The organism is Streptomyces sp. NPDC017529, assembly GCF_044329785.1.
GTDB lineage: Bacteria > Actinomycetota > Actinomycetes > Streptomycetales > Streptomycetaceae > Streptomyces.
Genome location: NZ_JBIRJY010000008.1, coordinates 47,406 through 105,076 on the forward strand (window position 1 = coordinate 47,406; position 57,671 = coordinate 105,076).

Consider the following 57,671-nt stretch of genomic DNA (forward strand, 5'->3'; position numbering starts at 1 on the left):
GGGGGGGGGGGGGCGGGCGCCCGGGCGGGGGGGGGCGGGCCCGCCGCTGCTGGGGCACAACCCCCCCCACCCGCCCCCTACCCCGGCGCGCCCGGGGGCCCCCCCCCCCGGCCCCCACGGCCTGTTCACCCCTCGGACACCGCGCCGGCGGCGCCTTTCGGGGCGTACTTCGTGAAACGCGTCACACGGCCGCGGCGGCGGGGCGCGCCCCCGGCGGCCGGGTGGCGCGGGTCACAGCGAGGGGTACAGCGGGTGCTTGCCGGCCAGGGCGGTCACCCGGGCCTTGAGCGCGGCGGCGTCGTAGGACGGCTTCAGCGCCTCGGCGATGATGTCGGCGACCTCGCGGAAGTCCTCCGCCTGGAAGCCGCGGGTGGCCAGCGCCGGGGTGCCGATCCGCAGGCCCGAGGTGACCATCGGGGGCCGCGGGTCGTTCGGGACGGCGTTGCGGTTGACCGTGATGCCGACCTCGTGGAGGCGGTCCTCGGCCTGCTGGCCGTCCAGCTCGCTGTGGCGCAGGTCCACCAGGACCAGGTGCACGTCGGTGCCGCCGGACAGTACGGAGACGCCCGCCTCGGTGACGTCGGGCTGCGTCAGGCGCTCGGCGAGGATGCGCGCGCCGTCCAGGGTGCGCTGCTGGCGCTCCGTGAACTCCTCGCTCGCCGCGACCTTGAAGGACACCGCCTTCGCCGCGATCACGTGCTCCAGCGGGCCGCCCTGCTGACCGGGGAAGACCGCCGAGTTGATCTTCTTGGCGAGCTCCTGGGTGGACAGGATCACACCGCCGCGCGGACCGCCGAGGGTCTTGTGTGTGGTGGTGGTCACGACGTGGGCGTGCGGCACCGGGTTCGGGTGCAGCCCGGCCGCGACCAGGCCGGCGAAGTGCGCCATGTCGACCATCAGGTACGCGCCGACCTCGTCGGCGATCCGGCGGAACGCCGCGAAGTCCAGCTGGCGCGGGTACGCCGACCAGCCGGCGACGATCAGCTGCGGGCGGGTCTCCTTGGCCAGGCGCTCGACCTCACCCATGTCGACCAGGCCGGACTCCTCGTCGACGTGGTAGGGCACCACGTTGTAGAGCTTGCCGGAGAAGTTGATCTTCATGCCGTGGGTCAGGTGCCCGCCGTGCGCGAGGTTCAGGCCCATGATCGTGTCGCCCGGCTTGAGCAGCGCGAACATCGCGGCGGCGTTGGCCTGCGCGCCGGAGTGCGGCTGCACGTTCGCGGCCTCGGCGCCGAAGAGCGCCTTGACGCGGTCGACGGCGATCCGCTCGACCACGTCGACGTGCTCGCAGCCGCCGTAGTAGCGGCGGCCCGGGTAGCCCTCGGCGTACTTGTTGGTGAGGACCGAGCCCTGGGCCTCCATGACGGCGGCGGGGGCGAAGTTCTCCGACGCGATCATTTCGAGGGTGGACTGCTGACGGTGGAGCTCGGCGTCGACGGCGGCGGCGACGTCGGGGTCGAGCTCGTGGAGGGAGCTGTTCAGAAGGGACATGACTCTTCCTGGGGTACGCGGGGCGCGGGCCCCGCCAGGCGGCGGGTGGGCGGGCTCAGCCGGTGAAGGCGGTGTACTCGTCGGCCGAGAGCAGGTCGTCCGGCTCGCCGCTGACCTTCACCTTGAACAGCCAGCCGCCCTCGAACGGGGCGGTGTTCACCAGCGAGGGGTCGTTGACGACCTCCTCGTTGATCTCCGTGACCTCGCCGTCGACGGGGGAGTAGAGATCGCTGACGGACTTGGTCGACTCCAGCTCACCGCAGGTCTCGCCCGCCGTGACCGTGGCTCCGACCTCAGGAAGCTGCACGAAGACGACGTCGCCGAGCGCGTTGGCGGCGTGCTCGGTGATGCCGATCACCGAAACGCCCTCCTCGGCGGCCGACAGCCACTCGTGCTCCTTGCTGTAGCGCAGCTGCTGGGGGTTGTTCATGTCTTGATTCTCCTGGATGCGGTGGCGTGCTCGGTGCAAGGGTCTTGACAGATGAGACGGGAGCGCGGCGGGGACGGAGGTACGCGTCACTTCTGGCGCTTGTAGAACGGCAGCGCCACGACCTCGTACGGCTCACGGGTGCCACGGATGTCCACCGCCACTCCCGCGGTGCCGGGCGCGGCGTGCGCGGCGTCCACGTAGGCCATCGCGACGGGCTTGCCGAGAGTGGGGGAGGGGGCACCCGAGGTGACCTCGCCGACGACCGAGCCGTCGGCGGCGACGACCGCGTACCCGGCGCGGGGTACCCGGCGGCCCTCGGCGATCAGCCCCACCAGCTTGCGGGGCGGGGCGGCCGCGGCGCGGTCCCGGGCCGCCTCCAGGGCGGCGCGGCCCACGAAGTCACCGCCGTTCGTCGTCTTCTCGAACTTCACGACGCGGCCCAGGCCCGCGTCGAACGGGGTGGTGTCCGTGGTCAGCTCGTGCCCGTACAGCGGCATGCCCGCCTCCAGGCGCAGCGTGTCCCGGCAGGACAGGCCGCAGGGCACCAGGCCGGCGCCCTTGCCCGCCTCGGTCAGCGCCTCCCAGAGGGCGGGCGCGTCCGCCGGGCGGACGAACAGCTCGAAGCCGTCCTCGCCGGTGTATCCGGTACGGGCGATCAGCGCCGGCACGCCCGCGACGGTGCCGGGCAGCCCGGCGTAGTACTTCAGGCCGTCCAGGTCGGCGTCGGTCAAGCCCTTCAGGATGCCGGGCGACTCGGGGCCCTGGACGGCGAGCAGCGCGTACGCGTCCCGGTCGTCGCGGACCTCGGCGTCGAAGCCGCTCGCGCGCTCGGTGAGGGCGTCCAGCACGACCTGCGCGTTGGAGGCGTTGGCGACGACCAGGTACTCCGTCTCGCCGAGGCGGTAGACGATCAGGTCGTCCAGGATGCCGCCCCCGGCGTCACAGATCATGGTGTAGCGGGCGCGGCCGGCGGCCACGCCGCCGATGTTGCCGACCAGCGCGTAGTCCAGCAGGTCGGCGGCGCGCGGTCCGGTGACGGTGATCTCGCCCATGTGGGAGAGGTCGAAGAGACCGGCGCGGGTGCGGACGGTGACGTGCTCGTCACGCTCGCTGCCGTACCGCAGCGGCATGTCCCAGCCGGCGAAGTCGGTCATGGTCGCGCCGAGGGCGCGGTGGATCGTGTCCAGCGCGGTCCGGCGGGGGGCTTCGGTCATGGTTCTGGCTCCCGGGCATGGGTGACAAGACGGTCTCCCCATCTGTCATCGGAACCTGAGAGGTTCACCGGAAAGCCGTCACCGGTCCGGTTTGCACCTTGGGTGGAGCCACACCACGGCGGCCCGCTTTTCAGATCTGCCTCGCCCGCGCGGTATCGGGGCCTGAGAGATTCAAGGGAGGACTTGCTCCTTCGGCGCCCCGCCGTGACGGCCGGGGACTCTCCCGCGCGGATTCAAGCGGCCGGTATGCAGTTGGCTGAGCGTGGCACCCGTACGGGGACGCACCCGGTGAGGCGCGGCCCGGCACATGGCGCGCACATCATCGCACGGGATCGCCGGATAAAGGAGCCCTGGTCGCACCGGTGTTCGCGGGGAGGTCACGACCATGTCCGGGGTGTGTACGGATCGGGCGGATTCCTTGAACCGTATTACCTTTTCTTGACACTCTGCGGGTAAGGGGACGGATCCATCGGACCGGGAGGGGCGATCACGGTGCACAGGCAAGCCGCATTCGCGACGAGTCCGGGAGGCGCGCCCCCGGGCTGCGTCCCGGAAGCGACCCCGGGCGCCGTCCCCGGGCCCCTGCGGCTGCCGGGCCCCGGCCGCGGGCAGGCCGGACGAACGGTGGACGCGGCCCCGGTGCCGGAAGCGGCCCCGGCGGCCGGCGTCGCCCCGGTGGCCGACGTGGTCGACCTCAGAGACCGGCGCACCGCCCGCGACGTGACCGAGCTGCGCTTCTGCGCGGGCGACCTGGTGGTGGTCTCCGGGCTGCCGGGCAGCGGCAAGAGCACGCTCATGCTCCGGGTGGTGCCCGCCCTCGACGGCCACGGCGCCGTCGTGCACCGCATCGACTCGCAGGACGTACGGGAGCGCTGGGAGCGCGGCCGGCTGCGCCGGCTGCCGTACGCGCTCTACCGGCCGCTGGTCAGGGCGGCCCACTACCTGGGGCTGCGGCGGGCGCTGCGCTCCGGCCGCAGTGTGGTGGTGCACGACTGCGGAACGCTGGCGTGGGTGCGCCGCTGGCTCGCGCGGGAGGCGCGGCGCGGCGGGCGCGGGCTGCATCTGGTGCTGCTGGACGTGCCGCCCGAGGTCGCGCTCTCCGGGCAGCGGTCGCGTGGACGCGGAGTCTCCGGTTACGCCTTCGCCCGGCACCGGCGCGCGGTGCGGCGGCTGATCACCCGGGCGCAGACGGCCCGGCTCCCCGCCGGCTTCAGCTCGGCCGTCCTGCTGGACCGGCGGGCGGCGGGCGCGCTGCGGCGGGTCGGCTTCGGACAGCGGCCGCCGGAAGCCGCGGCCGAGACCGCCGGGCCCGGCGCGGCGTACATCTGACGGGCCGTACGGAACAGCCCCGCACGACCCGTCGGTACCGGTCCTAGCTCTGGGATATCTCCCGCAACTGCGCCTCCTCCGGACGCTCGACGCCGGGCCGATCTAAAGACCCAGGGCCTTGAGGAGCACCGTCGGCAGCGACAGTACCGAGTTGAGCAGCGAGCCTCCGGGCTGCTGGGCCTGGTCGGCGGCGGGCTGCTGCGGCTGTTCGGCAGGCAACTGCTGGTCGGCGGGCCGCGGCTGGTCGGCGGGCTGCTGCCGCGGCGCGTCGGCGGGCGGCTGCGGGTCGCTGGTCGGAGCCTTCGGCTGGGCGGCCGGCTCGTCGTCGGCGTCGGTTTCGGCCGGCTGGGCGGCCGGCTGGGCGACGGGCCGGTTGGCGGGCTGCGCGGCGGGCTGGGCCGCCGGCTGCTGGCGCAGGTCGCCGACCAGCTTGTCGATGCCGAGGCTCTTGAAGACGCTCGTGACCGAGTTGGTGACCGCGTCGGTCAGCTCCCTGGTCGACCGGGCGTTGTCGGTGTTCTCGTCCGGGGCCGGGACCCGGACGCCGGTCAGCTCGTCGAGGTTGATCCGCAGGTTCCGCGACGCCCTGTCCAGCGCGGCGGTGTCGGCGGAGACCGACCGGTCGGAGTCCTTGTTCAGCAGGTCCGCCAGGCGCCGCGCGTCCAGGAGGACGCTGTCCAGGCGGGTGCGGGCCGCTCTGACCTGGACGGAGTGGCCGCGGTCGTCGGCGATCTTCTCGGTCAGTTCGGTGTTGGCGTCGGCCAGCCGGGCGAGGTCGTCGACGATGACGCTGTGGTTCCGGACGGGAGGCTTGGGCTCGTCCGCCGCGGCCGCGGAGCCCGCGACGCCGAGGGCGAGGGCGCCGACGGTGGCCGCGCTGACGAAGGCGGTGGTGGCGGTCCGGTGAGTTGCCATCAGGAGGTGTGCCTTTCTGTAGGAACGGCAGGGCAAGATCACCCTGGGGCTACCTTCGGAGCGGTGTGCACGGTCCGCAACCGCTCGCGTGCGTTCGGTGGTCATCCGGATGCACCCGGGCTCCTTCTCCCTGCTGGCGTTAGGGTCTTCGACCAGGTAAGAGCCTGTACGTGAGCGGGTGGGTGGACATGGACTTTCCGGAGCAGGGCATTCCGCAGCTGGGGTGGCCCGCCAACGAACTGGAGGAGGTGCTCGCCGCTTCGGTGGGGCACCCCGGGGCGGGCGCCCGCATCGTCGAGGTGCTGGGGCGCAGCCGTATATGGGTGCCGCTGCCCAAGGGCGGCGGCCCCGAGAGCGCGGGGATGGGCCGGTCCGGCCTGGACCTGCCCACCGTCGAGATCGACTCGGCCGCGTACGTCCCGGTCTTCAGCTCCGAACAGGAGTTCCAGCGGGTGGCCGGGCCGAACCTGTCCTTCACCATCGCGCCGGCCGCCGAGTTCGCGCGCGGGCTGCCCCCGCTGATCGGCATGGCGGTCAACCCGGACGGCACGGTCGGCGTCCCGCTGCCGCCCGCCGTGGTGGCCGAACTGTGCCGGGCCGGCCGCCCGGACCAGCCGGGGGCGCCGAGCGGCGCCCGGGTCCGGCTGTTCGAACCGGACTGGCAGGAGGAACCGGTGGACTTCCTGGCCGCGGCCGGCCTGGAGTTCTCGGCAGCGGGCTTCGTGGTCACCGCGCGCCGCGCGCTGGCGAGCGTCGAGGGGGACGCGCCCGCGCTGTTCGTCGGCGTGCAGGTGGACGCCGCCGCCGTCGCGCCGCACGACCCGGCCGTACGGGACGCGGTGACCGCGGCCCTCGGGCGGGCCCTCGGCGGGACGCCGCCGGCCTGGCCCGTCCAGCTCGTCATGCTGGACCTCGCCCAGGGCGACCCGGTCGCCGACTGGATGCTGGAGCGGGTCAGGCCCTTCTATACCCGCGACCTCGCGTAGCGGCCCGCGCCCCTCCCGCGCCGCCGGCCTGCCGGGGGCGCCCGCTCCCCGTGACCGCAAGCGACGTGTGCTGATCCGACCGGGGCCCGGACGCAGGCTCTAAGCTGTTGGTGCAACCGGCAGGCGTACCCCACGTGCCTGCCGACAGGAAGGGACGGACCACGTGAGCGCGGGTGCGCATCAGGGAGCGGCTGCCGGGCAGGTCGAGCAGATGCTGCAGCAGGTCTCGCCCGGGCGGTACGACGCCTACGAGGCGTTGCTGCAAGCGCTCGCCGCCGGCCAGGTCTGGATGCTGCTCTGGCACGGCCAGGCCGGTTCGCCCGATGCGCAGTACGGCAACATGGAGGTCGACGGGCTCGGCTACGCACCGTGCGTGACCTCCGCGCCCGAACTCGCCGCCAGTGGCTGGAACCGTGCGCACGAAGTCGTCTACGGCCGGGACATCGCGGCCACCCTCTTCCCCGACCGCTGGGGGCTGTGGCTGAATCCGCACGCCCCCGGCGGCGGTGTGGGCATCCCGTGGCTGGACCTGCGGCGTATCGCGGGCGGCCTGGACCGGCTGCCCGCGGGGCCGCTGCGGATCACCGAACCGGCCATCGAGATCCCCCAGTTCTACGCCCTGCTGGGGCAGAACGCGCACCGCACGCCCGCCGTGCGCTCCCTGCGCCGGGCCTGGGTGCAGCCCGCCCTGGGCGCCCCGTACCTGGCGATCGGCCTGGACCTGTACGACACGGGCCAACCGGCCGTGGACTCGGTGCGGTTGATGATCCAGCAGTCCATCGGCGCGGTGCCGGAGGGGCTGCCCGTCTCGACGGTCGCGATGAACGACGAGTACGACCCGGTCGGTATGTGGATGCGGGCCAACGCGCGCCCCTTCTTCGACCGGGACGCGTACGCCGCCGGCCCGGTGCCCGCGCCCGCCCCCGCGCCGTCGTACGGATACGGCTACCCGCGCCCGTACTGACGTGCCCCCGCGCCCGTACCCCGCCCCGCGGTACCGGCCGGCTGCCTCCGCTCCCTGCCCCACGGCTTCCCGCTGGCTCGAAATGGCCGCTCGTGCCCGTTAGTTGACCCCTGATTCGGGCCGTGTGCCCCGCTCATTCGTGGCTTGTGTCCGCATAACGGAAGCCCGTGGGCCACATCACAGTTGCGCATCCATTCCCGGTCAGGGCTGGTGAGTGATCGCGAATCGGATGAAGACTCCCGCAGCAGAGGGCTCCGGCCCCGTGTACGAGAGTTGCGCCACTCGTCGTCGCGTGATGTTCCGCGACTTCTGCACTACCGGCAACACCTGTAACACCTGCACCTGCAACGCCCGCACTGCATGCACCAGTTGCTCCAGCTGTTCCAGATTTCTTCCAGTTGCTCTAGATGCACCACTCGCACCAGTGATGTGAACCAGGCCGCAGACCGCGGCGCGCATGGGCCGGCCGGCGCCGGCCGAGAGGGGTCAAGGCACCGTGACCGCACCGATCGAGACCACCGGGGCGGCTGCCGAGGCGCAGCCGGAAGCGGTGCTGGCAGGCGTCGAGAGCAAGAAGATCGAGGGGCGTTCGCTCGGCCAGATCGCCTGGCTGCGCTTCCGGCGCGACAAGGTCGCGGTAGCGGGGGCCGTCGTTGTCACCCTGCTCATCGTGATCGCGGCGCTGTCCCGGCCGATCCAGTCCTGGCTGGGCCTGGACCCGAACATCCCGCACCAGGACCTCATCGACACCAACACCACCCTGCCCAAGGGCGACTTCGGCGGCATGAGCTGGGACCACCCGCTCGGCGTCGACCCGAAGTTCGGCCGGGACCTGCTCGCGCGGGTCCTGGAGGGCTCCTGGGTCTCGCTGATCGTCGCGTTCGGCGCGACGCTGCTGTCGGTGGCCATCGGCACCGTGCTCGGCGTGGTGGCCGGGTTCTACAGGGGCCGGGTGGACGCGCTGATCAGCCGGCTGATGGACGTCTTCCTGGCCTTCCCGCTGCTGCTGTTCGCCATCGCCATCTCGGCCTCGCTCCAGGGCGGCGCCTTCGGTCTCGAAGGGCTGCCGCTGCACATCTCGGTCCTGATCTTCGTGATCGGTTTCTTCAACTGGCCGTACATGGGCCGGATCGTGCGGGCCCAGACGCTGTCGCTGCGCGAGCGGGAGTTCGTGGACGCCGCGCGCGGCATGGGCGCCCGCGGCCCGTTCATCCTCTTCCGGGAGCTGCTGCCCAACCTGGTGGGCCCGATCATCGTCTACTCGACGCTGCTGATCCCCTCCAACATCCTCTTCGAGGCGGCGCTGAGCTTCCTGGGCGTCGGCATCCAGCCGCCCCAGGCGTCCTGGGGCGGCATGCTCAACCAGGCGGTCAAGTTCTACGAGGTGGACCCCCAGTACATGCTCGTGCCAGGCCTCGCGATCTTCGTCACCGTGCTCGCGTTCAACCTCCTCGGCGACGGCCTCAGGGACGCGCTCGACCCGCGCAGCCGCTGACGCCCGCCGGCCCGTACGCCCGGCAGGCACCCACCCAAGATTCCGACCAACGAAGGGGAAACCGACCACTATGCGAAGGCCAGTCCCGGTCGCGGCGATCGCGGCCCTCACCAGTGCGGCCCTGTTGCTGTCCGGCTGCAGTGGCAAGAGCAAGGGCGGTGGCTCCGCGGAGGCGAACGCCGCCACCAAGGGCATCGTCAACGCCTCGGACGAGAAGGGCGGCACGCTCACGTACGCGATGAGCGACGCCCCCGAGTCCTTCGACCCGGGCAACACGTACTACGTCTACATCTGGAACTTCAGCCGCCTGTACGCGCGCCCGCTCACCACCTTCAAGCCGGGCCCCGGCGCCAAGGGCAACGTGCTGGCGCCCGACCTAGCGGAGTCGATGGGCAAGTCCAGCGACAACAACACGACCTGGACGTACAAGCTCCGCGCGGGCCTCAAGTACGACGACGGCAAGCCGATCACCTCGAAGGACGTCAAGTACGCCGTCGAGCGCAGCAACTTCTCGCGCGAGGTACTCTCGCTCGGCCCGAACTACTTCCAGACGTACCTCAAGGACAACGAGGGCGGCTACAAGGGCCCGTACAAGGACAAGAACCCGGAGGGCCTGAAGTCCATCGAGACGCCGGACGACCGGACCATCGTCTTCCACCTCAAGCAGCCCTTCGCCGAGTTCGACTACCTGGTCAGCGCCCCGCAGACCGCGCCGGTGCCGCGGGCCAGGGACAAGGGCGCGGACTACACCAAGAACGTCGCCTCGTCCGGCAGTTACAAGTTCGAGTCCTACGAGGAGGGCAAGAAGGTCGTCCTCGTCCGCAACCCCCACTGGTCGGCCGCGACCGACCCGCTGCGCAAGCAGCTGCCGGACAAGATCGTGCTGAACATGAAGGTCGCCCAGTCGACGATCGACAAGGACCTGAAGGCGGGCAACACGCTCGTCGACATGGCCGGGCGCGGCGTGGACTCCCAGACCCAGGCCCAGCTCCTGACGGACAGCAAGGAGAAGGGCAACACCGACAACGCGCTCGGCCAGCGCCTGGCCTACGTGGCGATCAACACCAAGGTCGCGCCGTTCGACAAGCCGGAGTGCCGCAAGGCCGTGCAGTACGCGGTCGACAAGAAGGCCGCGCAGACCGCGCTCGGCGGGCCGGTCCGCGGCGACATCGCCACCACCTTCCTGCCGACCGACCTCGACGGCTACCAGAAGTTCGACCTGTACCCGCAGAAGTACAACGGTGACGCCCTCGACCTGACCGAGGCCAAGAAGCACCGGCAGGCGTGCGGCGCCGGCAACGTGAGCACCACGATCACCGCGCGCAACGACCGGCAGGACGAGGTGGACGCGGCGACCTCGGTGGTCAACTCCCTGAAGAAGATCGGCATCAACGCCAAGATCCAGACGTACCCGAGCGGCAAGTACTTCTCGGACTACGCGGGCGTGCCGGAGTTCACCAAGCGCAACAACGTCGGCCTGATGATGATGCAGTGGGGCTCGGACTACCCGGCCGGCTTCGGCTACCTGAACCAGGTCGTCAACGGCAAGGCGATCCAGAAGTCCGGCAACACCAACCTCTCCGAGCTGGACGACCCCACGATCAACAAGCTGCTGAACGACGCCATCGCCAACAGCGACAAGGCGCAGCGCGAAAAGATCTACGCGGAGATCGACAAGAAGACGATGGAGCAGGCCGTCATCGTCCCGCTGACCTACTTCAAGGTCCTGATGTACCGCTCGCCGAAGGCCACCAACCTGGTCTCCACCTCGGCCTACAGCGGTGAGTACGACTACCTCAACATCGGCGTCAAGAAGTAGCAGCCCCGGAAGGCAGGTGAAGGCATTGGTGTCCGCGGACCGGCCGGGTCCGGTCCGCGGCGCCGACGCCGCAGTCCCGTGTTCTCGTACATCATCCGCAGGTTGATCAGCGCGGTGATTCTGCTGCTGATCGTCAGCGCGGTCACCTTCGGCATCTTCTTCGTGCTGCCGAAACTGGCCGGGCAGACCGCCGACCAGTTGGCCGGGCAGTACATCGGAAAGGCCCCGTCGGCCGCGGACATCGCCGCGGTGAAGAAGAACCTCGGCTTCGACAAGCCGGTCTTCGTACAGTACTGGGACTTCCTCAAGGGCATCTTCGTCGGTGTCGACTACAAGTTCGGCCCCGACGCCGCCACATGCAACGTGCCGTGCTTCGGCTACTCCTTCAAGACCCACATCGAGGTCTGGCCCGAGATCCAGACCAGGCTCCCGGTGACCATCTCGCTGGCCGCGGGCGCGGCCGTGGTGTGGCTGGTCTCCGGCGTCGCCACCGGCGTGCTCTCCGCGCTGCGCCCCGGTTCGGTCTTCGACCGGCTGGCGATGGGCGTCGCCCTGGCCGGCGTCTCGCTGCCCATGTTCTTCACCGGCGCGCTGGCGCTGGCCCTGTTCACCTACCAGTGGCCGATCTTCGAGCGGAGCGACTACGTACCGCTGCTGGAGGACCCGTTCATGTGGGCCCAGACGCTGGTGCTGCCCTGGTTCACCCTGGCCTTCCTCTACTCCGCCCTCTATGCCCGCCTGACCAGAGCGGGCATGCTGGAGACGCTGAGCGAGGACTACATCCGGACCGCGCGCGCCAAGGGCCTGGGCGAGCGCAAGGTCGTGGTGCGCCACGGCCTGCGCGCCGCGCTCACGCCGATCATCACGGTCTTCGGCATGGACGTGGGCCTGCTGCTCGGCGGCGCGCTCATCACCGAACAGGTCTTCTCGCTCAAGGGGGTCGGCGCGTTCGCCGTCGAGGCGATCAACTCCAACGACCTGCCGAACATCCTCGGCGTCACCTTGCTCGCCGCGTTCTTCATCGTCCTGTGCAACCTGGTGGTGGACGTCCTGTACGCCGCCGTCGACCCGCGGGTGAGGCTCTCGTGACCGACTCCCCAGACTCCACCACCGGTCCGGGCGCCCCGGACGCCACCACGGCGGGGCCCGCCCCGGCGGCCGACCCGGCCACGACGGGCGCCGCGGTCGGCGAACCGGCGCCGGCCGGCTCGGGAACACCCACCGCCTTCCTCGAAGTGCGCGACCTGAAGGTGCACTTCCCCACCGACGACGGCATCGTGAAGTCCGTGGACGGCCTCTCCTTCTCCCTGGAGAAGGGCCGCACCCTCGGCATCGTCGGCGAGTCGGGGTCCGGCAAGTCCGTCACCTCGCTCGCCGTGATGGGCCTGCACCGGGCCTCCCGGCAGCAGCGCGGCAAGGTGGACATGTCCGGCGAGATCTGGCTGGACGGCAAGGAGCTGGTCGGCGCCGACCCGGACGACGTGCGCAGGCTGCGCGGCCGCGAGATGGCGATGATCTTCCAGGACCCGCTGTCCGCGCTGCACCCGTACTACACGGTCGGCCAGCAGATCGTGGAGGCGTACCGCGTCCACAACGACGTGGACAAGAAGACCGCGCGCAAGCGGGCGGTCGAGATGCTGGACCGGGTGGGCATCCCGCAGCCCGACAAGCGGGTGGACGACCACCCGCACCAGTTCTCCGGCGGCATGCGCCAGCGCGCGATGATCGCCATGGCGCTGGTCAACAACCCCGAGCTGCTGATCGCGGACGAGCCGACCACCGCGCTGGACGTGACGGTGCAGGCGCAGATCCTCGACCTGATCCGCGACCTTCAGAAGGAGTTCGGTTCCGCGGTCGTCATCATCACCCACGACCTGGGCGTGGTGGCCGAGCTGGCGGACCAGCTGCTGGTGATGTACGGCGGCCGGTGCGTGGAGCGCGGCCCGGCGGAGAAGGTGTTCTACGAGCCGCGGCACCCGTACACCTGGGGCCTTCTGGGGTCGATGCCGCGCATCGACCGGGAGCAGACCGAGCGCCTGATCCCCGTCAAGGGATCGCCGCCCAGCCTGATCAACATCCCCTCCGGCTGTGCCTTCAACCCCCGTTGCCCGTACGCGGACATCCCCAAGGACGACGTCACCCGCACCGTCCGCCCCGAACTGCGCGAGGCCGGCGGCGGCGGACACTTCTCCGCGTGCCACATGGCGCAGGAGGAGCGGGAGCGGATCTGGACCGAAGAGATTGCGCCGAAGCTGTGACCGAGACAGACGAGACCGGCGTCGCCGCCGGCACGACGGACGAGAGCACCGCCGACGCCGCGCCGCTGCTGAAGGTGCGCGGCCTGGTGCGGCACTTCCCGATCACCAAGGGCCTGCTCAAGCGGCAGGTGGGCGCGGTGCAGGCGGTCGACGGCATCGACTTCGACGTACGGCAGGGGGAGACCCTGGGCGTGGTCGGCGAGTCCGGCTGCGGCAAGTCGACGATGGGCCGGCTGATCACGCGGCTGGACGAGCCCACCGGCGGCAGCATCGAGTTCGAGGGGCGGGACATCACCCACCTGTCGGCGGGCAAGCTGCGGCCGATGCGCCGCGACGTCCAGATGATCTTCCAGGACCCGTACGGATCACTGAACCCGCGGCACACCATCGGCGGCATCGTCGGCACCCCCTTCCGCCTCCAGGGCGTCGAGCCCGAGGGCGGGGTGAAGAAGGAGGTGCAGCGGCTGCTGGAGCTGGTGGGGCTGAGCCCGGAGCACTACAACCGCTATCCGCACGAGTTCTCCGGCGGGCAGCGGCAGCGCATCGGCATCGCACGGGCGCTGGCGCTCAGGCCCAAGCTGGTCGTCGCCGACGAGCCGGTCTCCGCGCTGGACGTCTCCATCCAGGCGCAGGTCGTCAACCTCATGGACGACCTCCAGGAGGAGCTGGGCCTGACCTACGTCATCATCGCGCACGACCTGTCCGTCATCCGGCACGTCTCGGACCGGATCGCGGTGATGTACCTCGGCAAGATCGTGGAGCTGGCCGACCGAAAGCCGCTGTACGAGGCGCCGATGCACCCGTACACCAAGGCGCTGCTGTCCGCCGTGCCGGTGCCCGACCCCAAGCGGCGCACCCAGCGCGACCGCATCCTGCTCAAGGGCGACGTGCCCTCGCCGATCGACCCGCCCTCCGGCTGCCGGTTCCGCACCCGCTGCTGGAAGGCGACCGAGGTGTGCGCGACCACCGAACCGCCGCTGGTGTCCCTGCGCACCGGCCACAAGGTGGCCTGCCACCACCCGGAGAACGCGCCGGAGAACGCGCCGGAGAGCGCCACGGCGCGAACGCCGGACGCCAAGGGGAGCGAAGGCTGAACCCGGAGGCCGGCCAGGGGCGGTGAGGTCCGGGGGCCGGTGCGCGGAGGGGAACACCACCCGCGCGCCGGCCCTCCGGCGTCCGCTGCCACCCCTTGACCGGCCGGTGGTGCCGACCAAAGATTCGGGCATGACCACTGATCACGCGCTCACCGCCTACGAGGCGGTCGCGGCGGACTACGACACCATCGTGGAAGACCCGTACCTGCTGCGCTGGGTCACCTTCTACCGCAAACTTGTCGAGCGGTACGGCTCGGGCGGCACCCGGCTGCTGGACGCGGGCTGCGGCACCGGCCGCGGCACCCTCGCCCTGCGGGACCGCCTCGGGTACACGGTGACCGGCTGCGACCTGTCGCCGCCGATGATCGAGGTCGCGCGCGCCAAGCCGGAGGCGGCGGGCGTCCCGTTCGTCGTCGCCGACCTGCGGGACATGCCGGACCTCGGCTCCTTCGACGTCGTCACGTGCATGGGCGAGCCGCTGAGCTACCTGGCCGACGGCACCGAGCTGGCGGCCGCCTTCGCGGGGCTGGGGCGGCAGCTGGCGGACGGCGGCATCGTCGTCTTCGACATGACCACGCTGGGCAGCTTCCGGCGCGACTACGCGGTGACCAGGGTCGTGGACCGGGACGGGCGGTTGGACGTGTGGCGGGGCGGGCCCGTGCCCGTGGAACCCGACACGGTCGTCGACGTCACCCACGACTACTTCGCGCGCACCGGCGACGACACCTGGCGGCGGGTCTCCTCCCGCCACCTCTACCGCCACCACTCCGACGCCACGGTCCGCCGCGAGCTGGCGGCCGCGGGCCTGCGGCTGGTCGCCGCGCACGGCGTCGAGGGCCGCAAGCTGACCGATTCCGCCGACGAGGACGCCTGCCGCAAGATCCTGTACGTGGCCGCGCAGCAGACCGGCGGAGGCGCCAACTGATCGGCAAAGCATGACAAGTTGGCAAAGTGCCGAGTGAAATCCGACAAGAGAGTGCAGAGTCGGCGCGGTTGTGTACCGGACGACATCCGTGTGTTCGAAGGGACGGCTCATGGCACTCTCCCGTTCAGCACGTCGCTCCGCCCGGCTGCTCCCCCTCGCGACGGCGGCGGCCGCCGCCTTCTCCCTCGCCGCCGCCCCCGCCGCCGCACCGGGCGCCCCGGGCGTCGGCGACCCGTACTTCCCCAACCTCGGCAACGGCGGCTTCGACGCCCTGCACTACGACCTCGGCGTCAGCTACGAGCCCGCCACCGGCCGCCTCGACGGCCGTACGGAACTGACCGCGCGTGCCACCCAGGACCTCGGCTCCTTCCACCTCGACCTCCAGAAGCTGGAGGTCACCGCGATCGAGGTGGACGGCAGACGCGCGAAGTTCACCCGCTCCGGCGACGAGATCACCGTCACGCCCAAGCGGCCGCTGGAAGAGGGGGAACGATTCACCGTCGAAGTGGTCTACGGAGGCGTGCCGCTGCCGCTCGGCGGGCCCATCGTCTTCGGCTCGGACTACGGCTGGATGAAGACCGAGGACGGCGTCTTCGTCGCCTGCGAACCCAACGCCGCCTCCACCTGGTTCCCCTCCAGCGACCACCCCGGCGACAAGGCCACGTACGACATCCGCATCGACGCGCCCGAAGGGCTGACCGGCGTCTCCAACGGCCGGCTGGTCCACAGCCACGACGCGGACGGCCGCTCCTCCTTCCACTGGCGCGAGCGCAAGCCCATGGCGACCTACCTCGCCACCGCCACGATCGGGAAGTTCGACGTCCGCACGGGCACCACCCCCGGCGGCGTCCCGATCTACGTCGCCACCGACCCGACGCTGCCCACCGGCACCGTCGACGTCTACGGCATCACCGCCGCCACCACCGACTACTTCTCCCGGATCTTCGGCCCGTACCCCTTCGAGGAGACCGGCGCGATCGTCGACGACATGCCGCAGGCGGGCTTCTCCCTGGAGACCCAGACCAAGCCGGTCTACTCGGCCGTCCGCAACGAGACGACCATCGCCCACGAGGTCGCCCACCAGTGGTTCGGCGACTCCGTCACGCCCCGCGACTGGCGGCACATCTGGCTGAACGAAGGTTTCGCCTCGTACGCGCAGTGGCTGTGGGACGAGCACAAGGGCACCAGGACCGCGGCCCAGGCCTTCCGCGCGGCGTACGCGGCCCGGCCCGCCGAGTCCGGCTTCTGGAAGGTGCGGATCGGCGACCCGCAGCGGGACACGATGTTCGCGCAGGCCGTCTACACGCGGGGCGCGATGACGCTCCAGGTGCTGCGCGAGCGGATCGGCGACCGCGCGTTCTTCGAGCTGCTGCCCGCGTGGACGAAGCGGCACCGCTACGGCAACGCGGACACCCGGCAGTTCGTCGCCCTGGCCGAGAAGATCTCCGGACAGCGGCTCGGCGACCTCTTCCACACCTGGCTCGACACGACCGGCAAGCCGGCGCTGCCCTGACGCGCGGGCGGGCCGCGCCCCCTGCGATGGCTGGGCCGGGTCGTGCTGATCGCGCTGTGCCAGCTCACCGCCATCTGCGTCGTCGCGGTCGCCATCAACAACAGCTACGGCCTCTACGCCTCCTGGGACGACCTGCTCGGTACCGAACAGGACGCGGTCGCGATGCCGGGACCACCGGTCGGGCGCGCCAAGTTCAACGACGGCCCGAACGGCGTCAAGGACACGTATTTCCGCGGCGCGCGGTCCCGGCTCTCCGGCCAGGTGATGGTCTGGACTCCGCCCCAGTACGACGACCCCGCGTACCGCAAGACCCGGTTCCCGGTGGTGATGCTGCTGCACGGCGTCCCCGGCTCGCCGCAGTCCTGGCTCGAACAGGGCGGCATGCCCGGCAGGCTCCAGCAACTCGTCGAGGGCGGCGCGGCGCACCCCTTCATCCTCGCCATGCCCGTCGTCAACCCGGGCAGCGTCGACACGGACTGCACCGACGTTCCGAACCACAAGACCGCCACCTGGCTCGCCAATGACGTCACGGACCTGGTCAGCCACCACTTCCGCACCGCCCCAGGGCCGAAGAACTGGGGCCTGCTGGGCTTCTCCACGGGCGGCTACTGCGCGGCCAAGCTGCCGTTGCAGTACCCGAAGACGTTCGGCGCCGGCGTGGCCTTCGACCCCGACCCGCTGACCGGCGACCCGGACGTGCTCACCGATCCGGCGCTGCGGCAGCGCAACAGCCCGCAGTGGCTGGTCCGGCACGCCAAGGCGGACGTCGGGCTGTTCCTGGCCACCTCGGCACAGGACCGGATCAGCCCGCCCGCCAACATCGAGCGCTTCAAGAAGGCGGCGGAGGGCACCAAGACCCGGGTCAGGACGCTGGTACTGCCGACCGGCGGCCACAACTACGGCACCTGGACGCGGATGTACCCGGCGGCCTTCGGCTGGCTGAGCGGGGAACTGGAGGCGCCGCGGCCGGCGGCGTAGCGCGGGGCCTGGTGTGCCGTCCGGCGCGTCCGGGCGAGCCCCGGGCCGCACCGCTTGCGCGGCCGCGCCGCCGTCAAAGCGGAGGCGTCTGTTCTGGTCCGCCGCGACCGGTGCGGCGTATGCGCACCGTGCCGGCGTCCAGGTCCACCCGCACGGGCGGGTCCTGGGCCGGCCTCACGTTCTTGCGCACGCGTTCCTGCTCCATGGCGCGCTTGACGGCCTGGGCCCCGGGGGAGCCCTCCTGGACCAGGTCGGCACCGATGGACGACAGGCGCTTGGTCCTACGCCAGTAGATCCAGCCCCGGGCCTCCATCGCCAGCAGAACACGGTCCGCCAGGAACACCGCGGGGATCACCGGCAGGACCAGGAACGGTAAGAACGCACTCATGGGCAGGAGACTACTTCGCCGGTCCCGCGCGCGGCGCCTCCGCCGCATGGGGGAGGCGGCTCCTCCTCCGGTCTGATCCCCGCGCGCCGCGGACCCGGAACAGTGGTCCCCATGGCGATCAGCGGGACACGTGCGACTGCGGTGGGGACGGCGGGGGGCCGCCCATGACGGCCTGGCTCATGTCGTTCCCGGCTTTCGCGTGTCTGCTGGCCTTGTTCGCCCTGGTGGAGAGCGTATGGCGGTGGGTCACGGGGCTGGGCCTGGTCCCGTGGCTGCGCAGGCGCACGGGACCTTCGTTGTCGAGCATCGCCTTCGACGAGTTCACGGCGGTGGTGAACGGGAACAAGGCGGCGGAGCTGGAGCAGCGGCGGGTGGAGCTGCTGCGGCGGGACGACGAGAGCGACGGCGCGCCGCCCCGTTCCCGTATCGACCTGACCGGTGGCACGGCGTTCATCGTGGTGCCGGAGGAGGACCCCCGCTAACCCCGCGGTTTGAGCTGCTGCGGACGCGGCAGGTGGAAACCGAAGTAGACCGCCGCCATCCGGAGCGCGAAGACCAGCCCGGCGCTGACCACGGCGGCGATGTCGGCGCGCACATGGAGGTGGTGCAGGCCCAGGTAGGAGGCGGCGCCGGCGAGCGCCGCGATGGCGTAGACGTCCTCGCGCAGCAGCAGCGGCGGGAACTCGCCGCACAGTACGTCGCGGATGACCTCGCCCACCACGCCGCTCATCACCGCGAGGATGATCACCGCCAGCGGTGTGGCGCCCGCGGCGATGGCGGCGCGGGCGGCGATGACGGTGACGACGGCCAGCCCGACCGCGTCGACGACCAGCAGCGACTTGCGGGGCAGCTGCCAGTACCGCAGGTAGACGATGGTGCTCACGCTGACGCAGATGATCAGCGTGAGCAGGACCCAGTCGTGGGTCCAGTAGAGCGGGTGGTCGTCCAGGATCAGGCCGCGCAGGGTGCCGCCGGCGGTGGCCGCGGCGAACGCGAGCACCAGGCCGCCGAACGGGTCCATGTTGGCGCGGTACGCGGCCAGCACGCCGCTCGCGGCGAAGGCGGAGACGCCGACCAGGTAGAGCACGTGAAGCATGGGCCTATGATCTCAGGCCACCGGCCCCCACCAGGCCCGTCGCGGCCCCGGCCGGGCGCGGACGGTGGAAGGAAAAAGGGTCTACCGGTCAGTAACAAATGCATGTAGCGTGCCGCGCATGGCACAGGTGACCATAGGTAACAGCGAATTCGACCGCGATACGGCGGTCGTCCGCCGCGCCGCGGGGCACTACGAGGCGGACCTCTCCGCCGGGTGGACGATCATCAACGCGGTCAACGGCGGCTACCTGCTCGCCCTGGTGGGCCGGGCCCTGGGCGACGCCCTCCCGCACCCGCACCCCTTCTCGGTCACCGCGCACTACGTGACCGCCTCCGTCCCGGGGCCCGCCGTCATCCGCACCGAGGTCGTACGGACCGGCCGCACCATGTCCACCGGCTCCGCCACCCTCGTGCAGTTCGCCGAGGACGGCAGCGAGGTCGAGCGGCTGCGGGTGCTCGCCGCGTACGGCGACCTCGACGCGCTCGGCGACGACGTCCGCACCACCGCCAAGCCGCCGGCCATCCCGCCGTACGAACACTGCCTGGGTACGGACGACGCGCCCGAAGGGCAGCCCACCATCCCCGGCAGCACCGCCATCGCCGGCCGCCTCGCCATCCGGCTGGACCCGGCGACGTGCGGCTGGGCCGTCGGCGCGCCCTCCGGCAACGGCGAGATGCGCGGCTGGTTCGGCCTCGCCGACGGCCGCGACGCCGATCCGCTCTCCTTGCTGCTGACGGTCGACGCCATGCCGCCCACCGCCTTCGAGCTCGGCCTCAGGGGCTGGGTCCCCACCGTCGAGCTGACCACCCACATCCGCTGCCGCCCGGCCCCCGGGCCGCTGCGCGTCGCCGTGACCACCCGCAACCTGGCGGGCGGCTTCCTGGAGGAGGACGCGGAGGTCTGGGACAGCGAGGACCGGCTCGTGGCCCAGTCGCGGCAACTGGCCCGCGCGCCGCGGGCGGCTGACGCGGCGTGAATTGCGGGTGCCAAAAGGGGAGCGGCAGCCCCCGTGACGTGCCAGACTGATCACATGGGGGACATGCCACTGAGCACTGACGAAGGCACCGTCGTCTGGCTGCACTTGGCTCCGGTCGACGCGGACGGGCGGAGCAGCGCAACGCTGCCCGTGGGCGAGCCCGCCGACAAGGACGCCGGCGACGCCGCACTGGAGCTGCCGGACGGCTACGGCCACGCGCGTCCTGTCAGCGTGGACGGCCGGGTCGCGCGGGCGCTGACCCGGGGCGGCGAGACACTGGAGGGCGCGCTGCGGCCGCTGGGCACCGTGCTGGGCGGCATCCACCGCTCGCTCGCCGCCGGCGACCACCGGCCCGACGAGGTCACGGTGGAGTTCGGGGTCACCCTCGGCTCGGACCTGAGCCTGGGGGTCTTCTCCGGCAACGGCGAGGCCAGCTTCAAGGTCTCCGCCACCTGGAACCTCGGCAGCGGCAGTACGACCTGAGGACGGCATGGTGGTGTCCGGCGTGGATCAGCCGCTGTACCGCTCCTTCGTCTCCGTGCGGGACGCCGGACGGGCGGTCGGCGCGGGCGTCCTGATCGCCGACGATGCCATCCTGACCTGCGCGCACGTCGTCAACAGCGCGTTAGGCCGCGCCCGTTACGACCAGACGCCGCCCGGCCCGGCGCGCACGGTCCGCGTCCGGCTGCCGCACGTCGCGCCCGATCGCGACCTGGCCGCGCGGGTGGACCCGGCGCTGTGGAGCCCGCCGCGCGCGACGGCGGCCGAAGGCAGCGGCCCCGTGCCGCCCGGCGCGCTGCCCTACCACGGCGACCTGGCCGTGCTCCGGCTGCCGGCGCCGGCCCCGCCCGGCGCCGAACCGGCCCCCTTCCTCCAGCACGCCTACGGCAACGAGGTCATCGCCCTGTGGGCCAGCGGCCATCCGCTGCCGACCGTGCGCGCGGTGCCCCGGGTCTCGGCGCCGCCCTGGATCGCGCTGGACGTGGTGGGCGGCACCGAGGTCAGGGAGGGGTTCAGCGGCGGGCCGCTGTGGGACCGCGAACGGCAGGCCGTCGTCGGCATCGTCGTCGCCGACCTGCAGACCGCCGCCGGCGCCCGGCCCGCGGGCGCGGCCCCCGCCACCACGATGTACGCGATCAGCGTCCCGGCGGTCGAGGCCGGACTGCCCGGGCTGCCGCCGCCCGTGGTGCCCGCCGCCCGGCGCGGCGTCCAGCAACTGCTGGCCGCCCTGGAGGCCGTTCTGACCGGCCCGGAGGCGGTGCGCGCCTGCGAGGAACTGCTCGCCTCCCGGCTGCGGCGGCGGCCCCTGGGCCCCGGCGCCGACCTCGACCGGCTGGTCGGCCTGGCCGTCGGCGTCCGGCGCGGCGTACCCGAACTGCTCCAGGCCGTACGCGAATACGCTCCCGCGGCCGGCGGGCCCCAGTGGGAACGGCTGCGCAGGGCGGCCCGCGCCGTCAGCCCCGGTGAATGCCTGACCCTCGGCCAGCGGCGCGGCCTGGCCGGGCTGCTGGCGCACTGCGGCCGCACGGACCCGCAGGAACTGCTCACCGTGATCCTGCCGCACGCCATCGAGCTGCCCGCGGTCACCGGCCTGGCCGACGCGGTGGACATCCTGGAGGGCTTCGAGGCGCACGGCTCCCAGCCCATGCCGCCGCTGCTGCAAGGCGTGGTGCGCATCGGCGTCGACGAGGCCGAGGCGGACACGGACCCGGCCGAGGACCTGGCGGCCTGGGCCGAGCGGGCCGCCGGGTGGCTGGGCGTGGACGTGGCCGCCGTACGCCAGTACGCGGCGGACGTGCGGGGCTACCGCGCGGAACGGGCGCGGGCCGCGGCGGCGGAGCGGCGGGCGGCCGCCGGCGGCCACCACACGGCGCACCCGGGCGGCGCGCACGCGGGCGGCTGGGCCGGGGTCCGGGGCGCCGCGGTGACCGTGGCCGCCTCGCCGGACGGCGCCCGGCCGCCGGGCGGCGCGGGCCTGTCCCGGGTGCCGCGCGTCCAGGTGGAGCTGCTGCCCACCGCCACCGGCCAGCACTACACGTACCAGGTCTGGGCCTGGAGCGGCGGCGAAGCGCCGCACCAGCTCGTGCTGGCCCAGGACGCGGAGGTCACCAGCGAACAGGTCGTGGACGACATCCACCGCGTCCTGGTCAACGAGATCCGGGAGGACCCCGAGCCCGCGCTCGTGGAGTTCTTCCTGCCCGCCGCCTGGCTCGGCCTGCCGGTGGACCGCTGGGAGTCCTTCGACAGCGACGAGGACGGGCCCTTCGAACTGGGCTTCACCCGCCGGGTGGTGATCCGCACCGCCCGGCGCTCCCGCGAGAGCTACGCCGGGTGGAAGCGGCGCACCGCCGCGCTGGACGGCGCCCGCAGCCTCGTCCTGGACCACGGCTGCACCGACCGCAAGGTCGCCCGCGCCCGGCTGGAGATGCAGCCCGAGGTGGGCACGGTGATCGTGTGCTGCGAGCCGCGCCACCACGGGGTGCTGCTGCGCCAGTGCGTCCAGGCCGGCGTCCACACGGTCCTGTGGCACCGCGAGGACCACGGCGAGGGCATCGCCGCGGGACTGCTCGAACTGGTCGAGGGCGGGCACCACACACAGCTCCCCGAGACGGTACGGCTGGAACGGGCCAAGGCGGTGGCCGAGGTGTCGTGCACCAGCCACCGGGGGCGGCAGCTCTCCCTGATGTACGACGCGCCCGACCACCGGCCTCCGCAACTGGCCCCCGACGCTTGGGTACTGACCCAGCCATGACGCGGCAAGCGAGCACGCACGAAGGAGAACGACCCGTGGCCCGACAGAGCACACCCGACCACGGCCCGGAAGGCGGGCCGGAGCCCGAGGGCTGGTGGGTGTTCCGCGGCCCCGCGCCCCTGCCCGCGGCACCGCCGTGGCGCTACTTCGCCGCCGCCCGCAGAAGGGCCGAGGCGCCGACGCCGTACCTGATGGACCGCAACGAGGTGTCCGTCGTCAACGCCGCCCTGCACCTGCACCGCCCCCTGCTGGTCACCGGCCGCCCGGGCACCGGCAAGAGCTCGCTGGCCCGCGCCATCGCCGGGGAGCTGGGGCTCGGTGACGTGCTGCGCTGGTCCGTCAACAGCCGCTCCACCCTGGGCGACGCGCTGTACCGGTACGACGCGGTGGGCCGGCTGCGCGAGGCGTCGCTGCGCCGCGAGCGCGAGGGTGCCCGTACGGCGCCGCGCCGCCTGAAGGACCACCGCGGCACCTCCGCCACCGACATCGGCCACTACCTGCGCCTGGGCCCGCTGGGCACGGCGCTGGCCGCCACCGACCGCCCCCGGGTGCTGCTCGTCGACGAGCTGGACAAGTCCGACATCGACCTGCCCAACGACCTGCTGGTGGTCCTGGAGGAGGGCGAGTTCGAGATCCCGGAGCTGGCCCGGCTCTCCGAGCAGCACCAGGACGTGCACGTGCTGACCGACGGGAGCCGGGAGCGGGTGCGGGTGCACCGCGGCGTCGTTTCCTGCGAGCACTTCCCGGTCGTGGTGATGACCAGCAACGGTGAGCGGGAGTTCCCGCCCGCCTTCCTGCGCCGCTGCGTCCGCCTCGACCTGCCCGACCCGACGCCCGAACGGCTGCGCGAGATCGTCGCCCACAACCTGGGGCCGCAGGCGCTCGCCGAGGCCGAGGACCTGATCGACGGCTTCCTCCAGCGCTCCAAGACCGAGACGCTCGCCACCGACCAGCTGCTGGCCGCCGTCCACCTGCGCATCACCGGCGCGGACCTGACCAAGGACGAGCTGCTGTCCGCCGTCATGCACCGCCTCGACGAGCCCATGTCGCCATGATCGACCGGCTGCGGCAGATCCTCGCCGGCCAGGGTTACGACCTCGGCGCGGGTGAACTGCTGGACGTGCTGTGGCTCGCGCGCGCGGTGCGCGAGGGCGAACGGCGCCAGGCGGCGGGCTCCGACGGTACGCCGGGGGAGGGGGACGAGGCGTCCTCCGGCGGGCCGGACGGCGGTCCGGACGCGGCCGCGCGCCCCGCTGCCGGCAGCGGGGACGGCAGCGGCGAGGATTCCGGCGAGGCGGACGGTACGGACGAGCCGGACGGTGCCCGGGAGGCCGGTGGGGCAGCGGGCGCGCCCGGCCCCGCGAGCGCCCTGCCGTCCCAGCGGTCCCTGTACGCGATGGGCAGCGAGGGCGGCAGCGTACGCAGCCGGCGTGCCCGGCCCGCGCGGGCGCCCGGCCGCCGCGCGCTCGCCAGGCCCCAGCACCTGTCCCGCGCGCTGCGCCCGCTGCGCCGGTCCCAGCCGCACCCCCACCGGCGGGTGGCCGACGTGGAGGCCACCGTGCGGCTCGCGGCGGAGACCGCGCTGTTCGACGTGGTCTCCCGGCCGGACCGGGAGCACCGCTGGTCCGCCGTCCTGCTGGTCGACGACGCGCCTTCGATGCAGGTGTGGAGCCAACTGGCCGCCGAAACGCGCGCGTTGCTCGACCGCAGCGGCATCTTCCGCAGTGTGCGGGTGCGCGCCCTCGACCCCCGGGAGATGGCCGTGCTGGGCCGGCTGCCGTGGACCGCCGGGCCCACCCTGACCTTCGTACTGACCGACGGCACCAGCGCGGGCTGGCGGACTCCCGACGCGGCGCGTGCCGTGCGCGGCTGGGGCCGGTACGGGCCGGTGACGGTGCTGCACCCGCTGCCGCGGCGGCTGTGGCGGGGGACCGCGCTGGACGCGCAGCCCCGGCTGCTGACCGCCCCGGCGGAGTTCGCGTGCCCGGGCCGGATCACCGTGCTCGACCCGCTGACCGGCGAGCCGGACCCGGAGGCCGAGGAACCGGGGACGGTCGCGCTGCCCGTCGTCCCGCTCACGGCCGGCGGGCTCGGCCAGTGGACCGCGCTGCTCACCCGGCCCGGTGTGCCGCACCTGGTCGACACGGTGCTGCTGGGCGAGGATCCGGAGCAGGACCCGCCGCGGCCCGCCGGTTCGGCCGAGGAACTGGTCGCGCACTTCCGGGGCGCGTTCTCGCCCGAGTCGTACCGCCTGGCCGTACGCCTCTCCGCCATCAACCCGCTCACGGTGCCCCTGATGCAGCTGGTGCGGGCCGCCACGATGAGCGACGCCGGGCCGACCCAGGTCGCGGAGATCCTCCTCGGCGGGCTGCTGGAACGCGTGAGCGACGTGCGCGGGCCGCGGTCCCTCGGCGCGTTCGGCCGGCCGCTGGGCGCCGGCCCGGGACGGCCCGTCTACGACTTCCGGCCCGGGGTGCGCGAACTGCTCTTCAGCGGCCTCGGCACCCAGCAGTCCCTCGCGGTGGTCGAGGCGGTCGGGCGGGCCCTGGAGCCGTACATGGGGCGGCTGCCCGACTTCCCGGCCCTGGTCGCCGACGAGACGGGCGAGCTGCGGCTCCAGGAGTCGGCGCAGGCGTTCGCGGTGCTGGCCAGCCCGGTGCTGGAACGGCTGGGCGGCAGTGTGGCGGGCGGGACCGGCGAGGCGGGCAGCGGTGCGGGCACGGGAGTCGCGGATCGTCCCGAGGCCACCGTACGGACCCCGGTGGAGGCCCCGGCCGCCGTCCCGCCCCCGCCGGTGCTGCCCGGCGACCACTGGCGCGAACCGCTGCGCTGCACCCTGCTCGGGCCGGTGCGGCTGTGGCGGGGAGACCAGCGCATAGAGATCCCGGCCCGCCTGGACCGGGCGCTGCTCGCCGCCCTGCTGCTGCGCCACGAGGGCGTCGCCTCCGAGGCCGAGCTGCTCGGCGCCCTGTGGGGCGGCAGCCCGCCGCGCGGCGCCCGCTCGTCGCTGGACCACAGCGTCGCACGGCTGCGCAAGGCACTCGGCGAGGACGAACACGTCCTGATCCGCGAGCGCGTCGGCTACGCCCTGCGCGGCGACGCCGGAACCGAGATCGACGTGGACCTGGAGCGTGCCGAGGGCCACGAACGCGCGGCGCGCGCGGCCCGGGACGCGGGGGACTGGGCCCGCGCGCGCACCCTGCTGGGCGCGGCCCTCGCCCTGTGGCGCGGTGAGCCCCTGGCCGGGCTCCCCGGCCCGTACGCGCAGTCGGAGCGGCTCCGGCTGACCGAGTGGCGGCGCACCCTGGTCGAGGACCGCATCGAGGCGGACCTGCGGCTGGGCCGCCACGCCGAGGTGCTGGCCGAGCTGGCCGAGCTGCTCGCCCACGACCCGTCCAGCGCCCGCCTGCGCGAACTCCAGGCGCTCGCCCGGGACCGGGCCACGGCCGAGGGGATCGCCGCGGCCGCGCGGGCGCCGCGCGAGCCCCTGCGTGTCACCGTGCTCGGCCCGGTGCGAATGCTGCGCGGCAGCGAGGACCTGGCGACCGGCACGTCGCAGCAGCGCGCGCTGCTCGCCGTGCTCGCGCTGCGCGGCGGACGCCTCGTCCCTGAGGCCGACCTCGTAGAAGCCCTGTGGGGCGACGACCCGCCGCCCACCGCGCACGCCGCCCTGCGCACGTACGCGTCCCGGCTGCGCAAGGCCCTCGGCGCCGACGCGCACGTCCTGATCGGCGAGGACGGGGGATACGCGCTGCGCCGGCAGGCCGGGACCAGGATCGACGTGGACGTGCGCGAGGCCGAGGACCTGGTCGCGGCGGCCCGCGAGGCGCGCGCCGTCCGCGACTGGGCCCGCGTCGACGAGCTGCTGGACTCGGCCGTCGCCCTGTGGCGCGGCGGCGAACCCCTGGCGGGCCTGCCGGGGCCGTACCTGCGCGCGGAGTCCCGGCGGCTGGCCGACCGGCGGCGCACCCTGGTCGAGGACCGGACCGAGGCGGAACTGCGCCTGGGCCGGCACGCCGCGGCCGAGGAGGCGCTGGCCTGGCTGCTGTACCTGGACCCGGCCCGCGAGCGCACCCGCGAACTGCTCGCCCTCGCCCTGGTGCGCGACGAACCGGTCTCCCCGGGGCTGCGCAGCCTGCTGCGGGCCGGCCGCTACGGGCCGCGGCAGGACCGGGCGGGCGGCGGCCGGGCGGCCGAGGCCGGGCAGCTCGTCGAGCACCTCACCCGGCAGCGGCCCGCGGTACGCAACGCCGGTGTCATCTCCGGGGGCGCGGGCGTGGGCAAGACGAGCCTGGCGGCACAGGTGGCCGACGCCGTGCAGGAGCGGTTCCCCGACGGGCGGCTGTACGCGAGCATGCCGGCGGACGGTGATCCGGAAGCCGATGTCCCGCACCTGGCCGGCGTGCTGCTGCGCCAACTCGGCTACCGGGCCGAGGAGATCCCCGCGTCCGGCGAGGAGCGGGTGGAGTTCTACCGGGCCGCGGTCCGCGACCTGCGCCTGGTCGTCGTCCTGGACGACGTGCGCGACATCGTGCCCGTACTGCCCCTGCTCCCGGACGTCACGGGCGCCGCACTGGTCGTCGGCCGCGAACGGCCGCCGGCCGGCCTGACCGGCGTCCTGTCCCTGCACCTGGAGTCCCTGAGCGCCACCGACGCGCTGGAACTCCTCGCGCTGCGGGTGGGGGAGGAGCGCTTGGCGGCCCGCCGCGGGGCGGCGCGCGCGGCGCTCGAAGCGTGCGGCTGCTCGGAGGCCGCCGTCGACGCGGTGGCGGCGGAACTGCTGCTGGACGGCGCCGCGGACCGCGCGGCGGCCGAAGCCATGATCAACAGCACCGCGCTGCGCCTCACCCACGACCTCCCCCCGCCGGCGCTCGCCGTCTTCCGGATGCCGGCGCTGCCGCACTGTCCCGACCTGCAGGCCGACGCCGTGGCCGCCCTGACCGGCCTCGAACCCGCCGCCGTCCAGGCGCATGTGGACACCCTCGTGCACACCGGCCTCCTGAAGGCCTCGGCCCCCGGCCGCTACCGGCACCGCGAGGCGCTCGCCTCCTTCGCGTACGAGGACCTGACCCGGCACACCTCGCCCGAGGACCGCAACGCCGCGCTGTCCCGGCTGCTCGACTGGTACCTGCTCACCGCCCACCGGGCGTACGGCCTCGACGCGCCCGGCGCCCTGCTGCTCGGCCGGACCGCCGCTCCCGCGACCCCCGTCACGGCCCTCCCGCTCGCGGACCGCGGCGCGGCCTCCGACTGGTGGGCGGCGGAGGGGGCCGGAGCGCTCTCCGTCATCCGGCAGACGGTGGAACTGCCGTCGGGCGCGTACGCCGCCCGGTGCGCCGACGCGCTGCTCCTCCTCGAACCCCTGCTGGGCGCGGGGCGCTTGACGGACCGGTACGAGCGGACCGCGCTGACCGTGACCGCCCGCGCCGTCGCCGGACGCGACAAGCGCGCGGAGGCGCGGGCCCGGCTGGCGCGCGCCCGCGTCTGCCTGGCGACCGACCGGTTCGCCGAAGCGGAGGACGAGGCCCGGCACGCGTACCGGCTGGGGCTCGACGCGGGCGACCCGGTGACCAGCGGCCGCGCCCCGCTGGTGCGCGGCACCGCGGCGGTCGCGCTGCGCAGGGCCGACGCCGGGCAGCACTTCACCCTGGCCATGAGCCACTGCCAGGTGCAGGGCGATGCCCTCGGCGAGGCCGCGGTGCTGGTGGAACGGTCCCGGCTGCACGTCGCCGACGGCGCCCCGGAGCGGGGCGCGGAGCTGGCCGAGCGGAGCGTGCGGATCTACCGCGCGGCCGGGCAGGGGCGCCGCCTCGGCAAGGGCCTGTACTTCCTCGCCGTCGCGCAGGCCGAAGCGGGCCGCCACGGGGACGCGCTGCGCGCACTCCAGGAGGCGCTGCCCGCCTTCGAGGAGGCCGGGCAGCGGCTCTGGGTGGGCCTGACCCACCACAGGACCGCCGAGGCGCACCTCGCCACCGGCCGTCCGGAGGCCGCCGTGCAGGCCGCGGAGGAAGCGGTACGGCTGCTCGCGGAGGCCGGTGGCGACCGGCGGACGGCCGGCGGGCTGAGCCTGCTGGCGGACGCGCTGGAGGCGCGGGGCGAGAAGACGCGCGCCCAGGAGCGCCGGCGCGAGGCGCGCGCCCTGTACGACACCGTGGACGTGCCCGACGCGTCCGCTTTTCGGTCCCGGCTGCGGCTGCCCTTGGAGCCGGGCGGGGCGTGAGGGCCCTATGCGGCAAACGCCCCGAGTACCGCGGCCAGCTCCGCCGGGGCGTCCTCCTGTACGAGGTGCCCGGCTCCCTCGAAGAGGTGCAGCCGGGAGTCGGGGATCGCCGCCGCGAGGTCGTGCCCCCACTTGACGGGCAGCCACACGTCGTCGGCTCCCCAGCACACCAGCGTCGGCGCCGTCACCTCGCCGTACCGCCCGTCGAGATCCGCGGTGAGGTGCAGGCCGTTCTGCGCGATCTGCCGGTAGAAGGCGGCCTGTCCCTCCTCGGTGCACCACGGTTCGACGAGCCGTTCCAGGACGGCCGGGTGCAGCCCCGGGTGGCTCGACGAGGAGAGGTACTCCGTCACCAGCGCCCGGTGCAGGCCGGCCGGCAGCTGGGTGAAGACGTCGGTGTGGCTGCCGAACAGGCGGTACGCGGGGGAGCCCCAGCCGGTGAGGGCGACCGCGTCGAGGAGGGCCAGGCGCCGGTAGCGCACGCCGTGCACGAGGTGAGCGCGCAGCGCGACGTAGCCGCCGAAGTCATGGGCGACGACGGCGGGTTCCCGGTCGGTGAGCCCCCAGTGGCCGAGCAGTCCGATGAAGGCCTCGGCCTGCCGCGAGAGGGACACGTCCTGCCCCGCGGACATCTCGGAGGCGCCGTAGCTGCGATACGTACGGTCCACACACCACTGTGTCATGACCGTAACCGTAGATACTCCTTACAGTGGCGTCGAGGGCTCCACGGGAAGTCCGCACGGCGGCGGTCCCTGGCGCGCGGTGCGGGTGGGGGCGTGGAAGCGAGCCTCTACGCGCCCGGTATGCGCCCCCGCGCCTGCTCGTAGAATCGTGCGCACCATGGTTTACCTCGACCACGCCGCCACCACCCCGATGCTCCCGGAGGCGGTGCAGGCGATGACCGCCCAGCTGACCGTCACCGGCAACGCGTCCTCGTTGCACGCCGCGGGTCGGCGAGCCCGCCGTGCCGTCGAGGAGGCGCGGGAATCCCTCGCCTCCGCGCTCGGCGCGCGCCCCAGTGAAGTGGTCTTCACCGCGGGCGGCACCGAAGCCGACAACCTCGCGGTCAAGGGCCTGTACTGGGCCCGCCGGGACGCCGACCCGGCCCGTACCCGCGTCCTCGCCAGCCCCGTCGAGCACCACGCCGTCCTGGACGCCGTGGAATGGCTCGCCGAGCACGAGGGCGCGCGCGTCGAATGGCTGCCCGTCGACGCGTACGGGCGGGTGCACGCCGACGCGCTCCGCGAGGCGGTCGCCCGCGACCCCGACGACGTCGCCCTCGCCACCGTGATGTGGGCCAACAACGAGATCGGCACGATCATGCCGGTCCGCGAACTGGCCGCGGTGGCGGCGGAATTCGGCATTCCGCTGCACGCCGACGCGGTCCAGGCGTTCGGGCAGGTGGAGGTGGACTTCGCCGCCTCGGGACTGGCCGCGATGACCGTCTCCGCGCACAAGATCGGCGGACCGTACGGGGTCGGCGCGCTCCTCCTGCGACGCGAGTACGCGCCCGTCCCGGTGCTGCACGGCGGCGGCCAGGAGCGGCAGGTGCGCTCCGGCACGCTGGACACCCCCGGCATCGCCGCCTTCGCCGCCGCCGCCCGGCACGCCGTCGCGCACCGCGAGGAGTTCGCCAGGGACATCGGCGCCCTGCGGGACGACCTCGTCAAGGCGGTGCGCGCCGCGGCCCCCGACGCGGTCCTCGGCGGTGACCCGGACCCGGCGGGGCGGCTCCCCGCCAACGCGCACTTCTCCTTCCCCGGCTGCGAGGGCGACTCCCTCCTGCTCCTCCTGGACGCCCAGGGCATCGCCTGCTCCACCGGCTCCGCCTGCACCGCGGGGGTCGCCCAGCCCAGCCACGTCCTGCTCGCCACGGGCACGGACGCGGACCTGGCCCGCGGCACGCTCAGGTTCTCGCTCGGGCACACGTCCACCGAGGCGGACGTGGCGGCGCTGGCCGAGGCGATCGGGCCGGTGGTGGAACGGGCGCGCAGCGCGGGTCTCAGCTGACGGGGCCCGGGGCCGGGATCACCACACCGTGTCCAGCAGCGCGCGGAGGAGCAGCCGCCACGTCGGCTCGGCGCCCGTGCCGAAGCCCGCGGCGAGCGCGTACCCGACCGCCGCGTCCTCGGGCAGCGGCGGCGCCACGTCCGGGTGCCAGTCGGCCCAGACGTGCCCGGCGCCGTCCGAGGAGAAGTCCGCGATCCGGCGGCCGTCCTTCACCAGCCGGCTCCCGTTGGGCGAGTCCGGCAGCAGCCGGTACACGGCGCCGCCGTAGATCACGCACACCCGGTGCGAGCGCCGGATCGGCCGCCCCTTGGCGGGGGTGATGTGCGCCGGCCGGCCGTCGACGGACAGGTGCAGGTACGCGCCGTCGCGGGTGCCCACCGGCACGTGCTCGGCCGCCGGCGCGCCCGGCGCGCGGCGCAGCTCGGCCGCCGCCACCCGCTCGCCCCGCACCGTGAGCAGGCCGGCTGCGGCGTCCAGGTCCAGCAGGACCCGGCCGAAGGTGCGGTCCTCGGCGAGGCCGGATGCGGTGCCGTCACCGGCGCGGCCGGAGCGGGGTCCGGCGGCCGGGGCCTTGTCGTACACCATGCGGGTCCGTTCCACGAGGGGCGCCGCGCGGCGCCCGGCCGCCCCGGCGGCCCCGCGTCACGCCCGCGGTTCCGGGGACGGTCCGCGCAGCTCGGCACGTACCAGGTCCATGTAGAGCCTCCAGTTCCAGTGTGGCCCCGGATCCGTGTGATCGGTGCCCGGTACCTCCACATGGCCCACGATGTGCTGCCGGTCGGCGGGGAAGCCGTACCGCCGGCAGACCCCGGCGGTCAGCCGCGCTGATGATGCGTACATGGCAGGGGTGAAGGACGCCGGGCGGTCCACGAAGCCCTCGTGCTCGATGCCGATGCTCCGCTCGTTGTACGCGCGGTTGCCCGCGTGGTACGCCACGTCCAGCTCCCGGACCGTCTGCGCCACCACCCCGTCCTTGCGCACCACGTAATGCGTGGCGGCGCCGTGCGCCGGGCTCTGGAAGACGCGCAGGGCGTCCGTGTAGCCACCCTGGACGACGTGGATGACGACCCGGTCGATCACGTAGTCGTCCGGGCGGTCGGCCTGCCGCCAGTTCGCCGGGGCGGCCGGGACCCAGCGCGCCGAGGCGAAGTCCACCGCGCCGTCCGTCCGCGGCTTCTTCCGGCCGGGCAGCCGCCACCACCAGCGCGCCACCTCGTCGTACAGCGCGTACGCGGCGCCGCCTGCCAGAACCGTGCCCGCGCCGCCCAGCAGCAGGGCCCGCCTGCTGAAACCACCGCCGGCCGCCTGCCCGGCCTCCCCCGCGTCTCTCATGCGCTGCACAACGCTTGAGGGGCTGTCGGTGGTTCCGTCTACCCTGGAGGGGTTATGACGACTGACGCTCCCCGCCGCCTCCGCGTGCTCGCCGCCATGTCCGGCGGTGTCGACTCCGCCGTCGCCGCCGCCCGCGCCGCCGAGGCGGGCCACGACGTGACCGGCGTGCACCTCGCGCTCTCCGAGAACCCGAAGTCCTTCCGCACCGGCGCCCGCGGCTGCTGCACGATCGAGGACTCGCACGACGCGCGCCGCGCCGCCGACGTCATCGGCATCCCGTTCTACGTCTGGGACCTCGCCGAACGCTTCCGCGAGGACGTCGTCGAGGACTTCTTCGCCGAGTACGAGGCCGGCCGGACCCCCAACCCCTGCCTGCGCTGCAACGAGAAGATCAAGTTCGCCGCGCTGCTGGACAAGGCGCTCGCGCTCGGTTTCGACGCGGTCTGCACCGGCCACTACGCGACGGTCGTGGAGCACCCGGACGGCAGCCGCGAGCTGCACCGCGCCTCCGACATGGCCAAGGACCAGTCGTACGTCCTCGGAGTGCTCGACGAGAAGCAGCTCGCGCACGCCATGTTCCCGCTCGGCGACACCCTCACCACCAAGGCGGAGATCCGCGAGGAGGCCGCCCGGCGCGGCCTGTTCGTCGCCAAGAAGCCGGACAGCCACGACATCTGCTTCATCGCCGACGGCGACACCCAGGCGTTCCTGGCCAAGCGGCTGGGCACGGCCGAGGGCGACATCGTCGACGAGTCCGGCACGAAGCTGGGCACCCACGAGGGCGCGTACGGCTACACCATCGGCCAGCGCAAGGGCCTGCGCATCGGCACCCCGGCCCCGGACGGCAAGCCCCGCTACGTCCTGGACATCTCCCCGGTCGACAACACGGTGACCGTGGGCCCCGCCGAGTCCCTGGACGTCACCGCGCTGACCGCCGTCCGCCCCCGCTGGTGCGGCGCCGCGCCGTCCGGCCCCGGCACGTACACCGCGCAGCTGCGCGCCCACGGCGGCGAGACGGAGGTCACCGCCGAGCCGGTCGGCGGCGAACTGCGCGTGACCTTCACCGAGCCGGTCCGCGGCGTCGCCCCCGGCCAGGCCGTCGTCCTGTACGACGGCACCCGGGTGGTGGGCTCGGCGACGATCGCCACGACGGACCGGGCGCGCGCCGCCGTGTAGCGGCGCGGGTCCCTCAGAGCACCCCGCGGACCGACCTGCGGTAGGTGGAGCGCCGCTCCTCCACGGCGGTCCAGCGGTCGCCGTAGACGTTCTCGGTGATCGCGGGCTCGGCCAGGAAGTCGTGCGGGAAGCCCAGCGGCACGGCGCTCACCTCGTCGAGCCGCCGGAGCGCGTCCGCGTCCAGTTCGACGTCCACGCTCGCGAGGTTGTCGGCGAGCTGGCTCTCCTTGGTGGCGGCGATGACCGGGACGATGTTGCCCGGCTGCTGCCGCAGCCAGGCCAGCGCCACCTGCGCGGGGCTCCAGCCGCCCTGCTCGGCGATCTCCAGCACCGCCGTGATCGTCGCCTCCTCGTCGTCCGCCGCGCGGCCGCCGTCGCCGACGACGTCCAGCCGGCCCGTCTCCCCGCGGCGGTACTTCCCGGTGAGCTTGCCGGCCGCGAGCGGGGCCCACGCCAGGACGGCCAGGTCGAAGGCGCGGGCCTGGGGGAGCAGTTCGCGCTCCGGGGTGCGCTCCAGCAGGTTGTAGCGCAGCTGCGACCCGGCGAACGCGGTCCAGCCGCGCAGCTCGGCCAGGGTGTTCGCCTGCGCGATCTCCCAGGCGGGCCAGTCGGACACACCGACGTAGAGGACCTTCCCCGACCGTACGACGTCGTCCAGCGCCCGCATGACCTCCTCGACGGGCGTGAAGTTGTCCCGGGCGTGCACCCAGAGGACGTCGAGGTGGTCGGTGCGCAGCCGGCCGAGACTCTGTTCCACCGACCGCACCAGGCTCTTGCGGTGGTTGCCCGCCGAGTTCGGGTCGCCCTTGCGGGTCGCGCAGGTGTACTTGCTGGCGAGCACGAACCGGTCCCTGCGGCCTTCGAGGAGCTCGCCGAGGATCTTCTCGGAGCTGCCGTCGGTGTAGTTGTTGGCCGTGTCGACGAAGTTGCCGCCCGCGTCCTCGTAGGCGTCGACGATCCGCGCACTGGTGTCCGCCGGGGCGCCCCAGCCCCAGTCCGATCCGATGGTCATCGCGCCGAGGCTCAGCTCGCTCACCCGCAGACCGGTCCTGCCGAACAGTGTGTAACGCACGGAGAGTTCCCCTTCGGTGGTCGGGTCGTGTGCCTGACGCGTCAGACGCTAGAAGCTGGAGGGCGCTCCAAGGCAAGCGCCGTGCCGGGTGGCAGGGCATTGACAAATGTCACCGGGAAGCAGGTACAGGCGGTACTGCCGCGGTGCGGGGCCCGGACGCGAAGCTGAAGGCGTCACGAAGGACGGCACGACAGCGACATGGAGGACCCCCATGAGCAGCCAGACCCCGCACGGCACGGCAGCCGCGACCGGCACCGGCAAGGCGGCCGGGGCCGGCGGGCACCTGGAGGGCCCCAGGGCGCTGCTCCTGGACGCGGGCGTCCCGATCGCCTCGTACTACGTCCTCACCGGCGTCTTCGGCATGAGCACCCTCGCCGCGCTGGCCTGGAGCGGTGCGCTGCCGGCCGCCCGCTCGCTGTGGAGCCTGGCCAGGGAGCGCCGCTTCAACGCCGTGGCCACGCTGATGACGGCGACCAACGTCATCGGTCTGCTGCTGAGCCTGGTGGCCGGCGACGAGCGGCTGATGCTGGCCAAGGACAGCGCCGTGAGCAGCACCTTCGGCCTGGCGGTGCTGGTGTCCGCGCTGATCGGCCGGCCTCTGATGGCGCCGATGCTCAAGCCGTGGATCGTCAAGGGCGATGCGGTCAAGAGCGCGGCGTGGGACCGGCTGACGGCGGAGTCGGCGTGGTTCCGGCGGGTGCAGAGCCGCCACTCGGCGGTGTGGGGTACCGCCCTGCTGAGCGAGTGCGTGGCCCGGGTGATCGGCGCTTTCACGCTGCCCGTCGACACGATGGTGTGGCTGGGCACGGTGATGCTGATCGCGGCCATCGTCGTCGCCGTCGTGGTCGGCGGCGCGGTCGGCATCGACAAGATGGAGCAGATGGTCAGGGCCGAGGCGGCGGCCCACGCCGAGGCGGCGGTGGCCGCTGCCCCGGCGCCGAACGCCGGCGCAGCCCCGGCGGGCACCGCGGTTCGGTGATCCGCAGGCCGGGGCCGCCCCCGGGGGCACCCGGCGGCCGGGCCCGGTGCCGGTGGCGGCTCGTACAGTGACCGGTATGAACATCTGTGTCTTCTGCTCCGCCGCCGACCTCGACGCCCGCTACACCACTCCCGCCCGGGAGTTCGCCGAGCTGATCGGCAAGGGCGGCCACGCGCTGGTGTGGGGCGGCTCGGACACCGGGCTCATGAAGGTCATGGCCGACGGCGTGGAGGAGGCGGGCGGCCGGCTTGTCGGCGTCTCCGTGGACTTCCTCGCGCACAAGGTGCGCCCCGGGGTCGACGACATGGTGGTCACCAAGGACCTCGCCGAGCGCAAGGCGGAGCTGCTGGCGCGGGCCGACGCCGTCGTCGTCATGGTCGGCGGCACCGGCACGCTGGACGAGGCCACCGAGATCCTGGAACTGAAGAAGCACGGACTGCACACCAAGCCGGTGGTGCTCCTGAACACCGCCGGTTTCTACGACGGCCTGAAGGAGCAGTTCCAGCGGATGGAAACCGAGGGCTTCCTGCCGCTGCCGCTCACGGAGCTGGTCTTCTTCGCCGACGACGGTGCCGGGGCCCTGGCCTACCTGGAGGAGCAGGCGGGCGTCCAGGGCTGAGACGGGAGACGTGCGCGGCGGTCGGAACCGATGATTCCGCTGCGCGCGGACGCTCCCGCACCGCCTCCCCGCCCCTCGTTAGGATCGGACCCATGGGTACGCACTTGATCACGGGCGCAGGATCGGGCATCGGAGCGGCGGTCGCGCGGCGGCTGGCCGACCGGGGCGAGGAGCTCTGGCTGCTGGCGCGGGACGCCGGCCGCGCCAAGGAGCTGGCCGGGCGGTTCCCCGGCGCCCGCACGGTGGTCGGCGACCTCGCCGTGCCCGAGAAGCTGGACTGGGCCTTCGGCAAGCAGCCGCTCCCCGACCGGCTGGACTCCCTGATGCACATCGCGGGCGTCGTCGAACTGGGCGGCATCGGCGACCTCGGCCCCAAGGCGTGGCAGCGCACGCTCGCCGCCAACCTCATGTCGCCCGCCGAGCTGACCCGCCAGTTCCTCCCGCAGCTGCGGATCGCCAAGGGGCACGTGATCTTCGTCAACTCGGGCGCCGGCCTGAACGCGGGCCCGCAGTGGGGCGCGTACGCCGCCAGCAAGCACGGTCTGAAGGCGCTGGCCGACTCGCTGCGGGCCGAGGAACACGGCAACGGCGTACGGGTGACCTCCGTCTACCCGGGCCGCACCGCCACCCCGATGCAGGAGAGCGTCTTCCGCCAGGAGGGCCGGGAGTACGACGCGAGCCAGTGGATCGACCCGGAGTCGGTGGCCACGACCATGCTGACCGCGCTCGACCTGCCGCGCGACGCGGAGATCAACGACCTGACGGTACGGCCGGGGCGGTGACCGCGTCCGCGGTCCGCCCGCGGCGGGGCCGCCCGGAACCCCGCGGCCGCGGGGCGCATACCCTCGGAGCGTGACCGAGAACAACGCCACCGCCCGCCTCGCCGGCACCGCCGCCACCGGCATCGGCTCGATGCCCGGCGGGGACGCCCGCGAGGCCGCCAGGACCGTGACCGGCTCGCTGGAGACCTTCCCGTACCTGCCGGAGCTGCCCGCCAGGGGCCCCGGCGCCGACATGATCGGCCGCACCGCCGGCCTCCTCGTCGAGGTGTACGCGCACGTGGAGCCGAGCGGCTGGCGGATCAGCGACCGGCCGGGCCGCGACACCCGGCGCGCCCGCTCCTGGATGGGCGAGGACCTCGACGCGCTGGAGGAGTTCACCCAGGACTACGAGGGCGCGCTGAAGGTCTCGGCGGTCGGCCCGTGGACCCTGGCCGCCGCGCTGGAGCTGCGCAACGGCGAGGCCGCCCTCAGCGACCCCGGCGCCTGCCGGGACCTGACGGCGTCGCTCGCCGAGGGTCTGCGCGCGCACCTGGCCGACGTACGGCGGCGGATGCCCGGCGCGCGCCCGGTGCTCCAGCTGGACGAGCCGTCGCTGACCGCCGTGCTCCAGGGGCGCATCAAGTCCGCGAGCGGCTACCGCACACACCGCGCGGTGGACCGGGCCGTGGTGGAGGGCGCGCTGCGCGACCTGGCCGCCGTCGCCGCGGAGGCGGGCGCGCCGGTGATCGTCCATTCCTGCGCCCCCGACGTCCCCTTCGCCCTGCTGCGGCGCGCCGGTGCCGCGGGGATCTCGTTCGACTTCGGACTGCTCACCGAGCGTGAGGAGGAGGCGATCGGGGAGGCGGTCGAGGGCGGTACGACACTCCTCGCGGGCGTGGTGCCGGGCGTGGACGGCCCATTGTCAGACCCTGCCGGTAGCGTCATGGGTGTCAGGACGCTGTGGCGCAGGCTGGGGCTGGCGCCGGGGACTCTCGCGGAGTCCGTGGTGCTCACCCCGTCGTGCGGGCTGGCGGGCGCTTCGCCCGCATATGCCCGTGCGGCGCTCGCGCACTGCGTCCGGGCGGCGAGATCGCTCGCAGACAACCCTGAGTGACGGCACTCAAGGACAACGGGAGGACGAGACGGTGGCCGGCGAACAGCACACGGCAGGGCACGCGGTGCCCGCGAAGGCGCGGGACGAGCACGCCCATCTGGCCGAGCAGATCGAGGAGCACCGCTTCCGCTATTACGTGAGGGACGCCCCCGTCGTCAGCGACGCGGAGTTCGACAAGCTGCTGCGGTCCCTGGAGGCCCTGGAGGAGAAGTACCCGGAGCTGCGCACCCCGGACTCCCCCACCCAGAAGGTCGCCGGGCAGTACGAGACGGAGTTCACGGAGGTCGCGCACCGCGAGCGCATGCTCTCGCTGGACAACGCCTTCGACGACGAGGAGCTGGCGGCCTGGGCCGAGCGGCTGGCGACGGAGCTGGGCGGCGACCCGAAGAGCGCCGGCTACCACTTCCTGTGCGAGCTGAAGGTCGACGGCCTCGCGGTCAACCTGACGTACGAGAACGGCCGGCTGACCCGCGCCGCGACCCGTGGCGACGGCCGGACGGGCGAGGACATCACGCCCAACGTCCGCACCATCACCGAGATCCCGGACCGCCTCAAGGGCGACCGGGTCCCGGAGCTGGTGGAGGTCCGCGGCGAGGTCTACTTCCCGATGGAGAAGTTCCTGGAGCTGAACGAGCGGCTGGTGGCCGACGGCAAGCCGCCGTTCGCCAACCCGCGCAACGCCGCCGCCGGTTCGCTGCGCCAGAAGGACCCCAAGGTCACGGCCACCCGCCCGCTGCACATGGTCGTGCACGGCATCGGCGCCCGCGAGGGCTTCGACATCGACTGCCAGTCGCACGCCTACGGCCTGCTGCGCGAGTGGGGCCTGCCCACCTCCGACCACAACGAGGTCGTCGACTCCCTGGCGGCCGTGCGCGATTTCATCAAGCGCTACGGCGACCCGGAGACCCGGCGCACGGCCGTCGCCCACGAGATCGACGGCACCGTGGTCAAGCTGGACGAGATCGCCCTGCAGGGCCGGCTGGGCGCCACCTCGCGCGCGCCGCGCTGGGCGATCGCCTGGAAGTACCCGCCGGAGGAGGTCAACACCAAGCTGGTGGACATCCGCGTCGGCGTCGGCCGCACCGGCCGCGTCACGCCGTACGCCGTGGTCGAACCGGTGACGGTGGCCGGCTCCGAGGTGGAGTTCGCCACGCTGCACAACCAGGACGTGGTCAAGGCCAAGGGCGTCTACATCGGTGACACGGTCGTGCTGCGCAAGGCGGGCGACGTCATCCCGGAGATCCTCGGCCCGGTGGTGGACCTGCGGGACGGCAGCGAGCGGGAGTTCGTGATGCCCGCCGAGTGCCCCGAGTGCGGTACGGCGCTGCAGCCCGCCAAGGAGGGCGACGTCGACCTCCGGTGCCCCAACGCCCGCTCCTGCCCCGCCCAGATCCGCGAGCGGCTGTTCTACCTGGCCGGCCGCAAGTCCCTGGACATCGAGAACTTCGGCTATGTGGCCGCCACGGCGCTCAGCCAGCCCCTGGAGCCCGCCGAGCCGCCGCTGAAGGACGAGGGCGACCTCTTCGACCTGTCCATCGAGCAGCTGCTGCCCATCAAGTCGTATGTGCTGGACCCGGACAGCGGCCTGCCCAAGCGCGACCCCAAGACGGGCGAGGAGAAGGTCGTCACGTTCTTCGCCAACCAGAAGGGCGAGCCGAAGAAGAACGCCCTGGCGATGCTGGAGAACATCCAGGCGGCCAAGGAGCGCCCGCTGGCCCGGGTCCTCACCGGCCTGTCGATCCGTCACGTCGGCCCGGTGGCGGCCCAGGCGCTCGCCCGGGAGTTCCGTTCGCTGGACCGGATCATGGAGGCGAGCGAGGAGGAGCTGGCCGCCGTCGAGGGCGTCGGCGCGACGATCGCGGCCTCGCTCAAGCAGTGGTTCGCCGAGGACTGGCACCGCGAGATCGTGGACAAGTGGCGGGCGGCCGGCGTCCGGATGGAGGAGGAATCCTCAGGAGACGAAGGCCCGCGCCCACTTGAAGGCGTCACCGTCGTTGTAACGGGCACACTTCAGTCACACACCAGAGATGGCGCGAAAGAAGCCCTGCAGCGTCTCGGAGCGAAGGTGACCGGTTCCGTTTCGAAGAAGACCGGTTTCGTGGTGGTGGGAGACAATCCTGGTTCGAAGTACGACAAGGCCATGCAGTTGAAGGTGCCTGTGCTAGACGATGACGGCTTCGCGGTGCTGCTGGAGCAGGGTCCCGATGAAGCACGAGCGGTAGCTGTCACTCCGCCTGAGGGCGAGTGAGAAGTCACCTCATCGGCGCATAGCAGATGGTTCCGGATGGCCGGGTCGCATTCGGGCAACCGCTGCCGATCGCTGCCCGCGGCGGCCTTCTGCGGCCTACTGTTGAGGTGTGCGCCTGCCGTGGCGCGGGCACAGCCGGCTGTGAGAGGTATCGGAATGAAACCGACCGACAGCGCCGCTCGGGCGTCGCGGCTCCGCCGGCTCGCCGTGCCCGCGCTGCCCGCGGCCGTCGTCCTGGTGGCGGGCTGCGCGCTCGGCGCAGGCGTGATCCGGACGCTCGGCGCCGGCCGGGCCCTGTTCCCCGAGGGCGCCGTCGGCTGGGCCCTGGCGATCCTCACCGGCGTCATCGTCGGCCACCTCGTCGCGCTCGGCCGCGACCGCTGGTGGGGCGGCACGGGCTCGGGCGCGGCCCTGGCCCTCGCCGTCCTCCTGCTGTACGGCTGGGTGCCCGCCGTCCTGGTGAGCGTGGCCGTCGTGGTGCTGGTCGGCGCCGCCCGCCGGCACCGCTGGCGACAGGCCCTGCTGCACGGCGCGGTGGACATCCTCGGGATAGGGGCCGCCGCGCTGGGCCTGGCCGCCTTCGACGTCGTACCGACCATCGAACACCCGTGGCAGCCCGTGGCCTGGGACCTGTCCGTGCTGCCCGACATACTGGTCGCGGCCCTCGCCTACCTGGTCGTCACCCGCGCGCTGCTGTGGTTCACGATGGCGCCGCGCACCGGCGGCCTGCCCACCATCGCCCGGACGGCCCTGGCCCGGCAGGCCCTGGTCGGCGTGGCGCTGCTCGGCATCTCACCGCTGATCGTGGTGGCCGCGGTGCACGCGCCGTTCCTGCTGCCGATGTTCGCCGTGCCCCTGATAGCCCTGGACTCCACCCTGTGGATCGCCCGGGCGCGCGCCGAGGAGCAGCTGCGGGACCCGCTGACCGGCCTGCCCAACCGCCAGTGGCTGCTGGAGCGCACCTGGACCGCGCTGGACGACGCCGAGCGCATCGGTGCCCGCTCGGCCCTGGTCCTCATAGACCTCGACCGCTTCCGCTCGGTCAACGACACCCTCGGGCACCTGGCCGGCGACCGGCTGCTGCTCCAGATCGCCGACCGGCTCCGGCACGCGCTGCCGCGCGGGGCGGAGGTCGCCCGGCTCGGCGGCGACGAGTTCGCGGTCCTGCTGCCCACCGCCGATTCCCTGACCAGCGCCCAGCGGGTGGCCCGCAACCTGGTCGCGGCCCTCGGCTCGCCGCTGGACCTGGACGGCCTCACCCTCGTGCTCGAAGCCAGCGCGGGGGTCGCCGTCTTTCCCGATCACGCGCTGGACGCCGAGGGGCTGCTGCGGCGCGCCGACGTCGCCATGTACCAGGCCAAGCGGGACCGCAGCGGCGTCGAGGTGTACGAGGCCAAGCGCGACGGCAACACCCCGGACCGGCTCGGCCTGTTGGGTGACCTGCGTCGCGCGCTGGACGCCGGCGACGTGGAGCTGCACTACCAGCCCAAGGTCGGCTTCGACGGCCACGTGGCCGGGCTGGAGGCACTGGTCCGGTGGGTCCATCCGGAGCGCGGCAGAGTCCCGCCGGACGAGTTCATCGCCATCGCCGAGTCCTCCGGGCTGATGCCGCGCCTGACGGAGTACGTCCTGGAGACCGCGCTCGCCCAGGTGGCCAGGTGGCGCGCGTCCGGCCTGGAGGTGCCGGTCGCCGTCAACGTCTCGCCGCGCGACGTGCACACCCCCGGCTTCGCGGGCGCGGTGGCGGCCAGGCTGGCCCGCCATCAGGTGCCACCGGGGTCCCTCCAGTTGGAGATAACGGAACACGTCCTGCTGGAGGACCCGCAGCGGGCCGCCGACACACCGGCCGGGCTGACCGGGCACGGCGTCAAGATGTCCCTCGACGACTTCGGCACCGGCTACTCCTCCCTCGTCCACCTGCGCCGCCTGCCGGTCAGCGAGCTGAAGATCGACCGCTCCTTCGTCGCCCGGCTGGCCGTGGACAACGAGGACGCCGAGATCGTCCGCTGCACGCTGGACCTGGCCCACTCGCTGGGCCTGCTGGTCGTCGCCGAGGGCGTCGAGGACGACGAGACCTGGGAGCGGCTGCGGGACCTGGGGTGCGACGCCGTACAGGGCTGGCTGGTCGCCGCCGCGATGCCGCCGGACGAGACCACGGCCTGGCTGCGGGCCCGCGGCGAGCGCGGCTGGCAGCGTGAGGCGGAGCGGGCGGCCGCCGAGCCGCGGCACGAGCGGGCCGCCGCGGTGGAGGAAGCCGACCAGCGCGTCACCTGACCGCGTCACCGGTCCGCGTCACCTGGCCGCGTCACCTGTCCGGGCCCGCCGCCGCTCCCGGCCCGCGCGGCCCCCGCGGGGCGGGAGCGGCCGGGCGTCCCGCCCCGCGATCCGGGGCCCACCACGCCGTACCGCCCGGCCCGCGCCCGCGACTGCGGGAATGCGTTTCGAACCCCCGTTGCCTACGCCATAGGATTGGCCCGGACAACAAGCCAAGACACTCACCCTGAGGATCGCTGCATGCCTGGCATCACGCGCGAGGAGGTCGCCCACCTCGCCCGGCTGGCGCGCTTGGAGCTGAAGGGCGAAGAGCTCGATCACTTCGCCGGACAGCTCGACGACATCATCGGCGCGGTCGCCCGCGTCTCCGAGGTCGCCGACCAAGACGTACCGCCGACCTCCCACCCGCTGCCCCTGACCAATGTCATGCGCCCGGACGTGGTCCGTCCGTCGCTGACGCCCGAGCAGGCGCTGTCCGGCGCCCCGGCCCAGGAACAGCAGCGTTTCAAGGTGCCGCAGATCCTGGGGGAGGAGTGACCGACATGGCAGATCTGATCAAGCTCACCGCCGCCGAGATCGCGGCGAAGATCGCCGCCGGCGAGGTCACGGCCGTCGAGGTCACCGAGGCGCACCTGGCCCGGATCGAGGCCGTCGACGAGAAGGTGCACGCGTTCCTGCACGTGGACCGCGAGGGCGCGCTCGCCCAGGCCCGCGCGGTCGACGAGAAGAAGGCGCGCGGCGAGAAGCTCGGCCCGCTGGCCGGCGTCCCGCTCGCCCTGAAGGACATCTTCACCACGGAGGGCATTCCCACCACCGTCGGTTCGAAGATCCTCGAAGGCTGGATCCCGCCGTACGACGCGACGCTGACCAAGCGGCTCAAGGCCGCCGACGTCGTCATCCTCGGCAAGACCAACATGGACGAGTTCGCCATGGGGTCCTCCACCGAGAACAGCGCCTACGGCCCGACCGGCAACCCCTGGGACCTCACCCGCATCCCCGGCGGCTCCGGCGGCGGCTCCTCCGCCGCCCTCGCCGCCTACGAGGCCCCGCTCGCCATCGGCACGGACACCGGCGGCTCCATCCGCCAGCCCGCCGCCGTCACCGGCACGGTCGGCGTCAAGCCCACCTACGGCGCGGTCTCCCGCTATGGCATGGTGGCGTTCTCCTCGTCCCTCGACCAGGGCGGGCCCTGCGCCCGTACGGTCCTGGACGCGGCCCTGCTGCACGAGGCCATCGCCGGCCACGACGAGCTGGACTCGACCTCCATCGACGCGCCGGTCCCGCCGGTCGTCGAGGCGGCCCGCAACGGCGACGTCAAGGGCATGCGCATCGGCGTCGTCAAGGAGTTCTCCGGCGAGCACTACCAGGCCGGCGTCATGCAGCGCTTCAACGAGTCCGTCGAGCTGCTGCGCGAGCTGGGCGCGGAGATCGTGGAGATCTCCTGCCCGTCCTTCGACCTCGCGCTCTCGGCGTACTACCTGATCGCGCCGTCCGAGTGTTCCTCGAACCTGGCCCGTTTCGACGCCATGCGCTACGGCCTGCGGGTCGGCGACGACGGCACGAAGTCGGCCGAGGACGTCACGGCCCTGACCCGCGAGGCCGGCTTCGGCCCCGAGGTCAAGCGCCGCGTCATGCTCGGCACGTACGCGCTCAGCTCCGGCTACTACGACGCGTACTACGGCTCCGCGCAGAAGGTCCGCACGCTGATCACGCGGGACTTCGAGAAGGCCTTCGAACAGGTCGACGTGCTCGTCTCCCCGACGACGCCGACCACCGCCTTCCCGATCGGCGAGCGCGCCGACGACCCGATGGCGATGTACCTCGCCGACCTGTGCACGATCCCGACGAACCTGGCAGGCAACGCGGCCATGTCGCTGCCCTGCGGCCTGGCCCCCGAGGACGGGCTGCCGGTGGGTCTGCAGATCATCGCTCCTGCCATGGCCGACGACCGGCTCTACAAGGTCGGTGCCGCGGTCGAGGCCGCGTTCACCGCCCGTTGGGGGCACCCGCTGCTTGAGGAGGCACCGTCCCTGTGAGTGGAAAGCTCGCGAAGGCCAAGGGCTTCAAGAAGTCCAAGACCGGTACGTATCTGTCCATCGGCACCACGCTGTTCGGTGCGGTGAGCGTCGTCAAGCAGGCGAAGAAGGCGAAGGGCGAGCAGGACAGGCTCCAGCTCCTCGACGCCGTCGTCTCCGCCGCCGCCATCGCCACCGGAGTCGCGCTGCTGATCCGCGATCTGCGTCGTCTCGCCGACGACGACGTGCTCGCGGGCTGAGCGGGACTGAGAGGTTAGTTTTCCGTGACCGTCACTGAACTGGTGTCGTACGAGGACGCGCTGGCCACCTACGACCCTGTGATGGGTCTTGAGGTGCACGTCGAACTCGGCACCAAGACCAAGATGTTCTGCGGGTGTTCGACCACCCTGGGTGCCGACGCCAACTCGCAGACCTGCCCCACCTGCCTGGGCATGCCCGGCTCGCTCCCGGTCGTCAACGCGGTGGGCGTCGAGTCCGCCGTCAAGATCGGCCTGGCCCTGAACTGCTCGATCGCCGAGTGGTGCCGTTTCGCCCGGAAGAACTACTTCTATCCGGACATGCCGAAGAACTTCCAGACGTCGCAGTACGACGAGCCCATCGCCTTCGACGGGTACCTGGACGTGCAGCTGGAGGACGGCGAGGTCTTCCGCGTGGAGATCGAGCGCGCCCACATGGAGGAGGACACCGGCAAGTCCACCCACGTGGGCGGCGCGACGGGCCGTATCCACGGCGCCTCGCACTCCCTCCTGGACTACAACCGCGCCGGCATCCCGCTCATCGAGATCGTCACCAAGCCCATCCAGGGCGCGGGCGAGCGGGCCCCCGAGGTCGCCAAGGCGTACGTCGCCGAGCTGCGCGAGCTGATCAAGGCGCTGGGCGTGTCCGAGGCCCGCATGGAGATGGGCCAGATGCGCTGCGACGTGAACCTGTCGCTGCGCCCGAAGGGCACCGAGAAGTTCGGCACCCGCTCGGAGACGAAGAACGTCAACTCGCTGCGGTCGGTCGAGCGGGCCGCGCGCTTCGAGATCCAGCGGCACGCGGCCGTGCTGTCCTCGGGCGGCACGATCATCCAGGAGACCCGCCACTTCCACGAGGAGGACGGCTCCACCACCCCCGGCCGGGTCAAGGAGGAGGCCGAGGACTACCGGTACTTCCCGGAGCCCGACCTCGTCCCGGTGGCCCCGTCCCGCGAGTGGGTCGAGGAACTGCGCAAGGGCCTGCCCGAGCTGCCGCGCGTACGCCGTAACCGGCTGCGCGAGGAGTGGGGCGTCTCCGAGCACGACATGCAGTCGATCCTCAACGCCGGCGCCGTGGACCTGATCGTCGCCACCACCGAGGCCGGCGCGGACTCCGCCGCCGCCCGCAAGTGGTGGATGGGCGAGCTGGCCCGCCGCGCCAACGAGGACGGCGTCGACCTCGCCGCCCTGGCCATCACCCCGCAGCAGGTCGCGCGGGTGGCGGCGCTGGTCGCCGAGGGTTCCCTCAACGACAAGCTGGCCCGCCAGACCATCGAGGGCGTCCTCGCGGGCGAGGGCGACCCGGACACCGTCGTCGAGAAGCGCGGCCTGAAGGTCGTCTCCGACGAGGGCGCGCTGGGCAAGGCCGTCGACGAGGCCATCGAGTCCAACGCGGCCATCGCCGACAAGATCCGTGGCGGCAAGGTCGCGGCGGCCGGCGCGCTGGTCGGCGCGGTCATGAAGGCCACCCGCGGCCAGGCCGACGCGGCCCGGGTCCGCGAGCTCATTCTTGAGCGGCTTGCCGTGAAAGAATAATTGAGCACAGCCTGGAGAAGCTGGGCGTCGAGGGCTGACACCCTGGCGGAAACGCGGTAAGGGGCGGCACACCACCGGTGTGCCGCCCCTTTCGCTGCCCTACGGCAGGTTGTGCACGTGCGGTCCCACCGCGTTCGACCAGGCGTTGCCGGTCGCCGCGTCCCAGTTCGTGGACCAGGTCATGGCGCCGCGCAGGGACGGGTAGGTCTTGGCGGGCTTGAAGGAGCCGCAGCCGGTGCCCTTGGTGAGGCAGTCCAGGGCGTTGTTGACGATGCCGGGCGAGACGTAGCCGCCGCCCGCGGCGCGGGGGGAGGCGGGCAGGCCGAGGCCGACCTGCGAGGGGTCGAGGCCCCCTTCGAGCTGGATGCAGGCCAGCGCGGTCAGGAAGTCCACCGTGCCCTGCGAGTAGACCTTGCCGTCACAGCCGAGCATCGAACCGCTGTTGTAGTACTGCATGTTGACGACGGTGAGGATGTCCTTGATGTTCAGCGCCGTCTTGAAGTAGCCGCCCGAGGTGGACTGCATGTCGATGGTCTGCGGGGCCATCGTGATGACCAGCTTGCTGCCCGCCTTCTGGGACAGCGAGCGCAGGGCCTGCGTCATGTAGGTCGGGTTGATGCCGTTTTCGAGATCGATGTCGACGCCGTTGAAGCCGTACTCCTGCATGAGCGCGTAAGCACTGTTGGCGAAGTTGTTCGCGGAGGTGGAGTCGTTGACGGAGATGGTGCCCTTCTCGCCGCCGACGGACAGGATGACGTTCTTGCCCGCCGCCTGCTTCGCCTTGATGTCGGCCTTGAACCGGTCCACGGTGTAGCCGCCCAGGCCCGCCGTGTCGAGGTTGAAGGTGATCGCGCCGGGTGTGGTGGTGGCGTCCGCGAAGGAGACCGCGATGATGTCGTACTGGTCCGGCACATCGCTGATCTTCTGCACGGTCGCGCCGTTGTTGAAGTTCTGCCAGTAGCCGGTGACCGCGTGCTTCGGCACGGAGGGGCCGGGGCCGCCGCCACCCGGGGACGTGGTGGCGGTGACGGCCGCCGACTTGGCGGACTCGCCGGCCGCGTTGGTCGCGGTGACCTCGAAGCGGTACGCGGTGGCGGGGCTCAGTCCGGTCACGGTGGCCGAGGTGCCGGTGACGGCCTGGACCTTGGTGCCGTCGCGGTAGACCTGGTAGCCGCTGGCGAACTTGGCCGGGCTCCAGGACAGGGCCACGGAGGACGCGGTGACCGCGCCGGCGGTCAGGCCGGTGGGGGCGTTCGGCACCGGGTCGCCCGGGTCGCCGCCTCCGCCGTCGGGGCCGTGGACGCTGATGTCGTCGGCGAAGAAGGCGGGCTGCCCGTACCAGCCGTGGGTGTAGACGGTGACCGAGGTGGTCGAGGGGCCGGTGGTGAAGGTGGTGTTCAGCTGCTGCCAGGTGGCCGCGTTCGCCGTCCAGGTGGACACGTCGGTGGTGCCGGTGCCGCTCGCGCCGAGGTAGACGTACGAGCCCTGGACGTAAGCGCTGAGCTTGTACGTGGAGCCGGGCTTGACGGCCACGGTCTGCGAGCACTTGGCCTGGTCGGTGCCGGACGGGGTGGCCTTCAGGGCCGAGGTGCCGCCGTGCACGGGGGAGGACACGGTGGCACCGGAGGCCGCCGAGCAGGTCCAGTCGGCGAGGCCGGCTTCGAAGCCGGGGTTCTTGGCGTTGTTGACGTCGGCGGCGGCCTGGGTGGCGGTGTGGGGAGCCGCCGAGGCGCCGGCCTGGGTGCCGGTGACGGCCAGGGCGGCGGCCGCCAGGCCGGTGAAGGCGGTGGTGAGCCACCGTCTGTGCCGGGAGCGGGGGGTGCGGGACGTGAGGGGGTGCGGCATGGCTGTCTCCAAGTCCTGGGCCCGGGAGGGCCGTCCGCCCGGTCCGGAGGCGGGGCGGTCGTTGCGCACAAAATGGTCCAGACCAATGCGGTTGTCAAGACTTCGTGAAGTCTTTCGTCTCTGTTGCCGCTGCCGTACGGGCGGCGAGAACCGTCCTCGGGGATGATGCGCGCCCATCGCGAGCCCTCCTGAAGGAGGGGTGGCAACGCGTGGCGTACCTCTTCCTCCCTACAGGGGAGGTGGTCACCGGGGACGATGATCGGACGCCCGGCGGACCCGAAAGTGGAGAGGTGCACCAACACCAACCACTATCGCCACCACCACAGTTACGGGAGCGGACCATGGCTGAAGTAGCGCGCCGGACCTTGCTCGCGGGAGCGGCCGCGCTGGGGGGCGCGGCCGCGGGACTGGCCGCTCCGGGCATCGCCGCGGCGGCCCCGGCCGCATCCGCTGCCGCCGCGTCCGCCCGGCCGCCGGGGCAGGGCCCGGTCACGCTCGGCCCCGACGACCCGCGGTACTCCTCCCTCACCCGCCGCGGCAGCAACGGGCGCTTCGTCGGCAAGCCCGAACGCGTCCACGTCGTGAGCACCACCGAGCAGGTCGTCGGCGCCGTACAACAGGCCGTACGCGACGGCAAGCGCATCGCCGTGCGCAGCGGCGGCCACTGCTTCGAGAACTTCGTGGACGACCCGTCCGTGCGCGTACTGATCGACACCTCACCCATGCGAGCGGTCTATTTCGACGCCGCCCGCCGCGCGTTCGCCGTCGAACCCGGCGCCCTGCTCGGCGAGGTCTACCGCGCCCTGTTCCTCGGCTGGGGCGTCTCCATCCCGGCCGGTGCCACGGCCGAGGTCGGCGTCGGCGGCCACGTTCTCGGCGGCGGGTACGGCACACTCTCGCGGCGCTACGGCCTGTCCGTCGACCACCTGTACGCCGTCGAGGTCGTCGTGGTCGACCGGTCGGGCCGGGCCCGCAGCGTGGTGGCCACCCGCGACCCCGAGGACCCGAACCACGACCTGTGGTGGGCGCACACCGGCGGCGGAGGCGGCAACTTCGGCATCGTCACCCGCTACTGGTTCCGCGACCCGGCGGCCGAGGGCGACGACCCCACGCGGCTGCTGCCCAAGGCCCCGGGGGTCCTCCTGAGCTTCTCCGCGACCTGGAACTGGAAGAACCTCGACGAGCACGCCTTCTCCCGGCTGGTCCGCAACCACGGCACCTGGTACGAGCACAACAGCGCCCCGGAATCCCGCTACGCCGACCTGTTCAGCGTGCTGATGCTCAACGCCCGCAACACCGGCGAGGTCATGCTGGTGGGCCAGCTGGACGCCACCACACCCGACGCCGAGCGGCGGATGCGCGCCTACGTGGACGCCGTCGGGCGCGGCGTGGGCGCCCGGCCCGCGCTCGACCACTCCGTCCGGCCGTGGCTGGAGGCGGTGGCCGCCGTACAAGAGAGCGCGCCGGCCCCGTACAAGGTCAAGTCCGGCTACCTGCGCAAGCGGTACACGGACCGGCAGATCACCGAGGTGTACCGGCACCTGGCGGGTTCGGTGCCGGAGGGCGTCACCGGGTCGCTGTGGCTGGTCTCGTACGGCGGGAAGGTCAACGCCGTCGCACCGGACGCCACCGCCGTCGCCCAGCGGGACTCGATCCTCAAAGCGATCTGCATGACCGGCTGGGAGGGCACGGACGAGGCCGGAGCGAAGCACCTGGCCTGGGTCCGCGACCTTTACCGCGGCATCTACGCCCACAGCGGCGGGGTGCCCGTGCCGGACGCGGTCAGCGACGGCTCGTTCGTCAACTACCCGGACCGGGACCTGGCCGACCCGAAACTGAACACCTCCGGCGTCCCCTGGCACACGCTCTACTACAAGGACAACTACCCGAGGCTGCAAAAGATCAAGGCCCGCTGGGACCCGCGCGACGAGTTCCGGCATGCGCTGTCGATCCGGCCGGCGCGGTAACGCGGACCGCCCCCGGGCCGCCCACGGGGCGGCCCGGGCGCGGGCGGTCACCCCTGGCCGGGCGGGATGACGAAACCCCGGGTGGGGCCGCCGTCAGCGCGTCGGGTGGTTTCCGGGCTCTCGCCCCTGAACTTGGCGACGACGGCCGCCAATGCGTCAGGGGTGATGTCCTGCCGCGTCCCGGGATCAGGCCTGTCGTACACGCGCCAAGCCCCTCCCGTGCCGCCCGGGTCCTCCGGCGCGACGATCCCAGGGATACCCAGTCGTCTCAGCGTGGCGTCCACGTGCCGGGCTTCTTCCGCGTCCATGCCCTCACCTTCTCTGCCGGGGTGCGGCAGCCTAGCTCCCCTGACCGCCACCATGGGAGCCACAGCCGCCAGGGTTGACGGGGCCGCAGCCACCGGGCTTCGGGGTGTGCGAGCAGTTCGCCGCAACCGGTACGAGTGTCTTGACCGGCCCCGTCCACAACTCGCTGTCCACGCTGTGCCCGGCTTGTTCGATCAGCGCCACGGTCCGGGCCAGCGCGTGCGGGGCGTGCCGCTCGGGGTCCTCTCTGTTGAGGTTGGTGGGATTCAACGAGGAGCCTGAAGCGGTGGAATCTCCGCCTTCCCCTCGTTCAGTTCCAGGCGGCGCACGAACGCCACATCCTCGAAGGTCCGGGCGAACGTCGGATGCCCCGTACGGCCCGTGTGCGTCATCATCGCCAGGTCGGCCGCCTTCAGGTCGGCGGTCGCCGTCAGCGTCCACGAACATCCGCCGGTCAGGCAGCACGCCGAGACGGTGATCTCGCTACGGGGATGCGTGGCGATGGCGTGCTTGACGGCGCGGATCACGCTCCGGGGGCTCACGGGCGTACCGCCGGCGCGTTGACCGGCAGCCCCGCCGCGCGCGGCTCGTGCGGGTGGTTACGGATCTCCAGCGAACAGTCCACGGCTGCCGAGTGGTTCGTGTAGCCGCCCGCCGTGCCCTTTCCCGTCCGGTACGCCCGCCGCCATGCCGCGGCATGTGCACACACCTCGCAGCCCTGGACCGGCACCGGTTCGAGTGACGGGGACTGCATGGGGAGATCGACCGGCGGTTCCGGATAGCTCCGGTGCGGTGCGCAGTGGGACCGGTTCACGACCGACTCCTGACCGGACGTGCCCAGGTCAGCGCCCGCGCGCGCTCCTCGCCGGTGGGCTTGCGCAACTGGTCGGGACGCACCGCCCACTCACGTCCGCCCCCAGGCGGGACGAGGTAAACGGCCCCTTCGAGCCACCTGCGTACCTCGCCGATCCTGTTATTCGTCGTGTCCACCGCGTACGTTCCTGTGGTGGGGGCCCAGTCGTAGCCCATGGTTCATCGCCGTCCCCTCGGTGTTTCGTAGGGCGATCGTCGTGCCGGGACCGGCATGTCCACCAGCGGCCCCGTGTAGGCCAGGTGTCGGCCAGACTGGCCCCATGGGAAGCCGCATCGGGGCCAACATCCGGCGTGAGCGGGGCCGCCGTGGGTGGAGTCAGGAGCGCTTGGCGCGTGAGATCTGCCGGGGCGCCGGGGTCATGGGCGAACCGGTCGGCCGCCAGGAGGTCAGCCGGTGGGAACAGGGGAAGCGCACGCCCCGCCAGTGGCTGCCGTTCATCGCTGCTGCCCTCGGGATGTCCGTGGAGGTGCTCCAAGAGCCGCATAAGCCTGATCAGCCACCCTTGCCGACTCTGGCGGACTTCCTGCCCGACGATGATCCGCTGGCCCCGCTCCGTGCTCGCGAGGGCCGACGTGTCGGTATGGGGCAGGTGGGTGACCTGCAAAAGCGCGTGCACGGGCTCCGGCTCGCCGATGACGTGCTGGCCGGGGGTGACTTGATCCGGCCCGCTCTGCGGGAACTCCGCGCCGCTGTACGGGTCTACAAGGAAGGCGCCCACTCCGGAGAGGTGGGGCGTGCTCTCCTCGGGCAGATCGGCGAGTTGGCACAGATCGCGGGATGGATTGCCAGTGACGCCGGGCAGCACGCGGATGCGGAACGGGTTTACCGGCTCGGAATCAGTGCGGCGATGCAGGCGGGCGACCGGACGCTGGCCGGAAACCTCGCTGGATCGCTGGCCTATCAACTGAGCAACACCGGCGCGGAGGTTGAAGGGGTCCGGCTTGCACGGGCAGCCCTCGACGGGGTGGGGTCGGATGCGCCCCCGAAGGCCCGCGCGTTGTACCTCGATCGGGTGGCATGGGCCCACACCAAGGCGGGGGAAGCCCAGCCTGCCATGCGGGCACTCGGAGAGGCCGGTGAGGCGTTGGCCGCGGACAGCGCGGGCGCCGAGTCTCCCGCCTACCTGTACTGGGTGGACGCCGGGGAACTACGGGTCATGGAAAGCCGGGTCTACACGGAGCTGCGTCGGCCTTTGCGGGCGGTGCCCCTGCTGCGGGACGTGCTCAGCCGGTACGACACGACACACACCCGGGAACTCGCCCTGTACCTGTCGTGGCTGGCCGTCGCGCTGGCCGACGCGAACGAACCGGAAGAGGCGGCAGCGACAGCGGAACGGGTCATCACGTTGAGCGAGGCCGTGACCAGCGACCGTACGGCCGAACGGGTCCGTGTCGTACGGGAGCGGCTGGAGGGTTACCGGGACGTGCCGGAAGTCCGGGCGGTGCTCGACGGCGCCGCGTGAGCGCCGACGACGGGGCGAGGCCGCCACGCCCGTAACCGGAACCGGACCCATCTGTTCCCGAACTTGTCACCCCGGCACCTGTCGCCCGCCACCTCGCTCCACTACCGTCCCGTTCGCCCCGGCCAATGGGCCGACGGCGAACCATTGGCAGAGCGTGGGCAGTCGACTGGGAGGTCGAGCGTGGCATCCGAGGTATCTCGCAGGCGGGTCGTGGGACTTGGCGCGGCGGTGGCAGGAGGGGCCGCCGTCGGTTCGTTCCTGCCGCCGTCGTTGCAGCAGGCGCTGGCGGCGGAGCGGCCCGCGGCGGGGCGTGGGCGCGGCGGGGGTGGTCTCGGCGACATCAGGCACGTGGTCGTGCTGATGCAGGAGAATCGTTCCTTCGATCACTACTTCGGGATGCTGCGCGGCGTACGCGGCTACGCCGACCGCAACGCCGTCCGGCTCCCCGGCGGCAGAAGCGTCTACGAGCAGCCGGGCGCGCTCGGCATCGGCACCGTCCTGCCCTTCTCGGTCCGGGAGGCCGCGGCGGCCCAGAAGAAGGACCTCCAGTACATCGGGGCGCTCAACCACGAGTGGTCCGGCGGCGCCAAGGCCTGGCACAACGGCTGGATGGACAACTGGGTCACCGCGAAGACCGCCGCCACCATGGCCCACTACGACCGCCAGGACGTCCCGCTGCACTACGAACTCGCCGACACCTTCACCGTCTGCGACGCCTACCACTCCTCGATCCACTCCTCCACCAGCCCCAACCGCAACCACCTGGTCAGCGGCTGGACCGGCTTCGAGCCGGGCTCCGGCAAGCGCGCGGTGGGCAACGACGCCTACGCGGAGGACTCCCACCCCGGCTATACCTGGACCACGTACGCCGAGCGCCTGGAGAAGGCCGGGCACAGCTGGCGCGTCTACCAGGAGTGGGACAACTTCACCGACAACAACCTGGAGTTCTACGCCACTTTCAAGGCCGTCATGAAGAAGGCGCTGGCCAAGGTGGGCGGTGGCGTGCAGAACATGACCGCGTTCTATGGGAAGGTCGCCGCGGCCGGGGAAGCGGAGCGCAAGCGCTTGCAGGGGCTGCTGGACGAGGGCGTACGGGCGCTGAGCGCGGCCGACCGCAGCCTCTTCGAGCGCGCGCTGCGCCGCGGTGAGCCGGGCTCCACGGCCACCGCCTTCGCCGCCGACGTCGCCTCGGGCAAGCTGCCCGAGGTGTCCTACATCGTCCCCTCCGCCGCGGACTCCGAGCACCCGGGCTCGTCCTCGCCCGTCGCCAGCGCGACCATCGTCTACAAGGTGCTGGACGCGCTCGGGAAGAACCCGGACGTGTGGCGGCACACCGCGCTGTTCCTCACCTACGACGAGAACGACGGGTTCTTCGACCACGTGCCGCCGCCGGTGCCGCCGGCCGGCACGGACGGCGAGTTCCACGACGGCAGGCCGACCGGGCTCGGCATCCGCGTACCGATGATCGTGATCTCGCCCTGGACGGTGGGCGGCTACGCCTGCTCGCAGGTCTTCGACCACACCTCGATCGTCCGGTTCATGGAGCGCTGGACGGGCGTGCGCGAGCCCAACATCAGCGCCTGGCGGCGCACCGTATGCGGCGATCTGACCAGCGCCTTCGACTTCTCGCGTGGACGCAGGAAGCCCGCCGTCGACCAGCCGGGCGCGATCCCGCCGTTCAGCGGGCGCTGGTCGCCGCGCCCGCCGCGCGAGCAGCAGCTGCCCCGCCAGGAGCCGGGCACCCGGCCCGCGCGCCCGCTGCCGTACCAGCCCGACGCGGACGGCGCGTACGACGCGGGCGCGGGGCGGTTCCGGCTGGCGGTGCGCAACGGCGGCCGGGCGAGCGCGCACTTCGCGCTGTACCCGTACGCGGGCGAGTACCCGGACCCGCAGCACCGCGACGTACGGGGGAAGGACACCTGGGACGTCCCCGTCAAGGACGGCGCGTACCGCTTCACCCTCACGGGGCCGAACGGCTTCCGGCGCGAGCACGCCGGCACGGCGGCGGGCGCCGCCGCGGCGGTCCGGATCGGCACCCGCCTGGACGCGGACCGGCGGGAGATCCACCTCACGGTCGTCAACGAGGGGCACACGGAGCTGACCCTCACGCTGAAGCCGCTGGCGTACGGCGACGCCGCGCCGCGCACGCTCCGGGTGAAGGCGGGCGGCACCCGCACCGTCGCGCACGGCGCGGCCGCCGCGCACGGCTGGTACGACCTGGAGCTGTCCGCCGCGGAGGACGCGTCCTTCCACCGCCGCTTCATGGGCCACATCGAGAACGGAAAGGAATCGATCACGGGCTGACCGAAGACGAGCGCAGTCGATCGGTTCATGGTCGCGGGCCGGGTTCCGCTTCCGGGTCCCTTTGTGGGGAAGTCCACAAAGAGGTCAAAGGATCTTTTCGTGCTGTCACTCTGCAAGAGGTGCGGGGCCGCCGCCCCTTCGTCGGCAGGCTGCGGTCCCGTTCCCTCCCCCTCCATTACGCGTTCGGCCCCGCGGGTATACCCCGTCAGACATCGGCGCCTGACCCGGGAAGCAGACGAAGAGCTCGATGACCGGACTGACCCGGTGGTGCCTGCGGCGCCGCATCGTCGTGATCGTGCTGTGGCTCGCCGCCCTCGCGGGAACCGCGGCGGCGGCCGGAGCCGCCGGCTCCGCCTACTCCGACCACTACGACGTCCCCGGCACGGAGTCCGGACGGGCCGGAGCCCTGCTGGAGCGGGCGTTCCCGGACCGGTCAGGCGACCGTGACACGATCGTCTGGCACACCGCGTCCGGCACCGTCCGCGCCGGCAGTGTGCAGAAGGACCTGACGCAGACCCTCGACAAGATCGCCCGGATGCCGGGCGTCGCGTCCGTACAGAGCCCGTACACACCGCAGGGCGCCGGGCAGATCAGCCGCGACGGGCACACCGCCTACGCCGGCCTGGCCTTCGACGCCCCGGCGCTGGACCTGGACGAGGCCCAGGTCCAGCGCGTCGTGGACGCCGCCAAGGCCGCGGCCGGCGACGGGCTTCAGGTGGAACTGGGCGGCACGGGCATCGCGGTCACCGAGTCCTCGGGGACCCGGCTCGCCGAACTCATCGGCCTGGGCGCCGCCGCCGTCGTGCTCTTCCTCGCCTTCGGGTCGCTCGCCGCGACCCTCCTGCCGATCATCACGGCCGTGGTGAGCGTGGGCACCGCCTCGGCGGGCATCACCCTGCTCGGCCACGCCATGACGGTGGCCGACTTCGCCCCGATGCTGGGCATGCTCATCGGCCTCGGCGTCGGCATCGACTACGCGCTTTTCATCGTCACCCGGCACCGCAGAGGGCTGAAATCCGGCCTCACCGTCCAGGAGGCCGCCGAGCGCGCCGTCAGCGTGTCGGGACGCGCGGTGGTCTTCGCGGGGGCCACCGTCTGCATCGCCCTGCTCGGCATGCTCGTCCTGCGGCTGGGCTTCCTCAACGGCGTCGCCATCGCCGCCTCGCTCACCGTGGTCCTCACCGTCGCCGCGTCCGTCACCCTGCTTCCCGCCCTGCTCGGCGTCATCGGGCAGCGGGCGCTGAGCCGCCGCGAGCGGCGGCAGCTGGCAGCCGACGGACCCCTGCCCGAGCCGCCCGCCGGCTTCGCGGCGCGCTGGTCGCGCTTCGTGGAGCGGCATCCCAAGCTGCTGGGTGCCGCCGCGGCCGTCGTCATGCTGGTCCTCGCGCTGCCCACCCTCTCCCTGCACCTGGGCACCTCCGACCAGGGCAACAATCCCGGCGCCAGCACCACCCGGCAGGCGTACGACCTGCTCGGCGAGGGCTTCGGGCCGGGCTCCAACGGGCCGCTGACCCTGGTCGGCGACCTGGACGGGGCCAAGGACCGGCTGGCCTTCGACCGGCTGCCCGCCGAGCTGCGGACCACGCCGGGCGTGGCCGAGGTCCAGGGGCCGGAGTTCGACGGCAGCGGCAGCACGGGCGTCATCACCGTCGTACCGGAGGGCTCCCCGCAGTCTCGGCAGACCTCCGACCTGGTCGAACGGCTGCGCGACAAGGTGCTGCCGAAGGCCGCGGAGGGCACCGGCATGCGGGTGCACGTGGGCGGGGTGACCGCGAGCTACGACGACTTCGCCTCCGTCATCGTCGGCAAGCTGCCGCTCTTCGTGGGCGTCGTGATCGGCCTGGGCTCCCTTCTCCTGCTGCTCGCCTTCCGCAGCATCGGCATACCGCTCAAGGCCGCCGTGATGAACATCGCGGCCGTCGCCTCCTCCTTCGGGATCGTGGTGGCGATCTTCCAGTGGGGGTGGGGGAGCGAACTCCTCGGGCTCGGCAGCGCGGGCCCGATCGAGCCCTTCCTGCCGGTGATCATGGTGTCCGTGCTCTTCGGGCTCTCCATGGACTACCAGGTCTTCCTGGTCAGCCGGATGTACGAGGAGTGGCAGCGCACCGGCGACAACCGGCGGGCCGTCCGGATCGGCCTCGCCGAGACCGGCCGGGTCATCAACTCGGCCGCCGTCATCATGATCGCGGTGTTCGGGGCCTTCGTCCTCAGCGGCGACCGCATCATCGCGATGTTCGGCATCGGCCTGGCCGCCGCCGTCGCGCTGGACGCGTTCGTCCTGCGCACCCTGCTCGTGCCGGCCCTGATGCACATGCTCGGCGGCGCCAACTGGTGGCTGCCGGTGTGGCTGGAGCGGCGGCTGCCGCGCCTGAGCATCGAGCCGCCTGCGGCCCCGCACCCGGTGGAGGGCGATCCTCCAGTTCCGGTTGTGGTTCCGCTTGCCGTTCCGGAGCAGCGCCGGGACGACGAAGGGCTGGTACGGCGGTGACGGGCGGGGTTCCGGTCCGGTGCCGGGCGAGGGCTTGGGCCGGGCGTCCGACGGGAGCTTGGGCCGGGTGACGGGCGGGTGCGCCGCGCCCGTCGCCGACGGCACCTGCGTACCCCGCGGAGGCTGGTTTCCCACGGGACACCGGCATTCTCATACGTCTCTCAGACGCGACGCCTACGGTCGCGCCCA

General features: G+C 72.7%; 48 protein-coding genes and 1 riboswitch (1 of these 49 only partly in view). Of the genes, 34 read left to right on the forward strand and 14 right to left on the reverse strand.

Translation table 11 applies throughout. The annotated features are described in order from the left end of the window. Positions 1–231: 231 nt before the first annotated feature. From glyA to gcvT, 3 genes are all read right to left on the reverse strand, one after another. Positions 232–1,491: a serine hydroxymethyltransferase gene (gene glyA / locus ACH4K4_RS21580; protein WP_398169262.1), complete on the reverse strand. Its 1,260-nt coding sequence runs from the start codon at positions 1,489–1,491 to the stop codon at positions 232–234. A gap of 55 nt (positions 1,492–1,546) precedes the next feature. Continuing rightward, the gene (gene gcvH, locus ACH4K4_RS21585) at positions 1,547–1,921 is read right to left on the reverse strand and encodes a glycine cleavage system protein GcvH (RefSeq protein ID WP_398169264.1); all 375 of its coding nucleotides are present in this window, start codon (positions 1,919–1,921) and stop codon (positions 1,547–1,549) included. Between the two features lie 86 nt (positions 1,922–2,007). Beyond that, entirely contained in the window at positions 2,008–3,135 is a 1,128-nt protein-coding gene (gcvT, locus tag ACH4K4_RS21590; protein ID WP_398169265.1) for a glycine cleavage system aminomethyltransferase GcvT, read from the reverse strand. A 140-nt stretch (positions 3,136–3,275) separates the two neighbouring features. After that, positions 3,276–3,371, reverse strand: a riboswitch (glycine riboswitch). A gap of 388 nt (positions 3,372–3,759) precedes the next feature. On the opposite strand from gcvT, the gene ACH4K4_RS21595 reads away from it, so the two are divergent. Continuing rightward, positions 3,760–4,464: an AAA family ATPase gene (locus tag ACH4K4_RS21595; protein WP_398169267.1), complete on the forward strand. Its 705-nt coding sequence runs from the start codon at positions 3,760–3,762 to the stop codon at positions 4,462–4,464. A 102-nt stretch (positions 4,465–4,566) separates the two neighbouring features. Here ACH4K4_RS21595 and ACH4K4_RS21600 read toward each other — a convergent pair whose 3' ends face one another. Next, positions 4,567–5,379: a hypothetical protein gene (locus ACH4K4_RS21600; RefSeq protein WP_398169269.1), complete on the reverse strand. Its 813-nt coding sequence runs from the start codon at positions 5,377–5,379 to the stop codon at positions 4,567–4,569. 188 nt (positions 5,380–5,567) lie between these two features. Here ACH4K4_RS21600 and ACH4K4_RS21605 point away from each other — a divergent pair, with 188 nt between their 5' ends. From ACH4K4_RS21605 to ACH4K4_RS21650, 10 genes are all read left to right on the forward strand, one after another. Then, the gene (locus tag ACH4K4_RS21605; protein WP_398169612.1) at positions 5,568–6,365 is read left to right on the forward strand and encodes an enhanced serine sensitivity protein SseB; all 798 of its coding nucleotides are present in this window, start codon (positions 5,568–5,570) and stop codon (positions 6,363–6,365) included. Between the two features lie 163 nt (positions 6,366–6,528). After that, a complete protein-coding gene (locus tag ACH4K4_RS21610) occupies positions 6,529–7,329 on the forward strand; it encodes an enhanced serine sensitivity protein SseB C-terminal domain-containing protein (protein WP_360141136.1) in 801 nt (266 codons plus the stop codon). A gap of 496 nt (positions 7,330–7,825) precedes the next feature. Continuing rightward, a complete protein-coding gene (locus ACH4K4_RS21615; RefSeq protein ID WP_398169271.1) occupies positions 7,826–8,824 on the forward strand; it encodes an ABC transporter permease in 999 nt (332 codons plus the stop codon). Between the two features lie 70 nt (positions 8,825–8,894). Continuing rightward, on the forward strand, positions 8,895–10,643 hold the full coding sequence (locus ACH4K4_RS21620; RefSeq protein WP_398169273.1) for an ABC transporter substrate-binding protein: 1,749 nt from the start codon (positions 8,895–8,897) through the stop codon (positions 10,641–10,643). Positions 10,644–10,721: 78 nt separating this feature from the next. Then, entirely contained in the window at positions 10,722–11,732 is a 1,011-nt protein-coding gene (locus ACH4K4_RS21625) for an ABC transporter permease (protein WP_398169274.1), read from the forward strand. Further along, positions 11,729–12,901: an ABC transporter ATP-binding protein gene (locus ACH4K4_RS21630; RefSeq protein ID WP_398169276.1), complete on the forward strand. Its 1,173-nt coding sequence runs from the start codon at positions 11,729–11,731 to the stop codon at positions 12,899–12,901. The genes ACH4K4_RS21625 and ACH4K4_RS21630 overlap by 4 nt, the downstream gene beginning before the upstream one ends. Then, entirely contained in the window at positions 12,898–13,995 is a 1,098-nt protein-coding gene (locus ACH4K4_RS21635) for an ABC transporter ATP-binding protein (RefSeq protein ID WP_398169278.1), read from the forward strand. The genes ACH4K4_RS21630 and ACH4K4_RS21635 overlap by 4 nt, the downstream gene beginning before the upstream one ends. Before the next feature lie 130 nt (positions 13,996–14,125). After that, positions 14,126–14,920 (forward strand): class I SAM-dependent methyltransferase, encoded by a 795-nt coding sequence (locus tag ACH4K4_RS21640; RefSeq protein WP_398169280.1) that lies wholly within the window; start codon positions 14,126–14,128, stop codon positions 14,918–14,920. Between the two features lie 109 nt (positions 14,921–15,029). Continuing rightward, positions 15,030–16,433 (forward strand): M1 family metallopeptidase, encoded by a 1,404-nt coding sequence (locus ACH4K4_RS21645; protein WP_398169281.1) that lies wholly within the window; start codon positions 15,030–15,032, stop codon positions 16,431–16,433. 42 nt (positions 16,434–16,475) lie between these two features. Next, the gene (locus ACH4K4_RS21650) at positions 16,476–17,411 is read left to right on the forward strand and encodes an alpha/beta hydrolase (RefSeq protein ID WP_398169283.1); all 936 of its coding nucleotides are present in this window, start codon (positions 16,476–16,478) and stop codon (positions 17,409–17,411) included. A 73-nt stretch (positions 17,412–17,484) separates the two neighbouring features. On the opposite strand, the gene ACH4K4_RS21655 is transcribed toward ACH4K4_RS21650, so the two are convergent. Then, positions 17,485–17,799, reverse strand: a complete 315-nt coding sequence (locus tag ACH4K4_RS21655) for a hypothetical protein (protein WP_398169285.1) — start codon at positions 17,797–17,799, stop codon at positions 17,485–17,487. 164 nt (positions 17,800–17,963) lie between these two features. On the opposite strand from ACH4K4_RS21655, the gene ACH4K4_RS21660 reads away from it, so the two are divergent. Then, positions 17,964–18,281, forward strand: a complete 318-nt coding sequence (locus ACH4K4_RS21660) for a DUF6191 domain-containing protein (protein WP_398169287.1) — start codon at positions 17,964–17,966, stop codon at positions 18,279–18,281. On the opposite strand, the gene ACH4K4_RS21665 is transcribed toward ACH4K4_RS21660, so the two are convergent. Next, complete coding sequence (locus ACH4K4_RS21665) at positions 18,278–18,895, reverse strand: trimeric intracellular cation channel family protein (RefSeq protein WP_398169289.1); 618 nt, start codon at positions 18,893–18,895, stop codon at positions 18,278–18,280. The genes ACH4K4_RS21660 and ACH4K4_RS21665 overlap by 4 nt on opposite strands. A gap of 118 nt (positions 18,896–19,013) precedes the next feature. Between ACH4K4_RS21665 and ACH4K4_RS21670 the strand changes: the two genes are divergently transcribed. The 5 genes from ACH4K4_RS21670 to ACH4K4_RS21690 all read left to right on the forward strand — a co-directional run bounded on the left by ACH4K4_RS21670 (position 19,014) and on the right by ACH4K4_RS21690 (position 28,843). Beyond that, on the forward strand, positions 19,014–19,871 hold the full coding sequence (locus ACH4K4_RS21670; RefSeq protein ID WP_398169290.1) for a thioesterase family protein: 858 nt from the start codon (positions 19,014–19,016) through the stop codon (positions 19,869–19,871). Positions 19,872–19,934: 63 nt separating this feature from the next. After that, on the forward strand, positions 19,935–20,354 hold the full coding sequence (locus ACH4K4_RS21675) for a CU044_2847 family protein (RefSeq protein ID WP_398169292.1): 420 nt from the start codon (positions 19,935–19,937) through the stop codon (positions 20,352–20,354). A gap of 22 nt (positions 20,355–20,376) precedes the next feature. Then, the gene (locus ACH4K4_RS21680; protein WP_398169293.1) at positions 20,377–22,623 is read left to right on the forward strand and encodes a trypsin-like peptidase domain-containing protein; all 2,247 of its coding nucleotides are present in this window, start codon (positions 20,377–20,379) and stop codon (positions 22,621–22,623) included. A 35-nt stretch (positions 22,624–22,658) separates the two neighbouring features. Next, complete coding sequence (locus ACH4K4_RS21685; RefSeq protein ID WP_398169295.1) at positions 22,659–23,678, forward strand: AAA family ATPase; 1,020 nt, start codon at positions 22,659–22,661, stop codon at positions 23,676–23,678. After that, the gene (locus tag ACH4K4_RS21690) at positions 23,675–28,843 is read left to right on the forward strand and encodes an SAV_2336 N-terminal domain-related protein (protein WP_398169296.1); all 5,169 of its coding nucleotides are present in this window, start codon (positions 23,675–23,677) and stop codon (positions 28,841–28,843) included. Before ACH4K4_RS21685 ends, ACH4K4_RS21690 begins: the two co-directional genes overlap by 4 nt. 5 nt (positions 28,844–28,848) lie before the next feature. Here ACH4K4_RS21690 and ACH4K4_RS21695 read toward each other — a convergent pair whose 3' ends face one another. Further along, a complete protein-coding gene (locus ACH4K4_RS21695) occupies positions 28,849–29,526 on the reverse strand; it encodes an alpha/beta fold hydrolase (protein ID WP_398169297.1) in 678 nt (225 codons plus the stop codon). A gap of 157 nt (positions 29,527–29,683) precedes the next feature. Between ACH4K4_RS21695 and ACH4K4_RS21700 the strand changes: the two genes are divergently transcribed. Next, positions 29,684–30,853 carry a cysteine desulfurase family protein gene (locus ACH4K4_RS21700; protein WP_398169613.1) on the forward strand — a complete coding sequence of 390 codons (1,170 nt, stop codon included), beginning with the start codon at positions 29,684–29,686 and terminating at the stop codon, positions 30,851–30,853. Between the two features lie 18 nt (positions 30,854–30,871). On the opposite strand, the gene ACH4K4_RS21705 is transcribed toward ACH4K4_RS21700, so the two are convergent. Beyond that, on the reverse strand, positions 30,872–31,438 hold the full coding sequence (locus tag ACH4K4_RS21705; protein WP_398169298.1) for a hypothetical protein: 567 nt from the start codon (positions 31,436–31,438) through the stop codon (positions 30,872–30,874). Between the two features lie 57 nt (positions 31,439–31,495). Further along, a complete protein-coding gene (locus tag ACH4K4_RS21710; protein ID WP_398169300.1) occupies positions 31,496–32,185 on the reverse strand; it encodes an N-acetylmuramoyl-L-alanine amidase in 690 nt (229 codons plus the stop codon). 54 nt (positions 32,186–32,239) lie between these two features. Between ACH4K4_RS21710 and mnmA the strand changes: the two genes are divergently transcribed. After that, positions 32,240–33,361, forward strand: a complete 1,122-nt coding sequence (gene mnmA, locus ACH4K4_RS21715; protein ID WP_398169301.1) for a tRNA 2-thiouridine(34) synthase MnmA — start codon at positions 32,240–32,242, stop codon at positions 33,359–33,361. Positions 33,362–33,374: 13 nt separating this feature from the next. Here the strand turns inward: mnmA and ACH4K4_RS21720 are convergent, their stop codons facing one another. Next, positions 33,375–34,433: an aldo/keto reductase gene (locus ACH4K4_RS21720; protein WP_398169303.1), complete on the reverse strand. Its 1,059-nt coding sequence runs from the start codon at positions 34,431–34,433 to the stop codon at positions 33,375–33,377. Positions 34,434–34,644: 211 nt separating this feature from the next. On the opposite strand from ACH4K4_RS21720, the gene ACH4K4_RS21725 reads away from it, so the two are divergent. The 10 genes from ACH4K4_RS21725 to gatB all read left to right on the forward strand — a co-directional run bounded on the left by ACH4K4_RS21725 (position 34,645) and on the right by gatB (position 46,236). Further along, a complete protein-coding gene (locus tag ACH4K4_RS21725; RefSeq protein ID WP_398169304.1) occupies positions 34,645–35,412 on the forward strand; it encodes a VC0807 family protein in 768 nt (255 codons plus the stop codon). 76 nt (positions 35,413–35,488) lie between these two features. Further along, positions 35,489–36,031: a TIGR00730 family Rossman fold protein gene (locus ACH4K4_RS21730; RefSeq protein ID WP_398169306.1), complete on the forward strand. Its 543-nt coding sequence runs from the start codon at positions 35,489–35,491 to the stop codon at positions 36,029–36,031. A 92-nt stretch (positions 36,032–36,123) separates the two neighbouring features. Next, on the forward strand, positions 36,124–36,813 hold the full coding sequence (locus ACH4K4_RS21735; protein ID WP_398169308.1) for an SDR family oxidoreductase: 690 nt from the start codon (positions 36,124–36,126) through the stop codon (positions 36,811–36,813). Between the two features lie 70 nt (positions 36,814–36,883). Next, positions 36,884–37,906, forward strand: coding sequence for a methionine synthase (locus ACH4K4_RS21740; RefSeq protein WP_398169309.1), 1,023 nt, complete (start codon positions 36,884–36,886; stop codon positions 37,904–37,906). 31 nt (positions 37,907–37,937) lie between these two features. Then, entirely contained in the window at positions 37,938–40,154 is a 2,217-nt protein-coding gene (gene ligA / locus ACH4K4_RS21745; RefSeq protein WP_398169310.1) for an NAD-dependent DNA ligase LigA, read from the forward strand. A 156-nt stretch (positions 40,155–40,310) separates the two neighbouring features. Continuing rightward, the gene (locus ACH4K4_RS21750; RefSeq protein WP_398169311.1) at positions 40,311–42,428 is read left to right on the forward strand and encodes a putative bifunctional diguanylate cyclase/phosphodiesterase; all 2,118 of its coding nucleotides are present in this window, start codon (positions 40,311–40,313) and stop codon (positions 42,426–42,428) included. 240 nt (positions 42,429–42,668) lie between these two features. After that, a complete protein-coding gene (gene gatC / locus ACH4K4_RS21755) occupies positions 42,669–42,965 on the forward strand; it encodes an Asp-tRNA(Asn)/Glu-tRNA(Gln) amidotransferase subunit GatC (RefSeq protein ID WP_360136571.1) in 297 nt (98 codons plus the stop codon). A 5-nt stretch (positions 42,966–42,970) separates the two neighbouring features. Beyond that, positions 42,971–44,464, forward strand: coding sequence for an Asp-tRNA(Asn)/Glu-tRNA(Gln) amidotransferase subunit GatA (gene gatA / locus ACH4K4_RS21760; RefSeq protein ID WP_398169313.1), 1,494 nt, complete (start codon positions 42,971–42,973; stop codon positions 44,462–44,464). Beyond that, a complete protein-coding gene (locus ACH4K4_RS21765) occupies positions 44,461–44,703 on the forward strand; it encodes a hypothetical protein (protein ID WP_398169314.1) in 243 nt (80 codons plus the stop codon). Before gatA ends, ACH4K4_RS21765 begins: the two co-directional genes overlap by 4 nt. Positions 44,704–44,727: 24 nt before the next feature. Next, entirely contained in the window at positions 44,728–46,236 is a 1,509-nt protein-coding gene (gene gatB / locus ACH4K4_RS21770; RefSeq protein WP_398169315.1) for an Asp-tRNA(Asn)/Glu-tRNA(Gln) amidotransferase subunit GatB, read from the forward strand. A 99-nt stretch (positions 46,237–46,335) separates the two neighbouring features. Here the strand turns inward: gatB and ACH4K4_RS21775 are convergent, their stop codons facing one another. Beyond that, positions 46,336–48,081, reverse strand: a complete 1,746-nt coding sequence (locus tag ACH4K4_RS21775) for a chitinase (RefSeq protein ID WP_398169316.1) — start codon at positions 48,079–48,081, stop codon at positions 46,336–46,338. Between the two features lie 341 nt (positions 48,082–48,422). Between ACH4K4_RS21775 and ACH4K4_RS21780 the strand changes: the two genes are divergently transcribed. Continuing rightward, on the forward strand, positions 48,423–50,048 hold the full coding sequence (locus ACH4K4_RS21780; RefSeq protein WP_398169317.1) for an FAD-binding oxidoreductase: 1,626 nt from the start codon (positions 48,423–48,425) through the stop codon (positions 50,046–50,048). Between the two features lie 47 nt (positions 50,049–50,095). Here the strand turns inward: ACH4K4_RS21780 and ACH4K4_RS21785 are convergent, their stop codons facing one another. The 3 genes from ACH4K4_RS21785 to ACH4K4_RS21795 all read right to left on the reverse strand — a co-directional run bounded on the left by ACH4K4_RS21785 (position 50,096) and on the right by ACH4K4_RS21795 (position 51,108). Beyond that, positions 50,096–50,356, reverse strand: a complete 261-nt coding sequence (locus tag ACH4K4_RS21785) for a hypothetical protein (RefSeq protein WP_398169319.1) — start codon at positions 50,354–50,356, stop codon at positions 50,096–50,098. Positions 50,357–50,620: 264 nt separating this feature from the next. Next, positions 50,621–50,896: a hypothetical protein gene (locus tag ACH4K4_RS21790; protein ID WP_398169320.1), complete on the reverse strand. Its 276-nt coding sequence runs from the start codon at positions 50,894–50,896 to the stop codon at positions 50,621–50,623. Next, positions 50,893–51,108, reverse strand: coding sequence for a hypothetical protein (locus ACH4K4_RS21795; RefSeq protein ID WP_398169322.1), 216 nt, complete (start codon positions 51,106–51,108; stop codon positions 50,893–50,895). The genes ACH4K4_RS21790 and ACH4K4_RS21795 overlap by 4 nt, the downstream gene beginning before the upstream one ends. Positions 51,109–51,487: 379 nt before the next feature. Here ACH4K4_RS21795 and ACH4K4_RS21800 point away from each other — a divergent pair, with 379 nt between their 5' ends. The 4 genes from ACH4K4_RS21800 to ACH4K4_RS21815 all read left to right on the forward strand — a co-directional run. Next, entirely contained in the window at positions 51,488–52,690 is a 1,203-nt protein-coding gene (locus ACH4K4_RS21800; protein ID WP_398169324.1) for a helix-turn-helix transcriptional regulator, read from the forward strand. A gap of 180 nt (positions 52,691–52,870) precedes the next feature. Further along, positions 52,871–54,994 (forward strand): phosphocholine-specific phospholipase C, encoded by a 2,124-nt coding sequence (locus ACH4K4_RS21805; protein WP_398169326.1) that lies wholly within the window; start codon positions 52,871–52,873, stop codon positions 54,992–54,994. Positions 54,995–55,241: 247 nt separating this feature from the next. Further along, positions 55,242–57,482 carry an MMPL family transporter gene (locus ACH4K4_RS21810; RefSeq protein ID WP_398169328.1) on the forward strand — a complete coding sequence of 747 codons (2,241 nt, stop codon included), beginning with the start codon at positions 55,242–55,244 and terminating at the stop codon, positions 57,480–57,482. A gap of 188 nt (positions 57,483–57,670) precedes the next feature. Further along, position 57,671, forward strand: a 1-nt sliver of a protein-coding gene (locus tag ACH4K4_RS21815; RefSeq protein ID WP_398169329.1) for a hypothetical protein. 617 nt of this gene lie beyond the right edge of the window; just 1 of its 618 coding nucleotides falls inside the window; its start codon straddles the right edge of the window (only 1 of its three bases is visible, at position 57,671); its stop codon lies off the right edge, out of view.

Coding starts and splice junctions, on each gene's coding strand:
- ACH4K4_RS21705 (WP_398169298.1), bottom strand. CDS start 31,438: ATGGTGTACGACAAGGCCCCGGCCGCCGGACCCCGCTCCGGCCGCGCC.
- mnmA (WP_398169301.1), top strand. CDS start 32,240: ATGACGACTGACGCTCCCCGCCGCCTCCGCGTGCTCGCCGCCATGTCC.
- ACH4K4_RS21665 (WP_398169289.1), bottom strand. CDS start 18,895: ATGCTTCACGTGCTCTACCTGGTCGGCGTCTCCGCCTTCGCCGCGAGC.
- ACH4K4_RS21710 (WP_398169300.1), bottom strand. CDS start 32,185: ATGAGAGACGCGGGGGAGGCCGGGCAGGCGGCCGGCGGTGGTTTCAGC.
- glyA (WP_398169262.1), bottom strand. CDS start 1,491: ATGTCCCTTCTGAACAGCTCCCTCCACGAGCTCGACCCCGACGTCGCC.
- ACH4K4_RS21600 (WP_398169269.1), bottom strand. CDS start 5,379: ATGGCAACTCACCGGACCGCCACCACCGCCTTCGTCAGCGCGGCCACC.
- ACH4K4_RS21785 (WP_398169319.1), bottom strand. CDS start 50,356: ATGGACGCGGAAGAAGCCCGGCACGTGGACGCCACGCTGAGACGACTG.
- ACH4K4_RS21670 (WP_398169290.1), top strand. CDS start 19,014: ATGGCACAGGTGACCATAGGTAACAGCGAATTCGACCGCGATACGGCG.
- ACH4K4_RS21800 (WP_398169324.1), top strand. CDS start 51,488: ATGGGAAGCCGCATCGGGGCCAACATCCGGCGTGAGCGGGGCCGCCGT.
- ACH4K4_RS21690 (WP_398169296.1), top strand. CDS start 23,675: ATGATCGACCGGCTGCGGCAGATCCTCGCCGGCCAGGGTTACGACCTC.
- ACH4K4_RS21620 (WP_398169273.1), top strand. CDS start 8,895: ATGCGAAGGCCAGTCCCGGTCGCGGCGATCGCGGCCCTCACCAGTGCG.
- gatA (WP_398169313.1), top strand. CDS start 42,971: ATGGCAGATCTGATCAAGCTCACCGCCGCCGAGATCGCGGCGAAGATC.
- ACH4K4_RS21735 (WP_398169308.1), top strand. CDS start 36,124: ATGGGTACGCACTTGATCACGGGCGCAGGATCGGGCATCGGAGCGGCG.
- ACH4K4_RS21700 (WP_398169613.1), top strand. CDS start 29,684: ATGGTTTACCTCGACCACGCCGCCACCACCCCGATGCTCCCGGAGGCG.
- gcvH (WP_398169264.1), bottom strand. CDS start 1,921: ATGAACAACCCCCAGCAGCTGCGCTACAGCAAGGAGCACGAGTGGCTG.
- gcvT (WP_398169265.1), bottom strand. CDS start 3,135: ATGACCGAAGCCCCCCGCCGGACCGCGCTGGACACGATCCACCGCGCC.
- ACH4K4_RS21695 (WP_398169297.1), bottom strand. CDS start 29,526: ATGACACAGTGGTGTGTGGACCGTACGTATCGCAGCTACGGCGCCTCC.
- ACH4K4_RS21775 (WP_398169316.1), bottom strand. CDS start 48,081: ATGCCGCACCCCCTCACGTCCCGCACCCCCCGCTCCCGGCACAGACGG.
- ACH4K4_RS21605 (WP_398169612.1), top strand. CDS start 5,568: ATGGACTTTCCGGAGCAGGGCATTCCGCAGCTGGGGTGGCCCGCCAAC.
- ACH4K4_RS21780 (WP_398169317.1), top strand. CDS start 48,423: ATGGCTGAAGTAGCGCGCCGGACCTTGCTCGCGGGAGCGGCCGCGCTG.
- ACH4K4_RS21725 (WP_398169304.1), top strand. CDS start 34,645: ATGAGCAGCCAGACCCCGCACGGCACGGCAGCCGCGACCGGCACCGGC.
- gatC (WP_360136571.1), top strand. CDS start 42,669: ATGCCTGGCATCACGCGCGAGGAGGTCGCCCACCTCGCCCGGCTGGCG.
- ACH4K4_RS21730 (WP_398169306.1), top strand. CDS start 35,489: ATGAACATCTGTGTCTTCTGCTCCGCCGCCGACCTCGACGCCCGCTAC.
- ACH4K4_RS21810 (WP_398169328.1), top strand. CDS start 55,242: ATGACCGGACTGACCCGGTGGTGCCTGCGGCGCCGCATCGTCGTGATC.
- ACH4K4_RS21660 (WP_398169287.1), top strand. CDS start 17,964: ATGACGGCCTGGCTCATGTCGTTCCCGGCTTTCGCGTGTCTGCTGGCC.
- ACH4K4_RS21675 (WP_398169292.1), top strand. CDS start 19,935: ATGCCACTGAGCACTGACGAAGGCACCGTCGTCTGGCTGCACTTGGCT.
- ACH4K4_RS21795 (WP_398169322.1), bottom strand. CDS start 51,108: ATGCAGTCCCCGTCACTCGAACCGGTGCCGGTCCAGGGCTGCGAGGTG.
- ACH4K4_RS21750 (WP_398169311.1), top strand. CDS start 40,311: ATGAAACCGACCGACAGCGCCGCTCGGGCGTCGCGGCTCCGCCGGCTC.
- ACH4K4_RS21655 (WP_398169285.1), bottom strand. CDS start 17,799: ATGAGTGCGTTCTTACCGTTCCTGGTCCTGCCGGTGATCCCCGCGGTG.
- ACH4K4_RS21645 (WP_398169281.1), top strand. CDS start 15,030: ATGGCACTCTCCCGTTCAGCACGTCGCTCCGCCCGGCTGCTCCCCCTC.
- ACH4K4_RS21640 (WP_398169280.1), top strand. CDS start 14,126: ATGACCACTGATCACGCGCTCACCGCCTACGAGGCGGTCGCGGCGGAC.